Origin of the sequence: uncultured Psychroserpens sp. (assembly GCF_947500255.1) — a bacterium.
GTDB lineage: Bacteria > Bacteroidota > Bacteroidia > Flavobacteriales > Flavobacteriaceae > Psychroserpens.
Window position 1 is genome coordinate 1 of sequence record NZ_CANMRL010000005.1, and the last position, 57,671, is coordinate 57,671.

Consider the following 57,671-nt stretch of genomic DNA (forward strand, 5'->3'; position numbering starts at 1 on the left):
TTGAGTATGCTGTCGGATCACATGATATTCCAAGAACAGATACTAATGGTTGTCCGTACAAAACGGTATTAACGGTAACAGCTTATCCTGTGACACCAAACGATGTAGCTTCAGGAGAAGTGTGTGAAGGTGAAACGTTCAACTACGAAGGTATTGAATATGGTGTAGGCTCTTATGATATTGCTCAGACAGATGCTAATGGTTGTCCGTATATAACGGTATTAACAGTAACGGCTTATCCTGTGACACCAGATGATGCAGCTTCAGGAGAAGTGTGTGAAGGAGAGACGTTTAATTATGAAGGTATTGAGTATGCCGTAGGGTCACATGATATTGCCAAGATAGATGCTAATGGTTGTCCGTATAAAACGGTATTAACAGTAACAGCTTATCCTGTGACGCCAGATATAGTAGATGTTGTTACAATCTGTGAGGGTGATTCTTATTTGTGGGCGGTAGACGGACAAACATATACTGTGTCCGACTCACCAGTAGAATTAGATTTGATAGATGTGAATGGCTGTCCATATTCAGCAACTTTAACGATCACAGAGGATGATGCACCAGATGCAGGAGAGGATGGAAGTCTAAGGGTTTGTGAAGGTGTGATACCAACAGATGATGAATTGTTTGATGCTCTTGAAGGTACACCAGATTTAGGAGGTCAATGGAGCGGGCCAGTAGATGATGTTTACACTTATACATTTGCAGCATCAGGTTCATGTCCTGAAGTTTCAGCAACGATAACTGTAAATACTTATCCTGTGACACCAGATGATGCAGCTTCAGGAGAGGTTTGTGAAGGTGAAACGTTTAATTATGAAGGTATTGAGTATGCTGTCGGATCACATGATATTCCAAGAACAGATGCTAATGGTTGTCCATATAAAACGGTATTAACAGTAACAGCTTATCCAGTAACACTAGACGACGCAGCCTCAGGAGAAGTGTGTGAAGGCGAGACGTTCAATTACGAAGGTATTGAGTATGCTGTCGGATCACATGATATTCCAAGAACAGATGCTAATGGATGTCCGTACAAAACAGTATTAACAGTAACGGCTTATCCAGTAACACCAGACGACGCAGCTTCAGGAGAAGTGTGTGAAGGTGAAACGTTCAACTACGAAGGTATTGAGTATGCCGTAGGATCACATGATATTCCAAGAACAGATACTAATGGTTGTCCATATAAAACGGTATTAACAGTAACAGCTTATCCAGTCACACCAGATGACGCAGCTTCAGGAGAAGTTTGTGAAGGCGAGACGTTTAATTATGAAGGTATTGAATATGCTGTCGGATCACATGATATTGCCAAGATAGATACTAATGGTTGTCCGTATATAACGGTATTAACTGTAACGGCTTTTGAGGCCACAGATGATATTGAAGATAACGTGACTATATGTAAAGAAGATTCGTATTTATGGTCGGTAAATGGTGAAACCTATACAGCTGCAGATTCACCTGTTATACTAAATCTATTTGATGTTAATGGTTGTCCTTATACAGCTACATTGATCATAGAAGAAGAAATTGCACAAAACGCAGGCGAAGATGGAGTTCTTGAGGTTTGCGCTGGAGTTGTTCCTACATTTGTTGAGTTATTTGATGCTTTAGGAGGTACACCTAACGAAGGCGGTATATGGAGTGGTCCAATTGACGGTGTGTATAAGTATATGTTCGAAGCATCAGGTTCGTGTCCAGAAGTATCAGCAACGGTAACTGTAATTGAATTTGAAGTTACTGAAGATATAGAAGATTCAGTAATGGTTTGTTCGGGAGATTCATATACATGGTTAGTGGATGGAGAGATGTATACTGTAGGTGATTCACCAGTAGAGATTGAGCGTGTAGATGCTAATGGATGTACTTATAACGCAACCTTGATTATCACAGAACATCCAATAACAGAAAATATTGAAGACGAGGTAAGTGTTTGTGGAGATGAAACATATATATGGTCAGTAGACGGAGAAACCTATACAGCAGCAGATTCTCCTATTGTCCTTGACCTGTTTGATTCTAATGGTTGTCCATACACAGCAACCTTAATTATTAATCAAGGAAATGGATCGTATGCTGGAGAGAATGGTATTTTGACCGTATGTGCTGGCGAAGTGCCTACATTTGAAGAATTATTTGAGGCATTAGGAGGTAATCCTGATGTAGGTGGTATTTGGACTGGTCCAGTAAATGGGGAGTATACATATACATTTGAAGGTTCCCAAGCATGTCCAGGATCTTCAGCTATTGTAAAAGTTTATGAATATGCTAAAACCAAGAATATTAAAGAAGAAGTTTTTGTTTGTGAAGAAGATGGTTACACTTGGGCAATTGATAATACTATTTATTATGCTGAGGATTCACCAGTAGTACTATATTTAGATGATGAAAATGGATGTCCGTACACTGCAACATTAATCATTAACGAATACCCAGTTCCAGATGATATTTATGAAGAAGTACTCATTTGCAAAGGAGAAACATATACTTGGGATTTTAATGGTATTACATATTCAGCTTTAGACTCTCCAGTGGTTATAGAAGTCGTTGAAGAGAATGGTTGCAAGTATACAGCCACCTTAGTTATTAATGACACTTCAACAATGGAAATAAAGCATTTATCATTGGATCCAGTATGTGTTGAAGATGGCTTAGTTCCTTTAAGTGGAGGGTTTCCATCTTATGGGCATTATTCTGGAGAAGGAGTAAGTGATGATGGTGATGGCACTTACAGTTTTAATCCTGCCGAATTAGGACCAGGTATTCACCCAATATTTTTTGGTTACAGTACATCTAGTAGCTGTGATTATAATATGCTGATTAAAATTGAAGTATTTGATTGCTGTGAGGATGAAATAGCCTATGCACACTCACCTAATCCGAGTGGAGATTTAGAATGGTGTTTCTTTGATTCTAATATGCTCTACAATGCAAATTGGGGCTGGACAAATGGCGAATTGGATTTAGAATCTACTGACGAGTTTGGCAATTATTATACCTATGAATTTGATTTATATGCTGGTTCTGAAGATGATTGTGATCCAACTGATGAAAACTCTCCAGGAATTCTTGTAGGATCTGTTACATTAGAGCGTGATGGAGACAATATTATAGTTACCTATGAAATAGACGATAATGGAACAAGTCTAAACTATCAGTTAGGAGATGTAAATGTATATGCTGGATGTAATCCATATCCATGTAAGAGCGATCCAAGCAGATTGAGTGGTAATGGTAATAGTAACAGACTGTGTGCTTCTACTATCGATGTCGAAGAATATCCGTATTCTGGTGGTTCTAGTGATGGAAATACAGCAACAATAGTATTTTCTGTAGATGATATACAGATTAAAGATTGTTTAAGTAATTTCTATTTCATTGCTCATGCCGATATAGAGATATGCCAAACATTTGGAGAAGAGGAAGAGATTAAGAAGAGAGAGCAAAATGATTTCACGGTCGACTTTAAAGCATATCCAATGCCTTATACTAAGGAAGTAAATATTGCATGTGAGTTTGATTTTGAAACAGATATATCTATCCAAGTTATGGATATTCGTGGAGTACTACTAAGAAATGTTGTAGTTAAAGGGTATCATAAAAATACCGAAAGCATCACAACACTTGATCTTTCAGATATCAATGATCAAATTCTATTTGTGAAGCTTACAACCAATAAAGGTAGTGTGATAAAGAAAATCATTTCTTCAAACAAGAAATAAGGTATAATTGATTTAATAGCAAATAATTAATTATTAATTGAGAAAAGCGGCCATTCTATGGCTGCTTTTTGATCTTATACAAGACTAGAAATAAGTTCTGAGTTCACTTCATGAATACCTTCAAAAGGTATGATATCTAAGTTGCTGCCAAATAATTTTTCGGCTTTAGATCGTTCTTGTTGAATGCGTTCCTCATTAAGGAATTCATCATTAGTACCATAGATGAGTTTTGTTTTTCCTGTGAAATAATCGAAATCTGTAGGAACTAATTCTATTGGAATTCCGCCAGAATGTAATATCAATTGCGAACATTGCAATTGTCGTTTTGCTAAATATCGCATAGCTACGCTAACACCTTGTGAATAGCCTAATATGATTAAATTTTTTTCCTCCGGAATGTGTTCATTCTCAAAAATAGAATCAAAATATGTCATAACATTTTTTGTTTCCGCTATAGTGTTTTCTCGAGTCAACCAACTAGCACCAACATGTTTAAATTTTGGAGGCATATAATATTTACTTTGCGCTTGTGGTGCTATGATATAGTTTTCATTAGCATTTAGTACTTTGAAATGTTTCAAGAAATAACGACTTAAATAACCCATTCCATGGCATACAAACCATATGTTTTTTGTTGATGATGTTAATTCATTTAACGTAGAATAACTATTGGTAATGGTATAAGAAATTTCCTTTTCTGTAGAATTCATTTCGTATTTTTGTTGTTGAATATATTCGACTTTAAAAATACAGTATTTCTATGCAATTATCTAAAGAAGACGTGTTAGCTCATGCAAATTCGGTTTGTAAAAACACCTTAATGGAAACCTTAAATATTGAAATGGTAGATTATGGCGAAAATTTCCTAGTTGCCAGAATGCCTGTAAATTCAAAGGTTTATCAACCAGATGGAGTGTTGCATGGAGGCGCAACTGCAGCTTTAGCAGAAAGTGTAGGTAGTTTTGCATCACATATGTTTATGGATATTGAGAATATGTTTGTACGCGGATTAGAAATTACGGCCAATCATTTAAAGAGTGTTTCTGAAGGGCATGTGTATGCCAAAGCTACTTTTTTACACAAAGGTAGAACAACACAATTATTAGATATTAGAATCACAGATGACCATGATAACTTGGTTTCTATCTGTAGATTATCTACTATTTCCCTTCCTAAAAATAAATAGGAAATGGAACCAAGCAAGTTCTTCTCGCATATTGACTCGCATTTTAAATCTCAATTGCCTTTTGTTGTGTATCGAAAACCCAATAGTGCGAGTTTAAGTGCAATATTTCAAGAGGACTCTACTTTGCATGTTGTTGGTAATTTTAATGAGAGCGGATTTGTGTTTTCACCTTTTGATTCTCAGGATGCTACAATTATTTTTCCTTCGGAATTATCGAAGTTAATGACTTTAGATATTATTATAGATTCAAAAACTGAACATCATAATTCAAAAGATTATTTGAATGAAACTCATGATAATCGGCATATAGAATTAGTACAAAAAGGAATTGATACCATTCTAACTGATGTGTTACAAAAAATCGTGTTATCCCGAGTTAAAGTTATTCCTGTTTCAGAAGAAAGTCCTATAGAACTATTTCAAAAGTTGCTCAAAATGTATCGCGAAGCATTTGTATATTTATGGTACCATCCAAAAGTAGGTCTGTGGTTAGGAGCAACACCAGAAACGCTTTTAAGCACTGAAGGACGACGTTTTAATACCATGTCTTTAGCAGGAACACAATCTTATAAAGACACTGTTGATGTAGCTTGGAATAAAAAAAACAAAGACGAACAGCAACTGGTTACTAACTATATAGTAAAAGAATTAGAACCTCATGTTGAACAATTATATGTGTCTGATCCCAAGACCATAAAAGCTGGTAGGTTATTACATTTAAAATCTCAAATCTCTGGTGTTCTAAAACCGTCTAACTTGAAAGAGGTGATATTTTCATTACATCCAACACCTGCCGTTTGTGGTTTGCCTAAAGCCAAAGCAAAAGATTTTATTCTAAGGAATGAACATTATAATCGCGAATTCTACACTGGTTTTTTAGGAGAATTAAATATAAAAAAGTCAAAACCTAGGAACACAAATAGGCGTAATGTAGAGAACAATGCATATACAACTATCAAAACTACGAGTCAGTTATTTGTAAATTTACGCTGTATGCAAATTAAAGACCAGCAAGCACTTGTTTATGTTGGAGGTGGTATAACTAAAGATTCTAATGCTCAAGAAGAGTGGGAGGAAACCGTTAAAAAAACACAGACAATGGCATCTGTTTTAGACTAGTTATACCATACGGCATATTTCTGTCTCCTTAACTCTAACGCTAAGGTCTCTTCCATTTTTAAAGCCTCTGCACGCGTAGCCATAGGTTCAATATGATTGTATAAACTGGGTCTTAAATAGTTACCGTATTTTTCTACAATATTAGAAGAAAGCTTATAACCCTTCTTATTTCTATAACCAGTTTTGTGCTGCATAAAACGTTCTTTAGGTGTTTTGCTAGTCATACCAACATACAAACATTGTAGTACACCATTAAATTGCGGATTAGCTGCTCGAAACTTGGTGTTTTCGGTAAAGACACGTTTAGATAACTCTACAACATATACGCGATATTGAGTTTTGGGCATTCTTACTAAATTAGTTTAATAGTCATAATTAATCAATCGATTTCAATAACTCTATAACTGCAGCTTCTATTTGTTCATCTTTTCCGTTAGTAATATTATCAAAACCGTTTTTAATTTGTATATCTGGCATAAGTTCTTTATTCTCTAGAACATCACCTTCAATATCCAACACCTGCATATTAGGTATTCCAAATACAATTCCATTTTGAATGCGTTCCCACCAAACAAAACTACATGTTCCAGGCACAGGCATCCCTACTAATTTTCCGATTTTTAAATCTTTATAACCAGCTGGTGTACAATGCGCATCCGAATAGTTAGACTCTCCCATAAGCATGATACTTGGTTTTGTCCAACGTCGTTGAGATTCGATACCAACAATCTTTCCTCCATTTTGAAACTCCATATATTTCTTACCACTTAAAAACGTTGTGACATCATCTACCAAATCACCACCACCATTAAAACGTGTATCTACCACTAGTGCTTTTTTATTCACTTCATCTCCCATAACCTCTTCTAAAAACTCTCTAAAACTTCCATCACTCATACTGCGAATATGCATATAACCTATTTGATTGTTAGATAGTTTATGAACCATTTCACGATTTTTCTTGATCCAACGTTGATAGCGTAATTCATTTTCTGCACCAATAGTTATTGGTTTTATGCGCTCTTTCCATCGATCTTTTGTTGATGGGTTATAATAAGAAATAGTGATAGCATCACCAGCCTTTCGATTTAATAAGCTGTAATGATTAATGTTTTTGGTAATAGGATCACCATTAATGGCTTCAATAATAACTCCAGTCTTAACTTTCTTATCACTATTTACCAAAGGACTTCCTTCTATAACTTCTGAAATTTTAAGTCCGTCACCTTTATAACTTTTATCGATAAAAACCCCTAAAGATGCTGTTTGATCACCTTTGCTATTTGGAGATCTAAAACGAGCTCCCGTATGTGAAGCATTAAGTTCTCCTAATAATTCTCCCAAAATATCTTTAAAATCGTAATCATTATTAAGATGAGGTACAAACTTTTTATAGTTTTTAGATAAGGCATCCCAAGGCGCTCCATGTAAATTAGGGTCTAAGAATTTTTTCTTTACTTGACGAGACACATGATCCATTAAATACAAACGCTCTGCTGATAAATTGAAAGACATCTCATCATTTATAGCAACCGATTTACGCTTACCAGAACCTACATTTACTTTGGCAATTCGTCCACGACTTAAAATAAATACTTCTTTAGCATCTTTTCCAAATACCATAGAACCACCACGTCCAAACTTCCCTAAAGATTTAATTTCTCTTGTTCGCAGATCAAGCTTCCATAGATCGGCTTGATTGTCAACGCGCCCCAAGTATAGTAGAGATTTTGAGTCTTTTGTGATTAACATATCAGACAAGCGTGTAGAAAATAAGGATAACTTTGCTTTACGTTTATGAAGGTTGTCAAACTCTATGACTATTGGTTTTAATTTTGGTTTTTTATCCTTAGCCTCTTCTTTTTTGTCTTTTTTAGAATCTTTATCGTCTTCTTTTTTATCCTCCTCCTTTTTATCGTCTACTAAAAATGAAAACTCATCTTTATTTAGTTTAAATTTATCATATGCTTTTTGTGTTAAAAACACACCATATACATCTAATTGAGAGGGACCGGTTTTTGCTACACTATGCATTCCGTTTCTGTCAGAAGCCCAATATAAAATAGAACCATCTAAAGACCACTTAGGCGTGAAATCGCTAAAACCACTTTTTGACACATTGATGAGGTCTCCAGTTCCGTCTGCTTTTAAAATGCCTATTTCCCCAAACCAATACTGATTTGGATAAAATGTAATGGCTAGCCATTTCCCATCAGGGCTCCATTCATATTCTTGGTCACCATCGGCATAAGAGAAATGCTTTTCACCATTGTGAATAACAGTTACTTTTTTACTTTTTAGGTTAATGGTTCTCAATTTTGTACGTTCTTCTAAGTAGGCAATATCTTCACCAGTAGGAGAAAACTTTGGCTGAAAACTTTCAGTCTTATCTGCCAATAGCACATCTTCCTTAAGTTCTATTGCATTTAAAAAGTATTTTTCGTCATCATTTGTGATAGTCTGTGTATAAAGGTTCCAACTATTATTGCGCTCTCCAGCATAAACAATAGTTCTACCATCAGGACTAATATCAATACTACGCTCTTGCTCTGGAGTTTCTGTGAGACGTCTAGTTAAACTACCATCTGTTGATGTTACGAAAACATCTCCTCTATGAATAAAAATTAGTTCCTTTCCATTTGGAGAAGGTACCATGTCTGTTACATTTCCGTTTACAAAAAGGAGTTCATTGTCCATTAAAGATTGGTCTCCACCAATATTAACCGCAACTTTTTTTGGTGACTCACCTGGATTCTGTGTATAAATTGTCCCATTGAAACTATAGGCCAAAACATCATTGTTTGCAATCGAAAGATGTCTTACAGGATGCATTTTGAAATCTGATATTTGCGTGGTTTGTTCTGGATTAGAAAAACTAGATTTATAGACGTTAAACGTTCCTGACTTTTCTGATAGATAGTAAAATGTATCTCCTGAACCAAACACAGGATTTCGATTCTCACCTTTATAATTAGATAATTTCGTGTATTGACCAGATTTAGTTTTGATCCAAATATCTCTAGTTACCGAAGATGTATGATGCTTACGCCATTCATCTTCATAACCTTTTATCTCTTCAAAAATAAAATCACCTTTACTATTGTTTTTAGCCTCATAAGCTGGAAAACTGGAAAGTTGCTTGGGTGTAGTGGCATCTAAAGCTACACTGTATAATTCACCTAATCTGTGAAACAATAATGAGTTTTGATCATCTAATCTTATGCTATTAAACCAAACGGCATCATTTTTTTGAGAGAAGTCTGTTGGCATATCATCGGCAGAGTGGAAGGTCAATCGTTTCACGTTTGTTCCAGTAGATGACATCACAAACACATCAAAATTACCATGTCTGTTTGAAGCAAATGCAATCTGCTGTCCGTCATGAGACCAAACAGGCTTAGTGTCATAAGCACTATTGGTTGTTAAGCGCGTAGCTTTCCCTCCATTGACAGAGACCACATATATATCGGCATTATATGTAAATGCAATTTGACTTCCGTTAGGAGAAATAGAAGTGTGACGCAACCATAGGTTATCATTTTGTTGAGCAGTACTTGTATTCAGTATAAAAAATGAACTAAGAAGAAAAACGAGGGAATTAATTTTCATGTTTATTGATTTGATTATAACGAGGTGAAAGTTAGTAAATTAATTGTTTCGAATCTTGTTTTTTTTGACACCTAATTTAAATAACTTTGTAATTAGATGAAGTACCCTAAAATTCCGCTTGCACAAACTGTAGTACAGTTGTGTAAACTCAAAAATATTAGACATATTGTAATTTCCCCTGGGAGTAGAAATGCGCCATTAACGATTGGTTTTACAAATGATAGTTTTTTCAATTGTTATAGCATTGTTGATGAGCGATGCGCAGCTTTTTTTGCGTTAGGAATCGCTCAACAACTTCATGAACCTGTAGTAGTCATTTGTACTTCAGGAAGTGCCTTGCTCAATTATTATCCGGCAATTTCTGAAGCATTTTATAGTGATATTCCTTTAGTTGTGCTGTCTGCAGATCGACCTAAGCATTTAATAGGAATTGGCGATGGTCAAACCATAAATCAAAAGAATGTTTATGAAAATCATATCTTATATTCGGCAAATTTAAAGTTGGACTTAAAAGCCGAAAATGGATTTGCTACAAAAGAAGAGCTACCAATTTTTAAAAGTATAGAGAATAAACTCGAACGCTTTTTGGGATTACAACAAGATATCCAATCTTTCAATGAAACTGAACTGAATAAAGCACTTAATCTCACTCGGTTTAAAAACGGACCTGTGCATATTAATGTGCCTTTTGATGAACCATTATATGAAACGGTAGATGAATTAACAATACAACCTAAGGCCAATGATATTAGTTTTACGCGTCCTACAATAGACCAAACTGAATTAAAGAATTGTATTGATGACTGGGATGTGTCTACAAAAAAAATGATTTTAGTAGGTGTGTTGCCACCAAACCAAATTGAGCAACAGTGGTTAAACAAATTAGCAGATGATAATAGTGTTATTGTATTTACTGAAACGACTTCTAATCTTCATCACACAAAATTTTTCCCAAGTATAGACAAAATAATTGCACCTTTAGAAAATGCCAATTTTAAAGCGTTGCAACCAGATATATTAATCACTTTAGGTGGTCTTGTGGTGTCTAAGAAGATAAAAGCTTTTTTGAGACAGTATCAACCCAAACACCATTGGCATATTGATGTAAAAAAAGCAAACGATACATTTTTTTGCCTAGATAAGCATATAGTTGCGAAACCTAATGATTTCTTTTCAGCTTTTTTACCAAAGATTAAGCCTGTGATCAAAAGCAATTATTTTGATATTTGGAAGACAGTTAAACTACACCGAAGTAAAAAACATCTAGAGTATATTAAGCATATTGGCTTTAGTGATTTTACAGTATTTAGCTTGGTATTGAAATCGTTACCAAATAAAACGATCTTGCAATTAGGTAATAGTTCGACAGTTCGTTATGCACAATTATTTAATTTAAATCCGTCAGTTGAAGTTTATTGTAATAGAGGAACTAGTGGAATAGACGGTAGCACATCTACAGCAGTTGGCTGTGCGGCAGTTAGCCAAAAGCAAACGACATTTATTACTGGTGATTTGAGTTTCTTTTATGACAGTAATGCATTGTGGAATAATTATATTCCGAATAATTTTAGAATTATCCTTATCAATAATCAAGGAGGTGGTATTTTTAGAATCCTTCCAGGACATAAAGACACTGAGAATTTTGATTATTTCTTTGAGACTACACATGATCTTACCGCAAAACAATTGTGTGAAATGTACCACATAGATTATACTACGGCTAGTGATGAAATTGAATTAAGAGAAAACCTAAAGACGTTTTATGAAAAATCTAATACGCCGCGACTTTTAGAAATATTTACACCAAGAACAGAAAACGATTCTATTTTATTAGATTATTTCAAATATGTAAGGTAAATGTGACGTAAGCTCTTTTTATGTGTCTAATAATTGGCTATATTTATAGACCAATAATTTATTAACCTAAAAAATACAACTAAGATGAGTAAAAGAGACGAATTAATTGCAAAGTATGCTGCAGATTTGAAAGATAAATGTGGTATGAATGCAGATATGGATTTGCTAACTAAAGTAACGATTGGTTGCGGACCATCAATTTATAATGCTGATGCTGCAACAGTTTCAGGATCTGATGAATCTGAATTAGCTACTGTGAAAAACAACTTCTTAATTAAGAAATTAGGATTAAAAGACAGCGCAGATTTGGATAAAGGTATTGCTTCTGTTATGGATACATACGGAAAGTCTAACAGAAACAAATACAGAGCTGTTGTATACTACATGTTGACAAAACACTTTAAAAAAGAATCGGCTTACTAGTCTTAGATTTTTAAAACATATTAAAGCGTTATTATTCTATTAGAATTGTAACGCTTTTTTTAGTTCTCCATACTAATATCTGTATCTTTGACGCATGATAATAATTGGAGACTATAATACACTTGACATCATTCGAGAAACTGATCAAGGACTATATTTAGCAGATAAAGAAGGTAATGAAGTATTGCTACCTAATCGTTATGTACCCGAATCCTTTCAAATTTGGGAGGAAATCGAAGTGTTTGTATACTTGGACAATGAAGAACGCCCAGTTGCTGTAACCGATGAACCTTATATCATTCGTGATGATTTTGCTTTATTACGTTGTAATCAGGTCACATCTCATGGTGCGTTTTTAGATTGGGGAATGGTAAAAGAATTGTTTTGCCCATTTAAAGAACAAGCCTTTAAAATGAAAGCAGGAGGTTGGTATTTGGTGTATTGTTATCTCGATGAAGAAACAGATAGATTGGTGGCTTCAAGTAAAACTAACCGTTTCTTAGATAATAAAGATTTGACAGTTCAACAGTTTGATGAAGTTGATTTAATTGTATCTCACCCTTCTGAACTTGGTATGAATGTGATTGTTAATAATCAACATTTGGGCTTGATTTTTTCTGAAGATATTTTTAAAGATATCAGTGTAGGTGACCGTTTAAAAGGTTATGTGAAAAAAGTACGACATGATAATAAACTTGATATTGTTCTTGGTAAAATTGGATATCGTAAGATAGAACCTAATGCCGATATCGTGATGCAACAACTTGAAGATAGTCGTGATGGATTTTTACCTCTTAACGATAAATCTAATCCAGATGAGATCAAGCGCGAGTTGCAAATGAGTAAAAAAACCTTTAAAAAAGCCATAGGTACTCTTTACAAACAACGTTTGATTACTATAGAATCTGACGGAATTAGATTAGTTGAGTGATAATAAGTTAATTTGCTCAAGAACTCTTCCATAAACAGTATTTAATCCTTCATATAGATTGTCGAATACGATATCATAGGTAGAACAAAAATTGTTTTCAATTTCAGCATTCATGCGTCCAGCGTGATTATGACTTACAACACCATACGCTACTAAGTTTGGGAAAATAGACTTAACTTCGGGAACATCCATCAATGATATAGAATACGAATTCACTCTATTTGCAACAAAGCCAAAAGGCTTCTCGTTACCAAAAAATTCAAATACATCATTGATTGTTTTTTTTGCTGTACTCAAATCTATATGTGTGCCTTCATTGAATTCAACAACAGCTATATGATTAAAAAAATGGAGTGTTCCTACTTCAGACTTAGTTTGCTTCACAACTTGTGAGGCAACATTTGAATTTATAATGTTCATATCCCTAAATATGTTTATTTGTGACTAATTTTTTGACATTTTATATTGATGCCTATAATAAGACACAACTACCTCGAAAAAGTCACATAAAACTGATAACGAATGGGATATACGTATTAGTTTCAAGTTTTGGATGTCCAAAAACTATAATTTTTTAGTAAAAATTGATTTGGATACTTATTTAATAAGTAATTTAGTTCTTAGACTACTTGGCAACGCATCTTTATGTACCATTATAGATATGGTTTTCAATTTAAAGTACGCTTCACTCATGTAGATATAGCCATCATTTCCTAAGCCATTTTTTCCCCATGAATTTTTTACTTTATAATATGGCGTTCCATTTTGATCTTTTAGCATTCCAGTAATATGCATCAAATGATCGTCTGTAGTATTAAAGTTTTCAAACTCTTGTTGTCTATATGTTGCAGTAATATCCTTTTCTGGACTTACTTTTAGTAAAGCACTAGTATCATCATTAGCAGGTACAATGGCTAGGCCATGTTTAGCTGAAAATGTCTTTTCACTTACATCACAATCTAATTCGATACTAAATCCATTTTGTAATGCATGGTTAGCAGCAGTAACGAGTTCATCTAACGTTACATTATAAAAATCACCATTAGAAAAATTATCTGGGATGTTTAAAATAAAATTTGAATAGTAAGGCTGGTGTGTGAAAGATGTAATTGTAACATAGTCTTCAGGATTAATAGTTGTCATTTCTAAAAACGACTGTGGTGTATAGGTTTTACCATCATAAGTGAATGAAGTAACATCATCACCTAAATAGTGATCTAGTGTGTTTTCTATGTCTTTTCTCCAATTAGTAGGATAGGTTTTGGTATCAGCTAAATAGGTCTTTAGAATAGTTTTTAAAGAATCTACCATTTTAGAATGATTATGACCTTTCTTATCTTCAATTAATCCAGAGTAGGCGTCATTTGGTACAATACCATGCTCAGAAATACTATTGATTACATCATGAGCTAAACCACCTTGACTAAATTGTGTTTTTCCTTGACGCATAACATAATTCCAAGCCTTTTGCGAATAGGTATGCCTAACAGAGTACATCTCAGATAAGTCAATTTGCTTGCCTGTTAATCGCATCACTTCACTTTCCAGAAATGAAGATGCTGAAAAACTCCAACAAGTTCCTGTATTACCTTGACTAATAACATCTGTTGCTTCTAAGTCAATGGTTGTTTCAAATTTATACTCTTGAGAAAAACTAAAAAAACTAGTAAAAAGTAAAATGATAAGTAGACTATTATTTTTCATGGTAATAGGATTCGTTTCTATAAAATGATTTATTTTTGACTAAAATAATAAATAATGAGTAAAGCGAACTGGATTATTGCTAAAGAATATCAAGATATTACATACAAAAAAAGTAATGGTGTAGCACGAATAGCATTCAATCGTCCAAATGTTAGAAATGCGTTTCGTCCAAAAACTACGAGTGAATTATATGATGCATTTTATGACGCAAATGAAGACGTAAATATTGGAGTAATTTTGTTATCAGCTGAAGGACCGTCTACCAAAGATGGCATTTGGAGTTTTTGTTCAGGAGGAGATCAAAAAGCTAGAGGACATCAAGGATATGTTGGAGATGATGGCTATCATCGCTTAAATATCCTAGAGGTGCAACGCTTAATTCGTTTTATGCCAAAAGCCGTTATTGCAGTCGTACCAGGATGGGCAGTAGGAGGAGGTCATAGTCTTCATGTGGTTTGCGACTTAACTTTGGCTAGTAGGGAGCACGCTATTTTTAAACAAACTGATGCAGATGTCACTAGTTTTGATGGTGGATATGGTTCTGCTTATTTGGCAAAAATGGTTGGACAAAAAAAGGCACGCGAAATATTTTTCTTAGGAAGAAACTACTCTGCACAAGAGGCTTGCGATATGGGGATGGTAAATGCAGTGATTCCACACGATGAGTTGGAAGATACAGCCTATGAATGGGCTCAAGAGATATTGGCAAAATCACCAACTTCAATAAAGATGTTGAAATTTGCTATGAATTTAACAGATGACGGAATGGTTGGTCAGCAAGTGTTTGCTGGTGAAGCCACAAGACTAGCTTATATGACAGAAGAAGCTAAGGAAGGTCGTGATGCGTTTTTAGAGAAACGTAAACCTAATTTTGATAAAAAATGGATTCCGTAAATCAAAAGTTTGTTTATGTTTAAAAAATTAAAACCCTGGGTATCAGCTTTTAGATTACGTACGTTACCACTGTCAGTATCTGGTATTATAATAGGATCTTGTTTTGCACATTACAATGGTTACTTTGATGGTATCATTATGACCTTCGCTATATTATTGACGATAAGCTTACAAATACTTTCAAACTTAGCTAACGATTATGGTGATGGTGTACGTGGAACAGATAATGATAGTAGAATTGGGCCAGAGCGTGCTATTCAAAGTGGAGCTATTACACCAGAAGAAATGTTCGATGGGATCAAAATGAATATCCTTGTAGTTATTGTACTCACTGTTGGGCTTATTTTTGTGTCCTTTGGAAGTAAGTATTTTCTTTATGCCTTACTGTTTTTTTTACTATCTGGTTTGTCGGTCTATGCAGCAATAAATTATACCGTTGGGAGTTCACCTTACGGCTACAAAGGCTTAGGAGATGTATTTGTTTTTATATTCTTCGGAATGTTAAGTGTTATTGGTAGTTATTTTCTATATGCCAAACATATTGACCATCATGTGTTTTTACCCGCAGTATCACTGGGTCTCTTGAGTATGGGAGTTTTGAACCTTAACAATATGAGAGACATAGATTCGGATAAGGAAGCTGGTAAAGACACGCTAGCTGTAAAACTTGGAAAAACAAGAGCAAAAAATTATCATATCATACTCATTGTTTTGGCTATAGCTTTCTCATTTGTGTTTTCAATATTGTACTTCTCAAATTTTTATAATTTCTTGTTTTATATCGCTTATATTCCATTAGTATTGCACATTGTTAAAGTGAATAAAACGGACGCACCAAAAGAGTTTGATCCGCAATTAAAAGTTCTGGCGTTAACTACTTTTTTGTTTTCAGTACTATTAGGAGTAGGTTATATTTTATAGATTTTTTAACATAATTATTTGGTTTTCAAATAATTAATGCTTATATTTAGTCTGAAATTTTGTAGGTCGGCATTTATTTGCTATTATGTTGGCAATAAAATTTGGGGCTTTAAAACTCAGACAATTTCTTCAAATCTGTCTGAGTTTTTTCGTATTTTAGTTTCTGTTTTTAAATCCAATCATTTTTTAAGTCAACCAACAATGCAAATTACATTTTATGGTCATGCAAGTCTAGGACTAAAAATTGCTGACATCAATATTCTTATTGATCCATTCATTTCAGGAAATCCTAAAGCCTCACATATTAACATTGAATCCCTTGAGGCCGATTATATATTGGTCACACACGCACATCAAGATCATATTCTAGATGTTGAAGCTATTGCTAAGCGAACTGGTGCTGTGATTGTTTCGAATTTTGAAATTGCAACCCATTTTGATAAGCTAGGCTTAGAAAACCATCCTATGAATCATGGTGGTCAATGGGATTTTGAATTTGGTACTGTTAAATATGTTAATGCAATTCATACATCATCCTTTCCAGATGGTAGTTATGGAGGACAACCTGGAGGGTTCGTAATTGAAGGTGAGCACAAAAACATTTATATTGCTGGTGATACTGCTCTTACTATGGATATGAAACTCATTCCTCTATTTACTAAATTGGACTTAGCTATTTTACCTATTGGTGATAATTTTACGATGGGAATCGAAGAAGCCATATATGCGAGTGACTTTGTTCAATGCGATAAAGTCTTGGGCTATCATTTTGATACCTTTGGTTATATTGAAATTGACCATGAAGCTGCCAAACGCAAATTCTTCGATAAGAATAAAGACTTAATGCTTTTGGAAATTGGTGAAAGTATTGAACTATAATATAAGATAATTGACATTGAAAGAACAAGACGCATACATTTTAGGAACAGATCAGGAAGAATTACATCGGCTGGGATTACAACATCAAGTTTGGGCTTCCGAAGCACATAAAGGTTGGGAATTAGCAGGTTTTACTGCTGGACAAACTATTTTGGATTTGGGTTGCGGACCAGGATTCTGTTCTAAAGAACTTGCCTTTGTGGTTGGTAATTCTGGTAAGGTGATTGGTATAGATCGTTCTGAACATTTTATTAATTTTCTAAACCGAATTAATTCGCAATATGCGCTACAGATTAATGCTATTCAAGCTGATTTTAATGATATGAACTTAGAACCTAACAGTCTAGATGGTATGTACTGCCGTTGGGCAATGGCTTGGGTGCCTAATGTCAAAGAAATTTTAGAAAAAGTAAAGCAAGCGCTTAAACCTGGTGGAAAAATGGTGCTGCATGAATATTATGATTGGCAGACTCATAGTATAGAACCTCGAAAAGCAGGTATAGAAAAAGCTATTGCTGGTTGTTTACAGAGTTTTAAAGAACAAGATGGAGAAATAGATATAGGTAGGGAACTACCAGGAATTTTTGAGGATTTAGGAATGAAGGTGACTAGTAAACGACTAATGTCTAAATTAGCGACACCAGACAATTTAGTTTGGCAATGGCCTAAATCATTTTATCACAGTTATTTTCCTAGATTAGTAGATGCTGGCTATTTGTCTCAAGCAGATGTTGAACAGGCTTTAAGAGATTTTGAAGAGTTAGAACAAAACAAAAACACAACGTTATTTTGTCCGATTTTGATAGAGGTGATTGCTGAAAAAATTTAGACTATTTTACTTTGCTTCTCATCACTAACTTATGAATCAAACGCGGAGATAAGCGTTTTACGTAAACACCAAACTTTTCAAACTTACCGATATAAGCTTCATATTTCTCTTTGCGTATGGCCTTGATCATCTTTTTTACAAAGACGTCAACATCTAAACCATTTTCAGTCATGTCATCTTGATAGCCTTGCTTACTTCCGTTTCCAGTTAAGGCGTTACGAGCTACATTGGTATTCACAAAACCAGGACAAATCATTGTAACTTTAATGTTGTCTTTATCGTGTTCTAAACGTAACGCATCAAAAAAACCGTGTAGGGCATGTTTGGCGCCACAATATGCCGATCGATATGCCGAGCTAAATTTCCCCATTAAACTGGATACTACCACATAATGACCTGATTGATTGTCAATAAAATGAGGTAATATTGCTTTAGACAAAGCTACAGTTCCTAAATAGTCTATTTCCATCAGTTTTCGGTCTACATCAATAGAAGTATCAATAATTGCCGAGCGCTGACTAATTCCACCATTATTAACTAAAACATCAATCCTTCCAAAGGTAGAAATAGCCTCATTTGCTTTAAATTCCATATGATTAATATCAGCCAAATCTAAGGGAAGTACGTGAACTCTATTTGGTTCATGACAAAGCGACTTGACCTTAGCTAATTCATCAGCCCTTCTTGAGGAAAGTATTAAACTACAGTCGTATTTAGATAAAGCAATAGCCAAACTTTTTCCAATACCACTGGAAGCTCCAGTAATCCAAATTGTTTTATCGTTAAACGTCATGTTTCGTATGTTTAGTTAACCATTCATTTCTAAGATCTTCCGATATTTTACCAGTACCATCATGTTTCCAACCAGGTGGCTTAAGAAGATATAGAATTCTGTTTTTTAGCGATTTCCGACCAGAAAAAGCATCTTTAAACATATGAATCCATTCAACAAATGCAATTTTTATTGGATTATATGTATGTATATTTTTAACTAAGCCATAGACTACTTTTTCATCTTCTAATTCGGGTTGAAATGTGCCAAACAATTTATCCCAAATGATCAAAATCCCTGCATGATTTCTATCCAAGTACAATGGGTTTTTGCCATGATGAACACGATGATGAGATGGTGTATTAAAAACCGCTTCAAACCAGCGTGGCAATTTATTTATGGTTTCTGTATGTATCCAAAATTGATATAGCAAACTTATTGACATCTGTAGGAGTATCATTCCAGGATGAAACCCTAAAAGTGGCAGCCAAAGCCAAAAGACAAAAGAATAAAAACCACCAGACCATGTTTGGCGTAACGCTGTGCTTAAATTGTAGTGTTGTGATGAATGATGTACGACATGTGATGCCCAAAATAATCGACATTCATGAGATATACGATGAAACCAATAATAGGCCAGATCATCAGCAAAGAAAATAAGTATGAAGCTCCACCAAACAATAGGAATGGTAAACAACCTAAAATTTTCATAAATAAAGAAAAAGGCAACCAACACAATGGCTTTACTAAAAAAACCTAGAAAAACGTTGCCTAATCCCATAGCAATAGAGGAGAAGGCATCTTTGGTCTCATAGGTTTTAATGTCCTGCTTTATTGTAACATATAATTCCAATAGCATAGAGGCTATAAAAAAAGGAATAGCAAATAATATGATATTTGGAAAATTGGGATCTTGCATAAGTCTCTTTCGGTTTTAGCTAAAGTACGAAATTGTGAAAAATCTGTATATTTACAGTTTTCAATTTTTAAGCAAAAATTACAGATATTAATTTTGCAATGAAGTTAACAAACTATGAAATTAAAACTCACCTTACTTATTATTTTATTCATTTCGGTAAAATCAATCGCTCAAGTAGAATCTGGTAAAACAGGTGCTTGGTATATGTATTTTTTCGATCATCAATTTAAAGAAAGTCAATTTGGAATTCAAGGCGATGTTCAATATCGTAATTGGAACTTAGGTGGCGATTTAGAACAATTGCTGCTGCGTTCAGGAGTTACTTATAGACCTAAAGGAGTAAATGCAAAATTTACATTGGGTTATGCTCACATCACAACAGGAACATTTGGCGATAGTGATGATACATCAACAGAGAGTAGAATCTATCAGGAAGCACTCTTGCCTCACAAATTAGGAAATCGTGTATATCTTACGCATCGCTTTAGATATGAACAACGTTTTGTAGAAGATCAAGATTTCAGAACTCGATATCGTTATAACTTATTTATGAATGTGCCTTTTAATAAGAGTACTTTAGAAAAAGGAGCTTTATATGCTGCTTTATACAATGAATTATTTGTTAATGGTCAGCGTGATATTGGAGATAATAGAGAGGTTGAGTTTTTTGACCGTAATCGTACCTATCTTGGCGTTGGTTATGTGTTGAAACCTGGTATGAAATTTCAATTGGGTTGGATGAATCAAAAAACAAACGGTGTTGGAAAAGCACAACTACAATTGAGTTTTCATCATAATTTCTAATAAGAATCGTCATACATCTTGCGCTTAGATTTAGTATTTTTGTAGCGAATTCATCTACTGAATTCATAAACTATGATTGCAACTTACAAACCGTATATACTCAATTTTAAAAAAGCCAGTGGTACTTCTAGAGGGATTTTGAAAACTAAGGAGACTTGGTTCATTGTTCTTAATGATCAGGGTAAAATTGGCATAGGCGAATGTGGTATGTTTAAAGGTTTGAGCTGCGATGATAAGCCAGATTTTGAATCAAAATTACAATGGGCTTGTGAACATATTGATTTGGGATTGGAAGTATTATTGGATGAGCTTGTTACATTTCCTAGTATTCAATTTGGATTGGAAATGGCATTCAAGTCCTTGTCAAGTGATTCTGGTTTTGATTTGTTCCCTTCAGAATTCACAAAAGGTCATGCGTCTATACCTATTAATGGCCTCATTTGGATGGGGAGTGAAGGCTTTATGAAAAGTCAAATTACCGAAAAGCTTAATGCTGGTTTCAATTGTATTAAAATGAAAATTGGAGCTATAGATTTTGAAACCGAATTAAATCTGTTGAAATCTATTAGGAAAGAGTTTTCGGCAAGTGATATTGAGTTACGAGTTGATGCCAATGGAGCTTTTTCTCCAGATGAAGCGTTAGAAAAGTTAAAGCGATTATCAGAATTTGATTTGCATTCAATCGAACAACCAATTAAACAAGGACAATGGGAAAATATGGCCCAATTATGTGAGAACACGCCTTTGGATATTGCTTTAGATGAAGAATTGATTGGTGTATTTTCTAATAATAAAAAGAAGAAATTACTTGAAAGTATTAATCCACAGTATATCATTTTGAAACCGACTTTAGTTGGAGGTTTTAAAGGAAGTCAAAACTGGATAGATCTCGCAGATCAGCAACAAATTGGTTGGTGGATTACAAGTGCCTTAGAAAGTAATATTGGCTTGAATGCCATAGCGCAATGGACATATATGCTTAACAATGATTTGCCACAAGGTCTTGGAACAGGTAGTTTGTTTACAAATAATTTTGATTCGCCATTAGTAGTAAAAAATGGTACATTGCGTTACGAAAAGCATACATCTTGGAATTTTAATATTTAACTATGAATTATTTACAACAAGCGTACAAAGGAGAAAATGAAGGATGGAAAGTGATTTTGACAGTTTTAATTGTATCTGGTCTCTTTATATTTAATCTAATTTTTTTAATATTTTTTGGTGATGGTTTTGATGTTATAGAAGAGCAAAAAAAAATGTTAGAGTTAGTGCCAAGTAAAAACTTTTGGTTGGCCATTAATTTGTTGCCTTTTGCAGTGCTATTGCTACTTTTATTTTTATTGGTTAAATTTTTGCACAAACGAAGCATTAAGTCGTTAACTACAGCACGAAACAAAATAGACTGGAAGCGTGCTTTCTTTTCATTCTCACTAATTGTTGTCATCACACTTGGGTTATTTGCATTTAGTTACTTTTCAGACCCTTCTTTCGTTGAGTTTCAATTGGACCCTGTAAAATTTACCATATTGGTTATTGTGAGTTTACTTTTATTTCCTCTTCAAATTGGTTTGGAAGAGTACTTATTTAGAGGTTATTTAATGCAGCAGCTTGCTGTTGTAGTAAAAAACAGATGGTTTCCTTTGATATTGACTTCAGTACTATTTGGAGTGCTTCATGGTGGAAACCCTGAAGTAGATGAAATGGGACCGATTATTATGATATTTTACATTGGAACAGGTTTAATGCTAGGTATTATGACATTAATGGATGATGGCTTAGAATTGGCTTTAGGCTTTCATTTAGGAAATAATTTGTTGGCTGCTTTATTAGTAACTTCAGATTGGTCTGCTTTGCAAACAGATGCTGTTTTTAGATATACTGCTGAAGAGGCTACCAATCAAGTTTCTGAGATTTTGATTCCTATTTTAGTAATATACCCAATTATTCTATTCATATTCGCCAAAAAATATAAATGGCGTAATTGGAAAGCCAATTTATTTGGTAGAGTTATAGAACCTGCTCAAGAAGACTACAAAATTATAGGCGAATAGCATTCCATAATTTTATGACACCTACATTTGATAAAATACATTTAAGATTTAAGCTAAATGGTATCCATTACAACCATGAAGAACTTAAAGAGATAGCCTACAGTTTAGTTAAGGAAGGTGACGACTATGAGCAAGTAATTGGCAATTTTCTATTAGATTGGATAGATGATAAAGACCATGTTTTGGTGAATACTTCTGGTTCGACAGGATTGCCAAAAACGATAATGCTTAAAAAACAAGCCATGGTTAATTCGGCAATAATGACAGGCGATTTTTTTGGATTACTACCAGGAGATAAGGCGTTGCATTGTTTGCCAAGTCAGTATATAGCAGGTAAAATGATGCTTGTTAGAGCTATGATACTAGGACTTGAATTGGATTTGGTGTCTCCTTCTACGATACCAGCTTATGATAATTTAAAGCACTACGATTTCTGTGCGATGATTCCGTTACAACTTAAAAACTCATTACAGCGTTTAACGAATATTAAAACGCTAATAGTTGGAGGAGCCTCAGTGTCTAAAGCGCTAAAATCAACACTACAGAATGTAAAAGCAAAAGTCTTTGAAACCTATGGAATGACTGAAACGGTTAGCCACATTGCAGTGAGACAACTTAATAAAAATTCTGATAATGCATATTTTCAAGTGTTACGTGATATCCAAATATCTACAGATGATAGAAGCTGTTTAATAATAGATGCTAAAAAACTGTCTGATGAGAAAATAATCACAAATGATATTATAGAGATAGTATCATCAACAGAATTTAATATTATTGGTCGTTTTGATAATATGATTAATTCTGGTGGTGTGAAATTATTTCCTGAATTAATAGAGGCAAAGCTTCAAGATAAAATCAAAACACGTTTTTTTATTACTTCAGAAGCTGACAAAGACCTTGGGCGAAAAGTTGTTCTTGTATTAGAAAGTGACTCAAATGTGTTAGAACCTTTAGTGTTTCAAGATTTAAAAAAGTTTGAGGTACCCAAATCAGTATACCATATTTCAAAGTTTATCCAAACTGAAACAGGAAAGCTGCAACGACAAAAGACTTTGGAAGCAGCAATTAATTAACTATTTTTTTGTGTGTTTATATAACATAAAAGAAGCGATACATCCAACTACAGCAAATGCAGCCATGATACCAAATACAATCTGGTGTCCAGTTTCCAGACCTTTATATGCATCTAAAAAATAACCATACAAAAGACCAGCAAAAATATCTGGTGTATAACCAACAATAGATATAAACCCTACAGCTGTACCTGTAATTGCTAATGGAATCTTTGCCTCTTCCAACGTTGCAAAGTAGAGTACTCTTGCCGAATAAACGCCTAAGGCCATAGTTCCTATAGATAATACAAATAATAATGTCGAGCTATCACTAATAATACCTGAAGCAAAAATAAGGCTAGTAATTGTCATTAATAAAAATCCAATGATAATCCATAAAGAGGCTCGCGTACGATCAGCTAATAAACCAATGACAACTCCAATAACAGGTCTCATATATAGAAGATATGTACCAATAGTTGCAGCTTCAATCTTATTATAGAGCATAACTTCTTCGGCATATAGACTAAAAAGATCTGTCATTTTATAACCGTAATAAGCGCATAATATAATGATCATGAGCAACCAAACAGATTTGTACTTTATGACAAGTTTAAAATTGTCTAAAGTGATGGTCTTTTTTGCAGGTTCTGTTTTTGCAGTATCATTGGTTTTAAACCTCAAAAAGAAAAATACTAAAAGTGCAATCCCCATTACCGCAAAAGAGGTGTAAGTAATGACATGTTTAAACGCTTCTCGACGTTCAGCTACAGAGGTGAGTTCAATATCTTTTGTAATGAACAACGAAAAGATTAATACACCAGCAGATCCAAATATAGCAGCAACTAAACCACGACCACCATCTAAAAACCCAAAGGCAATTCCTTGTTTATTAGATCCTCCCCAAATTCTAGTCGCTTTGATCATAGCTGCCCAAAACAAGAAAATAGTAGTAAATCCCCAAAAACCATAGAGTATATGTAGATTGGCAAGTGATGGATATGTTGCAAGATATAAGCCACCAAGTGCAGTAAGCATTAAGGCTACAGACATAAGTATATGAGGTCGAAACTTATCTGCTAATGGACCACCAAATAAATAAGAAAAAAGTGCAACGGTTCCGTAAGCAGAAAAACAACTTCCTATTTCAAATTGACTTATACCAAAAGACTCGAGAAAAGTAGTTCTAAAAATACGCACTAAAACAAAGGGTAAAATAAAAACAGCCTCAGCCGCTAATATTAATAATATTATAACATAGGTGGGCTGTTTGTTTGTAGTTTGCTGCATCTTATACTTGCAACACTCCCATATTAAAAGGTCTTTCGATAGGAGCGTGGTTAGCAGCTTCTATTCCCATACTAATCCAGGTTCTAGTATCTAACGGATTAATAACTGCATCAGTCCAAATACGTGCAGCCGCATAATATGGCGATACTTGATTGTCATATCTGTTTTTAATTTTATCAAAAAGTTCTTTTTCTTTTTCAGGTGTAATTTTTTCACCTTGTTTTTCCAGTGAAGCTTTTTCTATTTGTAATAGTACTTTTGCTGCACTATTTCCACTCATTACTGCTAATTCGGCACTAGGCCAAGCTACAATTAATCTTGGATCATAGGCTTTTCCACACATGGCATAATTTCCAGCTCCGTAACTATTTCCTATCACAATGGTAAATTTGGGAACCACAGAATTACTTACAGCATTTACCATCTTAGCACCATCTTTAATGATTCCACCATGCTCAGATTTACTGCCAACCATAAATCCAGTTACGTCTTGCAAAAAGACCAACGGAATTTTCTTTTGGTTGCAATTCGCAATAAAACGTGTTGCCTTATCAGCACTGTCATTATAGATCACACCACCAAATTGCATTTCACCTTTTTTAGTTTTTACGAGCTTACGCTGATTGGCCACAATACCTACAGCCCAGCCATCAATTCGCGCATAAGCAGTGATAATAGTTTGACCATAGCCTTCTTTGTATTCATCAAATTCAGATGTATCAACTAAACGTTTGATAATCTCTCTCATATCATATTGATCTGCTCTTGAACGTGGCAATATACCAAAGATGTCTTCAGGTTTTTCACTAGGTTTTTTTGCGGTAACACGGTTAAAACCAGCTTTATCATAATCGCCAATTTTATCCATTAAACGCTGGATGGTTTCTAGAGCGTCTTTATCATCTTTTGCCTTATAATCTGTAACTCCTGAAATTTCGCAATGGGTTGTCGCACCTCCTAATGTCTCATTATCGATGGTTTCTCCTATAGCGGCTTTCACTAGATAACTTCCTGCTAAGAAAATACTTCCCGTTTTATCTACTATTAGAGCTTCATCACTCATAATAGGTAAATACGCACCACCAGCAACACAACTTCCCATAACAGCAGCAATTTGTGTAATTCCCATGCTGCTCATCACGGCATTGTTTCTAAATATGCGTCCGAAATGTTCTTTATCGGGAAAAATCTCATCTTGCATTGGTAAATACACACCAGCCGAATCCACCAGATATATTATTGGAAGTCTATTTTCAATTGCAATTTCTTGAGCTCTTAAATTCTTTTTACCTGTAATTGGAAACCAAGCTCCAGCCTTTACTGTAGCATCATTGGCAACAACTATACATTGTTTTCCTTTTACATAACCTATTTTAACGACCACACCACCAGATGGACAACCACCATGTTCTTTATACATGTCGTCTCCAGCAAAAGCACCAATTTCTACAGAAGATGCTTTTGCATCAAGAAGATAATCGATACGTTCTCTTGCTGTCATTTTACCTTTGGAGTGATGCTTTTCTATACGTTTTTCACCACCACCAAGTTTAACCCGAGCTAAGCGTTTTTTTAAATCTGAAAGGAGTAATTTATTATGATCTTCGTTTTTATTGAAGTTTAAATCCATAGTGTATTTTATTTCCTACGAATTTACGAAACCCATAACGGATTAAAAAGTGAATAATTTGTTAAAATTAATAACATGGAAATAGTTTCCTAGGAATATATAATTTTTTTATTGTATATTTGTACCATCAAACAATAAGACCTATGAAAAAAATAATAACATTTGCAGGAAGCAATAGTAAAAAATCAATTAACAAAGAACTAGCAATTTATGCGACAACTCTGGTTGAAGATACTGAAGTAGACGTTTTAGATTTGAATGATTTTGAATTACCTTTATACGGAATTGATTATGAGATAGAACATGGTATTCCAGAAAATGCGTATAAATTTTTAGAGCATATTAAATCTTCCAACGGTATTGTTTTATCATTGGCTGAACATAATGGTGCTTATGCAACAGTTTTTAAAAACATTTTTGATTGGATGTCACGTATTGATGGTAAATTATGGAGTGATAAACCAATGCTATTAATGGCTACATCACCTGGAGGTAGAGGAGGTGCTACAGTTTTAGAAATTGCCAAAGGACGTTTCCCTTATATGGGAGGAAATATAGTAGGAACTTTTTCTTTACCTTCTTTTGGCACAAACTTTCAAGACGGAACAATAATCAATCAAGAATTGAATGCGCAATTGACTGAAGAAATTAAACAATTTCAAAACAGTTTATAAGTTATGGATATAAAACACACAGATACAGGAAATAAAGGTCGATTTTATTATGAAGTTGATAGTGTTGAAAAAGGATTAATGACCTATAGTCACGCTGGAGCAGATAAGATCATTATTGATCATACCGAAGTTGATCCATCTTTAAAAGGTCAAGGTATTGGCTATAGATTAGTTGAAGCCTCTGTTAACTATGCAAGGGAACAACAAATTAAAATTTTGCCTTTATGTCCTTTTGCTGCAGCAGTATTCAAAAAGAGAACTGAATATAGTGACGTTTTATTTTAAAATTTAAATGATGGGAGATTTAGCAAAAGATATCAATTCTAAGTTTGAAAATAATAGGGTGAAAGCCATGCTTAATATTATTTATACAGCTAATTGGATTACAAGTTGTCAAAATGAATTTTTTAAAGACTATGGCATTTCTCCACAACAGTATAATATTTTAAGAATTTTGAAAGGAGCTGGAGAACCATTAAACGTTCAGATTATTAAAGACCGAATGCTAGAACGCTCACCTAATGCAACACGCTTGATGGATAAACTTTGCGCGAAGGATTATATAGAACGATTGCCTTCAGCACATGATAGACGTGTAGTTAAGATAGCAATAACTAAAGAAGGTATTGCTTTATTAGAATCTATTCCAATGAATTTCAATAAGGACCTTCTTAAAAATTTAAATGAAAAAGAAGCAGAACAATTAAGTGATTTGCTAGATAAAATGCGATGATCGTATTTTTTTAATCAAATATTTTCCATGGAAACTATTACAATGAAAGGATATAAAAATGAAATTAAATACAATAAAAAGGGCAGGTAAGAGCCATTTCGTAAATATGGGGCCTATTAGGCTGCGACAACCATTTCCAACACAAGCTATTGAAATGATAGATCCATTTATATTGTTACATCACTATGGGCCTTATGAAATTTCAAAAGCAAATAATCCGTTTGATCTTGGCCCACACCCTCACAGAGGGTTTGAACCCGTTACGTTTTTAGTACAAGGTGAACAATTACATCGTGATTCGTTAGGCCATCAAAGTGTTGTAAAAGCTGGCGACGTACAATGGACAACTGCTGGACGTGGTATTATACATGCTGAAGGTCCAACAAAAGAACTAGTTGAAACGGGAGGGATAATCGAAGGAATTCAATTATGGTTAAATCTTCCTGCAGAGAAAAAAATGATGCAAGCTAATTATCAGCATGCTAAGCATGAAGAGTTTAATGTGATTATTTCCGAAGATAAGAATGTAGAAACCAGAATTATTGCTGGAGAATTGCAAAACTCTTTTGGTAAAATAGCAACGCAAACAGCTGTAAATGCCTTCATGATTGATGCTAAAGCTGGAGGAGAACAAACAATCACCTATTCTAATAAACATCATGGTATGTTGTATCTCCTTCACGGAAAAGTAACTGTAAATGATGTTGAATCTATTGAATTGGATAAAAACCAATTAATGGAGTTTCATCAGGATGGAGATGGTTTTTCTATCAAGGCAGAAAGAGATAGTAAATTGTTGTTCTTATCAGGAGAACCAATTAAAGAGCAAGTTGCAACGTACGGACCTTACGTTATGAATTCACAAACAGAATTATTGGAAGCCATGCGAGATTACCAAATGGGTAAGATGGGATTTCTTCCAGCTAATTAATAAAAAATAAAGATTATGAAAACAATAGTTCACAAAGCAGATACTAGGGGATTTGCAGACCATGGATGGTTAAAATCGCATCATACTTTTAGTTTTGCGAGTTATCAAAATCAAGAACGAATGAATTTTGGAGCACTTCGTGTTTTGAATGATGATGTGGTTAAACCAAAAATGGGATTTGGAACACATCCGCATCAAAACATGGAAATCATTTCCATTCCATTAAAAGGTGCCTTATCGCATAAAGATAGTATGGGAAATAAACGCGCCATCGAAGTCGGTGAAGTTCAAGTCATGAGTGCTGGAACTGGATTAACACATTCTGAATTTAATGACAGCAAAACAGACGAGGTTAATTTTCTTCAGTTATGGATTATCCCAGAGCAAATGAGCGTTGCCCCAAATTATGAGCAACGTGTTTTTCCTTCCGAAGAAAAGAAAAATAAGCTTCAAACAGTAGTGGCGCCTAAAGATAAATTGGTAGGTCAGGCGTTACCAATTAGTCAACAAGCTTATATCTACAGAACAAATCTTGATGCACAAAAGAGTATTGATTTACAAGTGAAATCTGGTCAAAACGGATTTTATGTATTTGTGGTTGATGGCGAAATTGAAATTGCTAATAATACGCTTGTCAATAGAGATGCTATTGGTATTTCTGAAACAGAAAATCTTGACATTAAAGCGACTAAAGATTCCGAATTGATTATCGTTGAGGTTCCTATGAACTAATCCACTATAATTGGTTAGTAGCGAAAAAAAGCATTCTGTCACAGAATGCTTTTTTTTAGTTTAAAATCACGATATTTGTGTTTAGACTAACTATCTAAAATTAAGAAAAAATATGGCTATGAATAAAAATACTGTGCTGGCATGGGCCACCACAATTATGGTAATAGTAGGATTAGGTTTAATAGCATTAGGTGCCTTTCGATATGATGAAGTTGCTGGTTGGGGATTTGCAGCCGTTGGTATTGGATTTTTTGCTATTGCTTGGGTGTTTAACGCTTTAAAAGGAAGAGTATAATGAGTGACGATAAAAAGGTAATCTTCTCAATGTCTGGTGTTACAAAGACATTTCAATCTGCAAATACACCAGTACTTAAAAATATTTATTTAAGCTTCTTCTACGGAGCTAAGATTGGAATCTTAGGACTTAATGGTTCCGGTAAATCAACATTGCTTAAAATTATTGCTGGTGTAGATAAGAACTATCAAGGAGACGTTGTGTTTTCACAAGATTATTCTGTTGGATACTTAGAACAAGAACCAAAACTTGATGACGAAAAAACAGTGATGGATGTGGTTCGTGAAGGTGCTGCCGAAACTGTAGCTATTCTTGATGAGTATAATAGTATTAATGACCAATTTGGTTTGGAGGAAGTCTATAGTGATCCAGATAAAATGGAAAAACTGATGAACCGTCAAGCCGAACTTCAAGATCAAATAGACGCGGCTAATGCCTGGGAATTAGATACCAAGCTGGAAATTGCTATGGATGCATTACGAACTCCAGATGGTGACAAGAAAATTGCTGTACTATCTGGTGGTGAACGTCGACGTGTTGCATTATGTCGTTTATTATTACAAGAACCAGATGTATTGTTATTAGACGAGCCTACCAACCATTTAGATGCAGAGTCTGTACATTGGTTAGAGCATCATTTAGCACAATATAAAGGGACTGTTATTGCGGTAACTCACGATAGATATTTCTTAGATAATGTTGCTGGATGGATTTTAGAGTTGGATAGAGGCGAAGGTATTCCATGGAAAGGTAACTATTCGTCTTGGTTAGATCAAAAATCCAAACGTATGGCTCAGGAAAGTAAAACTGCATCTAAGCGCCAAAAAACCTTAGAGCGTGAGTTAGAATGGGTGCGACAAGGTGCTAAAGGTCGACAGACCAAGCAAAAAGCACGTTTAAAGAATTATGATAAACTCATGAGTCAAGATCAAAAACAACTTGATGAGAAATTAGAGATTTATATTCCAAACGGACCACGATTAGGTACAAATGTTATTGAGGCTAAAGGTGTAAGTAAAGGTTATGATGATAAGCTATTATATGAAGATCTAAACTTTAATTTACCTCAAGCTGGAATAGTTGGTGTTATTGGACCAAATGGTGCTGGTAAAACCACTATTTTTAGAATGATAATGGGTGAAGAAACACCAGATAAAGGAGCGTTTCAGGTTGGAGAAACAGCAAAAATTGCTTACGTTGATCAATCGCACTCTAATATTGATCCAGAAAAAACAATTTGGCAAAACTTTAGCGATGAGCAGGAATTGGTTATGATGGGCGGAAAACAGGTAAATTCAAGGGCGTATTTAAGTCGTTTTAATTTCTCAGGTAGCGAGCAAAATAAGAAAGTAAGTTTGTTGTCAGGAGGAGAACGTAACCGCTTGCATTTGGCAATGACGCTTAAAGAAGAAGGCAATGTATTGCTTTTAGATGAGCCTACTAACGATCTTGATGTCAATACATTAAGAGCATTGGAGGAAGGTTTAGAAAACTTTGCAGGATGTGCTGTGGTGATTTCTCACGACAGATGGTTCTTAGATCGTATCTGTACACATATATTAGCTTTTGAAGGGGATAGTCAAGTTTATTTCTTTGAAGGAAGTTTCTCAGATTATGAAGAGAATAAAAAGAAACGTTTAGGAGGTGATTTAATGCCTAAGCGTATCAAGTATAAAAAATTAGTAAGATAAGTGTATATCTTATAAAACTAAAAAGCCAGCAATTGCTGGCTTTTTTATTGTTCTTTTATTTGTTTTTTGAGTTTTTCATTTTCCTTTTTTAATGAATAAACTTTAACTAGGTTTATAATTAATAATCCTAGTATGGTAACTATAGCTATGGATAATATTGTAGTAATTTTTGAAAGATTGGTATCCATCTTCTAGCTGTTGTTATTATTATCATATAAGTGGCCCTCAGTGAAATCTTGATAGCTTTTATCTATTTCAGATTTATAAAAACTGCTATCTGTTAATCTTTTGTTTTCTGCCTTTAGCTTATACATTTTTATAATAGCTATGGCAATGAAAATTAAAAAAATAGAAGCAGTCACGATAAGAACTATGGTAAGTTGCATCGTGCTTACAAGGGAAATATTTGAAGTATAAGTAGTTAGCATTAAACTAAGTTTGTCTTGATTTGGTGTTCAAATATACAATAATATTTAAAAAACAAGTTATTTATCTATAAAAAGTTACACTTAATCGATAAAATTGATGTGTGTTAATTATACCAATCCAATTGCACAACGTCTATATCCTCATCGCCTTGATTGATTAAAGTCTTAAATTTTGAGACATCGCTCATACCATCTTTTCCACGATAATGGTAAGGATAAACGGCTTTTGGTTTGAATTCTAATACGGCTTCTGCAGCTTTATCAACCGTCATTGTCCAAGGAAGATTCATACATACAAAGGCTTTGTCAATATTTTCGAGAGCTCTCATTTCAGCAATATCCTCAGTATCTCCCGAAATATATATACGTTCATTCCCAATTGTTAACACATAACCATTACCTCTTCCTTTAGTGTGGAACTGTAAAGCTTCTTCTCTTAAATTGTACATAGGTATAGCTTCAACATCAAAACCATTTAAAGTTGCCGAGTCACCATTATTTATAGTCATTAGTACCTTAGCTTTTAAATCTTCAGGTAATTTACCCATAACGGTTTTTGGACCAATAATCGTGGCATTAGATAAATCTAAGGCTTTTAATGTTTCTAAATTGAGATGATCACCATGTATATCGGTAATTAAAACAAAATCTGGCTTAGAGAATGAAGCAAAGGCTTTCGCTCCTCCTGTAGGATCAACATAAATATCAATATCTCCATAGGATAATACCATGGTGGCATGAGAAATAGGATGTATGTCTAATACCTTTTCTTTGTCAGAATTTTCAGCAACAAGTTCACTGTTATCGGCTTCTGAAGTTTGATTATTGCTTTCTTTTGAGTCTGTTTTACATGAAAAAACAGAGAAACAAGTCACAATTAATAAAAGATTCAAATATTTCATAGGATATCATTTTTGAAAACTTAAAGATAATTACAAATCGAATGCGAATAAAGTTTGTAACAAAATATTATGTTTTACTACTCATATTTTAGGCAGATTAAGTTTTTAAAATCATATTTTTTAACGAAATTGCTTGTCCTAAATATTGTTCAACTTTAATACACAACATAATATGTCTGATGATTTTGATTTATTAGAAACGAATTCCAACGAAAAAACTGAGAAAGTAGATGTTAATTGGGGAAAAGCCATAGACCAAATGAAGTCTAAATTGGCGCAGGAAGATGATCCAGAGAGTCGTCAGAAGATTCTAAATGCGACGTTAGATAATGTTGTAGATATGGCCGAAAAAGATAGGTCTACATTATTAGATGCTATTAAAGACCTTACCGATTATCAAGATGAGGTTGGTATTATGTTCGAAGGCTTTTCTGCGTTAAATGCTGCAGAGCAAAAAATTATAGATGATGCTATCAAACGTTTAGAACGTGCTAAGGTAGAATTAGAAGACGCAAAAAACACACCTGATACTTGGTGGAATAACCTTTGGGGACGAAAAAGTAAGATCAAAAAAGCAGAAGACGAATTGGCATTAGCTCAAAAAGAACGTGATGCTTCAGATAATAAAGCGAAAGCATTATTCCAACAGCGTATAGAAAGTGCCGATGTGCAAACGTTGTTAAATGAATTGTCATTTAAAAGTCAGGCAGCCATCAAGCGTTTAAAAGATAGAGAACTCGAAATCAAAGAAGTTGAAGAGAGTTTAAAAACCGCTATTGTTGAAGCTAGTAATAATCATACTAAAGCTTTGGAAAAGAAAAAGCAAGTAGAAGCACAGCTTGAAGAACAATACGCCCTTTTAAAGCAAGCACGTCAGGCTTTAGAAGAAGTGGCAGATAAACAATCTACTGAGTACTCTGAAGCGCTTGAAAAAGTAACACAGCTTGAACAAAAAGTAGAAGAACTTGAAGGACTTAAAAATGCTTACACAACTTTAGCAGCTTCTAAAGATAGTTTTGTACATAAGCATAACTTAACTATAAAAGTATTAACCTCTTTGCGTAGTAATTTACAAACGCATCGTGCAAAACTAAAGAGTGATACAGATGAGCGTTTAAAATATTATGATGGATATGTAGTGGCCTTAAAAGCGCGTACAGATCAAGAATTTGCTGCAATTTTAGAGCATTTAGGTGTAAAGACCGATGAACATATTGGAGAAACTTTAGCAGCAATGCATACAGCAAGTGCTAAAGCACGTCAAGAGATGATGGATAATATTCCAGTTCATGAAAAAGTAATGCAAGGTGTGTATGGTAGTTATGCAGAAGCATTAAAAGAAATAAGAACAAAAGACTCTGAAATCCAGAAAAACTTTGCTGATCGTTATGGTATTGATATGAAAGAAATTTTCGATGAATACTATAAGGCAGATCCAAATGCACCAGCAGATGGAGGTGAACCAGAAGGTGATCCAAAACCAGAATCTAACGACGACGATTTGTTGTCTTAAAATAATGATGGCGTTACCCTCTTCCGCTAAAAAGCTACAGAGGGTCAGGCTATCGCAAGTCGCTCTCTACGAGGAGCTCCAACAGGTGCTCCATCCTTAACGCGAATACAATTATGAAAAAATATTTTTTAGCCTCTCTCGCAGTAGTAGTTGTTTGTGCAGGTGTTATATCATTCATCTATTTTTCCAATGATCATTCAGAGTGTGAATTGGCAACTGAGATTACTTTCAATGAAAATGGCGAAAAGGTAACAACCGAAACACACATTTGTAAAGAGAAATTCAATTTATAAATCATAGAATGTATATCTAAAATATGATTGTAACTCCATTAGATTCAGCAATATTAGACTCTAAAGAGCAGTATGTCTTCTATCATAAAATGATAGACTTTACGCTTAAAGAGCTAATCGTTGCGGTACAACAAAAGCAGATACTTACTGAGCAAGAAGTACTCTTGTTTAAACAGTATTGTGATTTGCTATTGTATTCAATCGAAGCCATGCGTGTGAAATATATGTATGACGATGAGGAAAACATGAAGGTAGATTTAACAGATTCTGGTTTTCCAAACTATTTAGAGTTTCGTTATTTATTTAATGACCTTGGTTTGCGTGAAGATTATTTAGGCAAGCTTACTAATATAGATGTATTAAAAGAAGAATTTCTAGACACGCTATTGAGAAAAAAAGAACCAATAGCTCAGCGAAAGTTATTTCAAGCATCTTCTATAGTGTATTACACGTCTGCTAAAAAAGAGTATATTTTTAACCGTTTTGTTCAAGGCAAGATTATAGAAGCGCCTCAAGGTTCACCAGGACAATATTTAGTAAGCTGGAGTTTTTATGAAGTATCACATAACAGACCGTTTATTTGCTATATGTATTTTGATTACGATGGCAGTAATCCTCTTAAAGACAGAGACGAAATTTACTATGCTTTAAAAACAGTAGCAGATCGCGAATTGGCTATGGATATGATGGCTTATGCTATTGATAAACGTTTACCAAAAGTATTGCCTAAGCTAGTGAAGCGTGTTGATCTTGGACCAATACATAACGTTTTCGCAAAAGATGAGAATGAAATTACACATGCCATTCTCGATGGAATAGCGAAAAAGACGATTCCTTTAGAATCGTATGCCATCTCATTTAAAATTGACGAAGTTAGTTCTAAGAGCGAATTTAAAGAAGGTAGTTTCTTTAGTAAACAAACCTTTCAAAACTGGGATGCTGTGTTTAGACAACGCTATGTGTTTGCACCACACCGAATCATACAGTTATTATATAACAAAACACCTGAGATTATGAACAAGTTAGCAAAGGCGCCAATTCAGATCGCAGATTTAAAAATGAAATAAATTTTACCCATCATATGGAACACAATTCAACATTTCCTATAAAACAAAATGAACTCGATATGCTTCGTGATGAAGCAACATCCTACATTAAAAGTATTCAGTGGGAACAAGGGCAACGTGCAAAAAATAAAGATAAAGACGCTAAAGATGAGTCGATATTATTGTATTTGTCACGAGCTAAGGGAAATGGTGGAGCCGAAATAACGTCTGTATCCAAAACCATATTAGAACTAAAAAAAAGACTGTTGCCTGAGTCGATTGCTATTCCATTGCATCTTAACCAAACACTATATGCCGTTCAAGAAGGAATAACATTGGGGATTTGGATCAAAGACAGTTATTATGACGCTTCCGGATTGTCAAGTTTAGCAGAGAACAAATCGGCTTTGGATAATTCTGGTCGACGTGAGTATGAAAGTAAAATGCAAACTGGTACAGCGTTTATGTTATTTGCCACTGCCTACAAGATTTTACATGATTTAAAAACAGTTGCTTCCGACGATCTCAGTGTGATGAAGAATAAATTTGCAGGGATTCCAGAGGTGTCTATTATGTCACCATTAAAAGGCATATCATGTGCGTTATTTTACTATGATAAATATTTAGGGCATCCAGAAATCATTAAATCTGATAAAGATGTCATCGATTTTACAGTGGTTTATTTTGAAGCTTTAATTGCAGAGATTCAAATGCGTAAAAGTAGCTTGGAGTATACCGAAACAGTTACGGATAGAACCTATAAACTTGAGAAGTCAGATTTTGCAGTATCAGGTTGGGATAATGTATTTCAAGGTGCGGCAAAAAGTGTCGAATTTAATAAAATTCAATTCGAACAAATTGTAGGTAATAGAGACGCAAAACATTTCGCACGTCGTTTAACAGAGCGCATGCTGAGCTACGATTTTGATGCTAAGAAAAATCCGTTCCAAGAATTGGGTGGTTTTATGCCAGTATTTATGGGCTATGGAATTCCTGGGACAGGTAAAAGTATGTTGATTGCAGCTATCGCAACACGACTAAAAGAACATTGTGATAATTTAGACATCCCGTTTTTATTTCACCCAATGCCAGATACACTTATTTCGACCTTCCAAGGTGGATCAGCTGAAAAAATGGTAGAATGGATGAAGCCATTACAAGATCCTTCAAAATTAATATTTGCACCAATTGATGATGCCGAAAATAACTTACAAGAACGTACAGCTCAAGGAGTCTCTGCTGGTGTAAAAGAGGTGATTGGTGTATTTCTAAGATATACAGAAGGTGCTTATGCGGTAAACTACGGAAATAGCTCAATTGGCTTGTTTACCAACTTACCAGAAATGTTAGATAAGGCTGTTATTTCTCGTGTTCAAGGCCGTTTTAAAATAGATGGTGCTCGTACCGAACATGACTTTTTAGATCAAGATCATTTGTGGTGGAGAAAATTAGATACAACAATGCCAGATTTTGTAAATATGCAAGGGCCTAATGATTATAAATATCTTCAAGATCAAGGTTTGGCAAAAAATATGGGAGAAATCTTAAAAGTATCCGACAAGCCTACAGAAGAACGCGTATTAGAGGCTTATGATAAAGTTGAAAAACAATTTAAATCAACTGAACATTTGTTCTATGCTAATCTGTATAAAGAGATTCAGAAATTATTTCCATTTTTCTCATCTCGTGATGTGCGTAATATACAAAGTGCAGTGTCGTTACGCTTAACCGACTTTGACTTGGAAAAAGATTGGTTTGAGAATCCAGAGATCTACTTTCAAAAAGACTATGAAACAAAGTTCAATATGCTTCAGGAATTAATGCGAGCGAATATGAAAGGTTTAGATTTCTCTGAAATTCGTCGCCAGGAAGTGGTGCGATATTTAGATAATGTGGCAACTATTGCAGACACAGACTTTAAGCGAAAAGTAGATGCGAGAATTAATCAGTTGAATATTGAAACGGAAGCTAGAGAGCAGTTTGGGAAAATATAAGTGTCATGAACAAGCTAAAAGCAGCAAATCTATATCGAAGTGAACTCATTCCAATATCTGGAAAGCTGGTAGAGCGTTATAATAAATGCTTACTAAAACTCGGCTTTACAGAAACTACGCTTACCCATTTTCATGTGGATGGTATTGGTTGGAGTCCTGAAGTAGCTGAAGAAAAAAACGACGAGAATTACTTGTGTAATGGCGAGTCTAATCCGCATGGTATTATCATTTCCCCTTTACAAAATAAAAAACCGGTCTATTTGCCATACCATACCTTCGACAGAGATATGATGGTGCAAGTGTTTAAAACACATGGTGATAAGATTAATGATATTACACGTGACTCGGCAATTTGTATAGATTTCGATCAAAATATTGATGCATTTTATGAACCATTAGATGTGTTGAGATATGAAACTGTTACTATTAGATTCCACTTAATTGACAACCTCGATTATGTAAGAGAGGAACAATTGCAGCTCATTGAAAAATTTAAGCATGGCAATAACTTTATCGATGAGGATATTCACAATCAGCTTCTTGAATCGGCTAATAAATATGGCGATTTAAGAGAGCGTGATCTCAATTTGGAGGATATTAAATTTAAAACAGATTCGTTTTACACTAAATCTTTTGGAGGTGTTTATGTATTAAGAGATTTTATTTCTCCCATTGTTGTTTTCGAAAACAAAAAATGGTACAAAGAAGCTATTAAGGATACTGTGCAAGAAGTGATTATTTTTCATATCAAACAACCGCAATTGATGGAAAAACTTAGAGATCACATCATCATTGCCTATGATTTAGAAGATATTGTCAATACCAAACGTTATGAGCGCATCAAAAAATTTGAATTTGCTCAATATTTAAAGGATACTAAGCACCCAATTAAAGATATTTTAAACGACCAATTACTATTTAAAAGTTATTTAAATAAGGTCGATATTAAAACGAGAAAGAAAGTAATGAGCGTAGAACGTTACTTGGAGAAACTCGAAAAAAGTAACGAGTATAAAATTTCAGATATTGTTGATAATGATTTATTTGAGGCGATGCATGAACCACACTCAAGTTTACACCCAAAACATCAAGACCTTATTTGGAAACTTCTCATCAATATAGCACCAAAGGATGTCCTGTTTATGTATTGGTACGATAAGCAAGAGTTTTACAAGCAGTATGGCACTTGGGAAGAGTCATTACAAGACTGGGTTATTGAAACGATTAGTAACAATATTTAAGAAATTTAGACTAACTTTATAAAGCATCAACTAAAACTACAACTATGGGAACTGATATTATCATATTTATCGTAGCCGTTCTATTCGGAATTTTTATCTATTGGAGAGAATCTAATGGTAATGGTGCGTATCGCTTTATTAATAAAATAGTCAATAGTAAAGAATTACAAATGAGTGCCGATAATCCAAAAGGATTTGTATATAAACAAGCATTCATCCCACGACTAATTTTTATTGTAAGCATTGTTTTGATTGCTGCATTAATTCTCGAGTTTTTAACACCTATTTCGGTCTTTGCAAGTTATTATGGTGTGTCGGCATTTGCATCTTTCGCCTCAGGCTCTCTATTAGGAACATATTTGGCTAATATAGTTATTAAATCAAGCAAAGTTATTGAAGAGCAAAGTGAATCTCTAGAAGATAAGTTTGAAAATGTAGTTGAAAAAGGAAAGGAATTTATTGACGACCTAAAAACTAGAGACGCTAAAGTAGTCGAAGATACAAGTGAGGATATACAAACTGAACCTGAACCTAAAGTGAATGAAAAGTCGGCTCGCGACCGATTGAAAGATAAGGGGCTAATGTAGTTAGTTATTCCAAAATTGATGTAGAGTCCTTACGAATTATAAATAATGCTGCTCACAAAGCAGAATGTCAAAACTTATCAAATGATTAAATCTTACTGGAATAAAGGAAAGAAGCAAAAAACCATAACAATTATAGTTGGTATTATCTTGCTCATTGCATTGTTTGTGCTTCGTGATGATTATCAACCGGCATTATTGTTTTTTAGAAAATTCATATTTATCATCATACTGAGTTTGGTTGTGCTATATTTTGGTTTAAGAAAATTTCGAAAAACTGCAAGCACAGGAAAACGCCTTGGAATTTTAGGATTACTTGCTGCATTTTTCGCTCTTCTTTATCTCGCTGGTTGGCATTTAGGCTTATATGATTATATGAAAACCTATAATGTATTCAATGATTTAAATAAAGTAGAAATCAACGAATTGCCATTAACTCAAAATGAGCGCATTCAACCCTTACGAAATATCTTTTCGATGGCCAACGAAAGTGTAGGTGAGACCAAAGATGTATCCTTACCTCATTTGGTGCGTGTTGACAATGAAAATAAATGGACAATGGCTATTCAACCTTCTGAAAAATATATCATGCAGCGTATTAGCGATAATACCGAAGAAGTATTTGCAGTATCTAGTACGACGCCTTTTCCGCGTTTTTCTGCCGAAAACCGTATTCCAGTAACATTTTCTATTGGAGAATCCTTAAAATTCAGCCGAAACACCTACAATGCTGTAGTACAACGTTTCAATCCATGGATGTTATTTAATTATGAGCCTAGCGATACATTTTATATTAAGAACGATTCAGGAGAATGGGTTCAAGTGGTAAGTTTGATTAAATGGAAAGGTTTTTTCTTTCCTTATCCAACATTTGGAGGCGTGATGGTTATAGAAAGTGGAGAGCACGATTTTAATGATTACTTAGAACGTATTGCTATTGGAAAGGGTACATTTATCGTTCCAGATGAGATGAAGAATTATCCGTATCTCACCAAACAAAATACGCTTGCCGAAAAAGTATCACGATTGCAAGCAGAATCGTTGAAATTTCTGGGTGGATTTAGTGATCCCTTACCATGGAATATGGAAACTGCGGTGAAAATTCCAATAATGCCAGAAGACCAAAATCAACAGCCTTTTGTTACCGATTTTGATTTTGCAGACTCTGAAAGTGATGCGTATAGCGGATTATATCATTGGTTTGGATTAGAACCTGTTGGTCTAGAGCGTACAAGTTTGAGTTATAGCGTATTTGTTCCTGCCGATGGTACAGATAAATTGTATTACTATGATCATGCGGCAAAAAAACAAGGGTATGCAGGTGTATCTGCCATGCCTTTAAAGATGATAGAATCTCGAAAAGAATTTGATTGGGATGCCAATAAGCCTGTAGAATTTAGACCTTATATTAAAGATATTGCTGGTCGTAAGCGTTTATTCTTTTTAGGAACTGTTTCTGCAATAAATAAAGAAGGTCAATTTGATGGATCGGCTACACCAGATTTAGCACTCGTCGATAGTGAGTATCGTGATGTGATTTGGATTGATGTAAAGCATCCAAGTACATGGGACAAAACTATTTACGAACAATTAGGTGAGGCGTGGCGCTCTAGTGAAGGTATTGGCTATTATTTTCAAGAAGACAAAACAGATGTTGATATTCTACAAGAGCAGATTCAAGAAAAATTTAAAGCCATTGACACCAGTGCTCATAATGAGGGAATTGATAAGAATAAAGCTGAAATTGAACGTCTCAAAAGAAAATTAGATTCATTGCAGGCTTTGGATGGGAATTAATCTTCATTCTACTTTCAACTCAGAATAATATAACACGACTAACATTTCTTACTTGATTGATAGGTGTTCTTCGCATATATATTAATAAAGATGTAACAAACCCTCCGGTTTTCAGACCTATATATAAAGTCTATTATGGGCGGTTACATGGGATTTGGAATGGCGAAGTGGATTTACACACAGCGTCCGCAGAAAGCTTTTTCTAAAAAGAAATGCAAGCCTACATGCAATACATTGCCTACTTATAGTCGTCAATTTAAACTTCAACCTTCTAAACAAACAGGTCATTTTTATATCGTCATAAGCTTACTTCTTCTTGGATTGATATTTTCTGGATTTTATTTTAAAGCACCAGATTTTGTCGAACACTCCAATAAGATAAGTGTACAAAAGCTAGCCTATAATAAAAGTAGAGATAAAGAGGCATTTCAATTTTTAGTATCGTCTGGAACTAAAAGGTTGAAAAGAAATAATTTAAAGGCCGCATATTCAGAGTTTAAGTTGGCCTATGTTATTTATCCTGAAAATGAGCATTTGCATCAGCTACTAGTTGAAACTCTCAGTGCTTTGTGTAAGGATGGAAATACCTATTGTGCTGATTTGGACAAAATATTAAGTCATTCACTTTAGTCTCAATTCCATTTTAATATTGCTGCGCTCATAAGGGCTATCCTTTTCCAACTCTAGCTCTATAAACCCATATTTCTTATAAATATATATTGCATTTTCCAATATTGTGTTAGAGTAGAGCATAAGCGCTTTATGATTATTTGCTTTTGCAAAATCAATACAATGTTGCATTAAGTGCTGCCCGATTTTTTGCCCGCGTTGATTAGGTAAAACAGCCATTTTTGTCAATTCAAAAATCAAAGGCGTTTCTGTTGGCATTAAAGCCACAGTACCTAAAATAGTATCACCACGTTTGGCAAAAAAGATATGCCCTCCTTTGTTGATAATGTATGTGTCGGGTTTGCTCAAGACTTCCTCATCAAAAGACTCTACGTAGAAGTAGGTTTTAAGCCATTCTATATTTAGGTCATAAAAGCTTTGAGCATATTGAACATCATAATTAATAATCTCAAAATTGTTGGAGACTTCCTTTTTTGCCATATTAATAATGGCTTCACTTAAGCTTTTATGTTGCAATTTATCTTCCATCTTGTTGAGATGTTCTGTTAGCGAATTGGACGAATGTAAGGTATAATATTTGACAACTATGTCAATAGCTCTCCATAGAGGTTTCATACGAACGACCAGAGTTTCTCCTTTTTTTGACAAGGTTAATATCTTTTTTCTTTTATCTAATTTATCATTTTCTAGTTTGAGCAGGTCTTTAGATATAAGCTTATTTACTGCCTGAGTTATTGCTGGTTGTGACAGTTTTAAAGCTTTTTTGATTTCCACATTTGTCACTCCCTTTTTGTTTTGAATTATTTTTATAACAGGAAATAAGTAAGGGTCAAAATCGATATTAAAATGATCGTAAGTATATTGAACCTCTTTCATAATGAAATCACTTAATCTCTTTAATCGGGATCCCAAAGCTAACTCGCTAAAACCTCTTAATGCATCCATTGTATATATATTTATATAAGTACTTATGCAAATGTATAAAATATTTAATACAATTAAAAGGATTCCCGCGCTCTGATAAAGTCAGTAATTAAATAGGAGATAAGTTTACCAACTTGAGTGGGCTGTTCTTGAGTAGGAGCAGCTTCACATATATGAAGATACGACACCAGTTCCTGCTTTCCGAAGTAATGCACAAAAGCTCTGGCTTTATTTGTAGAAAAACCACTTGGAGTCATAGCGCTACTAGGTATATTCTGTATGGCATCACAATCAATTTCTAAACCAAATGGCTTATCAGAGACATGATTTGAAGCGTTTTCCATTTCGGTATCAAAGTTAGTATCTCGCCTAATCATCATGCTTTCAAATGTGCTATATTGTATTTGCTTCAGTTTTTTTAAGGTTTTAAAACTAGTTTCAGATGTATAATTTTCGTGCAAACCAAAAACAAAGTAATTTTTCAAGAAACCTTCAGCATAAGCATAACTAAATCCGTTACCACTATGTCGACCTTCTTCAGCTCTAAAATCATGATGTGCATCAAAGTTTACAGCATTTATCGCCTTTTTAAGCGCCAATGAAGTGCCTTTAATATTTCCATAAGCATTATTATGACCACCACCAATAATAATTGGAATCTTACCTGCACTTACAATTTGCGAAACGAGATAAGCCACAGATTCATCTATTTTTGATACTTTTTTCCGAGCTTTTTGAATGTCTTTTTTCTTGTTCTGATCTAACTTTTTTAGCTTTTCTTGATAAGAATCAAATTCCAAATGACCCAAAACCACTACTTTTTTTGCATGCGTATACGCATTACTTTGCACGTTTAACAAAATATTAATTGCAGCGTCCCAAGCCTTGGAAGTCCCAGTATTGCCGTAATTGGCGAAAACTCCAACGTCTTCTTTTATACCAAAAATGACATAGGTGACATCTAATTTTGATAGTTGTTCGTATATATTGGAGAAGTCTGGAAACAACAAGACGTGTTCTCCAAATTTGGTCTCTTTAGGACGTTTGTTCAGAATATTATTTAATTCTGAATTCGTAAAAGGTTTTAAGTGTTCCATTTACAAAATTGATTAATTTTGATGTATTAAAAGTACAGTTTTTTTATTTTCGGCTTCAAATAAAATTGAAAGAATTAACTTTAAAATAACTAGTAAACAAAACGTAAACTTATGGACAATTCAAACAGTAAGAGTACAGGATTAAAAATTGCTTTAGGAATCCTTTTAGCATTATTTTTAGGTACAGGTTTTTATACATCAAAACTGTACAATGAGAAAAAAGAAAACGAGGCGACATTAACACGCGAAAAAGAGCAGGTAATGGCCGATTTAAGTACAATGGCAAAACAGTATGATGTTGCTATTGGTGAAAACGAAGTTGCTAACGAGAAATTGTTAGGTGCTAGAGAACGTATTCAAGGCTTAATGGATTCTTTAAAAATATCTCAAAATAGTGTGAACAGCTTATGGAGATATAAAAAGAAATTTTTAGCACTACAGGACGAAATGGATGTTCTTATGGCTGAAAACGATAAGCTTAAGGTAGAGAACTCATTATTAGCATCTACATTAGATAGTACAAATGTGCAATTAGCTGAGCGTACTGTATTCACAGATTCACTTTTAGTGCAAAACACACAGTTGGCCGAAGTTGTAGAAAATGCAGCAGTATTGCAAACAACAGATCTTAAAGGATTTGGTGTGATTGAGAGAAGTTCTGGGAAATTGATTCCTACAGAAAGAGCAAGACGTAGTGATAAAATTAGAGTATGTTATACAGTGGCTAAGAACAGATTGGTTGGAGCAGGAGATAAAGAATTGTATGTTCAAGTGTTGGATCCAAAAAACAATGTTTTAGGTGCTAATGAGCAAATTCAATTTGATGATACAGTATTGAATTACAGTTTGATTAGCAAGTTTAACTACGAAAATAGAAATTTAAATATTTGCGAGTTTGTGGCTCCAAATGAAGAGTTTGAGAAGGGACGATATGTCGTTAACGTTTTCAACAATAAAGAACTAGTATCTTCTTCAGAATTCACACTGAAGTAAAAGAAACAATGGTTTAGGTTAGTTAAAATCCGGAGAGCTTTAGGTCTCCGGATTTTTTATGTCTTATTCTGAAATCGCTAAGATACAGGCCTCTCTTATTTTCCACAATTGATTAAAACTAATTCGTAAATTTTCATTCTTAATCCATGTCTTTAAAAAGGATTTGTGGAAATCGACCTTGTAATCACCTATTTGTTCTGGTTCAATAGCAACCTCATATAGCAAAGTATTCTCAAAACTTGGTGTATAATCATTATTGAAGGTAATATCTAAAATCTCACCATTAAGCTTTAAATAACAATGGGCTTCGGGAATATAATCTAATTTGTACTCCTTAAGCACAGTCTTAATTTTTGGTGTGTTTCTAGCGTTCATCTCAAAAACACCTAAGTAGAGCTGAATATCGTCTATGCCATTTTCTATGGCAATAGCTTTTAGTAAAGCGTGTTTTGTTGAGCAAGTACCTTTAAGTTCTTTTAGAACTTGCCTATAATCACTTCGGTTGGTTGTTCTACCATAAGGTAGTTGTTTTACATAATTAAATACCGATTTAAAATCGGTGAGTCCTCGGTCTAAGCATACTTTTGAAAGTGGCTGACGTCCAGATAAATTAAAAGATTTCTCCATTGATAATGACTTTATCTATGAGGTCATCTCCAAAGGCATAAGGTATATAGTAGTAGTTGGGAATGTCCTTGGTTAATATTAAATTCGCTTTTTTTCCTCTGCAGATGCTTCCGTAACTATTAGAAACACCCATGGCGTAGGCACCATTTATTGTTGCTGCATTGATAGCTTCTTCTGGCGTAAGTTTCATTTTAATACACGCAGTAGATACTACAAAGTTCATATTTCCGCTAGGTGTTGACCCAGGATTATAGTCGCTCGCTAATGCTAACGGTAAACCTGCATCAATAATTGTGCGACCAGGTGTATATGGAATACTTAAAAAGTAAGAACATGATGGTAAAGCCACGGGAATGGTCGTTGTATCTTGTAATACTGAAACATCCTCCGGATTTAATTCTTCTAAATGATCCACAGATAAGGCGTTATATTTAACGCCAAGTGCAACACCTCCAAAGGCATTAAATTGATTTACATGTATTTTCGGAATTAAATGATGTGCTTCTGCTGCTTTTAACACGCGCTCAGTATCTTCTAAATCGAAATACCCTTTTTCACAAAACACATCGATGTATTCGGCTAAATGTTCATTGGCCACAGCCGGAATCATCTCATTGACCACCAAATCTATAAACCCTTTTTTATTGTCTTTATAGTCTTTTGGAATAGCGTGTGCTGCCAATAAGGTAGGCTTAACCTTGATAGGGAACTCTTTTTTTAAACGTTTAATTACCCGAAGCATTTTTAATTCGGCTTCAACCGTTAAACCATAACCAGATTTTATCTCAATAGCTCCAGTTCCTGATTTAATAACCTGAGTGAGTCGGTTAGCTGCTTGTTCGTATAAATCGTCCTCTGAAGTGTTTTGTAGTTTTTCTGCTGAATTCAAAATACCACCTCCACGATTGGCGATATCTTCATAGGATAAACCGTTGATGCGATCTACAAATTCTTGAGTGCGATCTCCAGCATAAACAATATGTGTATGCGAATCACACCAGGTTGGTAACACAATTTTTCCTGTAGCGTCAATAATTTCATCGGCCTCAATATCATCAAAATCATCCATGCTACCATACTCTACAATGGTATCGTGTTCAATTAAAACATAAGCATTTTTCAATACTGGCAACACTTTCATGTCATCACCTTTTACAATGGTAACATTGTGTTCTCTTACCTGAAGTAGTTCTTTAATATTTGTAATGAGCAGAGTCATTTAGATGATATAATGATTGACGATATAAATATATAAATCTTTAGCATAAAAAAAGCTGCCTCAAGTCATGAAAAGGCAGCTTTTTTATTTTGTCGGCTAGTTGGTTAGTTTTTTACAAACTTATAGCTAGTGGTATTGTCATTTAATTTAATGATATAAACACCAGTTTTTAATTGAGAAATATCTACACGTTCGTCATTCATTACCTTGGCATTTATCACTTCTTGACCTAAAGTATTAAAAATAGTCATGTCTAGTGTCTCGTTAAAATTACCTTTTAAAGCAATATGAGTTTGTGCTGGATTTGGGTATAAGATTAATTCGTTATTTTCAGATTCAGAAACACCTAGTGTAATCAGTTCATTTTCATACCAAAACACAGTATCATTTGAAAAGCCTACAGATGCAATATCGTTATCACCATCACCATCATAATCATCAACAGTGAAGTCATACATTTGGAAATTGTTATCAGCAACTAATTGTGGTGTTGCACTCGGAGCTGCATTGTCAGCACCTTGAAACCATATAATAGCATCATCTATAGAGCCTCCATCGGTTAGAAGCACATCATTTTCTCCATCATTATTGATGTCTGCTACAACTGCAACAGCTGGTCTATCAATAATACTATCATCAGAAATAGCATTAGCTGTAGAGGTTCCATTTTTAACTTTGTCATACCAGACCACATCACCTGAAAAGTTATCTACCATGACAATATTCAGGTTACCATCGTTATTCACGTCTCCAGTAATCACATTAAATATAAAATTTGTTGCTGTTGATCCACTATCTACAGTAACGGTATCTTTAATCCATGTCACAGCAGTAGAACCGCTTTCAATATATTGATTGTAATAGATTTCAATAGATTGGTTGCCATAATAAGTAACTACAGCATCTAAATCTGTATCACCATCTAAATCTGCGAGATTAATATATAGTGTAGAGTTTCCTGTGCCATTCTCAATATCTGCTTCAGCAGTAAAGTTTCCAGTACCATCACCAGAATACCATTGTGTTCTACTATTTGAGAATGATATGGTTGCAATATCTGTATGGCCATCTAAGTTAATATCACCAGCTACAACTTCACCAGGTCCTATAAGAGCACCATCTATAACGACTTCTGAACCAAAACCACCCATGCCATCACTAAGAAAATACACTAATTTATCCTGATTAGCCGATGTAGCAATAATATCTAATCCAAATTGACCATCAATATTAGCAACGGTAAGTCCGTCAACATACTGTATGGTTGTAGATACTTCAGTTTCAACTGTAAAGTTTCCACTACCATCATTTTTGTACCATTTAATATAATCTTGAGCTGGAGTTCCTCCATTAAAATCGTACGTTGCCATAACTAAGTCTATATCACCATCACCATCAAGATCGCCTGATGCAAATTCATAAGGGTCAGTTCCAGTATTTGGATCTATGGTTTGCACAGCAGCAAAAGGTTGGGCAAACATAAGTGAGCTAAAAAAAGTTAAGCAAATAACGCAGAGTAAAGTTTTCTTCATAATTGTTTTGTTTGTGCAGGCTAATATATATAAAAACACCGACAAATTGGTTTTTTGTCGATGTTTTTATACGTTTTATCGTTATTTTAAATTACCGGTCATATCTTCTGGTTTTACCCAAGCGTCATATTCTTCGGCAGTAACATAACCAAGATTTATAGCTTCTTCTTTTAAAGTAGTACCATTTTTATGAGCCGTGTTCGCAATTTCGGCTGCTTTGTAATATCCAATTTTTGTATTTAAAGCAGTGACCAACATTAAGGAGTTATTTAATAATTCTTTAATTACATGGTGGTTAGGTTCGATACCAGAAGCACAATGCTCTTCGAAGCTTACACAAGCATCACCAATCAATTGTGCAGATTGTAAGACATTGGCAGCCATCATAGGTTTAAAGACGTTGAGCTCATAATGCCCTTGCGTACCTCCAACGGTTACAGCTACATCATTGCCCATCACTTGAGCACAAACCATTGTTAAAGCCTCACATTGAGTTGGGTTTACTTTTCCAGGCATAATAGAACTACCTGGTTCATTTGCCGGAATTATAATTTCACCAATACCACTTCTTGGACCAGAAGCCATCATACGAATATCATTAGCGATTTTATTTAACGATACTGCAATTTGTTTTAAAGCACCATGTGTCTCGACAAGTGCATCATGGGCAGCTAAGGCTTCAAATTTATTCTCTGCCGTAACAAATGGTAACCCTGTGAATTTCGCAATATAGTCTGCTACAAGCTCACTATAGCCTTCAGGTGTGTTAAGTCCAGTTCCAACGGCTGTTCCACCAAGTGCTAATTCGGCAAGGTGAGGTAAGGTATTCTCTAAGGCCTTTAAACCATGATCGAGTTGTGATACATAACCCGAAAATTCTTGCCCGAGTGTCAAAGGCGTTGCATCCATTAAATGCGTACGACCAATTTTTACCACCTCAGTAAAAGCAATCGATTTTTCATGAAGTGTATTTCTTAATTTGATGATTCCAGAAATCGTTGTTTCTACTACTTTTTTGTAAATGGCAATATGCATTCCAGTAGGAAAGGTGTCATTAGACGATTGCGATTTGTTTACATCGTCATTTGGCTGAATGGTTTTTTCACCTTCACCAATTACTTTTCCAGCTATTTGATGTGCTCTATTAGCAATAACTTCATTCACATTCATATTACTCTGAGTTCCAGAACCGGTTTGCCAGATTACCAATGGAAACTGCTCGTCATGTTTACCTTCTAAAATTTCATCACAAACCTGAGCGATAAGGTCACGCTTGTTATCGTCTAGAACATCCAATTCAGCATTCGTATAAGCAGCCGCTTTCTTAAGGTAAGCAAAGCCATAAACAATTTCAAGTGGCATTGATCCTGCTGGACCAATTTTAAAGTTGTTTCGAGAGCGTTCAGTTTGTGCGCCCCACAATTTATCTGCAGGCACATTAACGTTGCCCATTGTGTCTTTTTCTATTCTAAATTCCATATGTGGTTGTGTGTGTTTATCGTACTGCAAAGTTACGATTTTTGATACGTTTTTTCGAATGGTTTTTGGTTTTATTCCTTAGGAAATATTAGCTAATTTCTAATTTGTGTTTATAGTATACACTTGATTGCAAATCAGGTATTTCTACCTTAAAATAGTTGAAGCATAGCTATTAGTTTTACAACATATAAATTTTAAATGTGCTTATTATGAAATCCGTTTATCTTTTTGCCCTTTGTTTGTTTTGTTTTATGTCATTTAGTTGTAAAGATGATAAGAAAACACCTGAACCAAATATTGACAAGCCCAATATAGAAGAAGATATAACATCAAGCTTATTTAAAACCGCTAACTTTCTAACGTTGTCTGATGTGCATCTCGATAAGTCACAGAAGAATGTACCTTATGGTGATATCAATAGTACAGGTATCGATACATGGAATAGAACGATTACAGAGATCAATACGGTCGCAACAACTGTACAACCAAAATTTATGGTATACTTGGGTGATGTGCCAAATTATTTTGATAATACAACAGGTAATATTAGCAAAGTACTTAAAGACCTAAGAACTTTAAAAGGGGATTATCCCATTTTATTCTTACCAGGAAATAATGATACTATGGAAGGTGATTACCATTCGTTTCAAGATGCACCTAACCCTGATGGAGACAATGTTTTTTCATTGGACAAAAGTGCAACAGATCCTTGGCCAATTATCAATAGGAATTCGACGACAACCAAAGTGAACAATTTGGATTTCAGCAAGCAGTTTGGGTTTTATGCTGTCGATTTAACCATTGGTACTGAAACACTACATGTGATAGCACTCAACTCGGTGATTTTTTGTGAACCTACAAGTACTCATCAATATATAGATGACGATAACGTAACGCAACAAAAAGCTGCACAAAAGCAATTTTCATGGTTTGAAAAGAAACTGGATAGTTATGGAGCTAAAGATCATGTGATGATTGTGATGCATATTCCACCAGGATATGATGGTTATGGTCATGGAAAAATGTGGAATGATAATTTGTATGTTAAAAATAAGGACTCGGTAAGTTATCGTGTTCAAAACAACTTTTTAAGAGTGTTGAGCAATAACAAATCAAAACTAAAAGGTGTGCTGACCAGTCATACTCATTTAGATGGCTTACGACGCTTGTATGCCGATGATACCTTTTATAAAAAAGATATGGTGGCTTTGAGTATATCGACACCTGGAATTTCGGTATATCACAGTAATAATCCTGGATTTAAATCCTTTAGCTATGACATAAGCAATTTTGATTTGATAGATTTTACGACTTATTATGCCGAGCCAACTGCAAAATCTGGAAATCATCATTATGAGGACCAAGACTTTAAATACCAGTCAAAATCATATACGTTTAAAGAGACTTATGATATTAAGGATCCAAAGATGACTATCTTTTCTGCGATTAATGGGATGCAGCATCGTCATATTATTAATGCGTATACCAAGCAGATTTTATATGTAAATTCTAATGATAAGCGTCCAACCGAAAAATTTGATTTTGACCTGGCTTTGGATGTGGTATTCCAGAAATAAGAATATATGACAGAGGGACTTGTAGAGCACATTACTGGATTTTTAGAATCTATAGATATTAAGGTCATCAAGACCAACTTAGATGACGACACTTTTTTACCAGGCATACAGTTGCAAGGGCAATGCATTTTAATAGATGAAACCAAACTCAAATATCCTGGAGACCTGCTGCATGAAGCAGGACATATAGCTGTAACTGAAGCCAAGCTGCGACCATATATTGGTACAGATAAGATGGAAGTAGACTGGCCGACACAAGGTGACGAGATCGTCGCCATTTTATGGTCTTATGCGGCATTACAGCATTTACAACTCGACCCAAGTATTATCTTTCATGAGCATGGTTATAAAAAAGCCTCGCCTTGGTTTATCGAGCAATTTACGAGCGGAACCTACATGGGATTGCCTTTGTTAAGTTGGATGGGACTTTGCGAGGAGGCAGAGTTTCCTAAGATGCGGAAATGGTTGCGATAATATAATTAGGACTACGTATAGATAATAGTATGTAAAGGTTTAGAATTGCAATACAGAACTTTTCTTCACAACCTGTTAATAAATCTCAAATTTACTATTGCAAAACAATTGGCTTTATTATATCTTTGTGCCAACAAAAAAAAACCACATGTTTGAATTTGACCAATATTTAGGATTTTTAGCATTTTTAACCATCTTAACGATAGGATTCTGGTTAATGATATTTTTATTAACGTTTGTTATTCCTTACTGGATTGGTGGTTCGCTTATTGAGCGTTTAAATGAGATTAAAGAAGAAAAGAAAGCAAAGCGAGCAGCACACTAAGCTCTTTGCTATTAAAATATAAAAGGAAACCAATTTGGTTTCCTTTTTTTATGTCTTATAGTTTTGACTTAGCCTAGCCGCTAAAATCAAAATCATCGCCACCACCATTACGTCCGCCATTTTGTTGTTGACGCTGTTTCTGTTGGTTAAAGCGGTAGGTAAAGGTGAGGTTAAAACTACGTTGTCTAAATTGAAATTCACCATCAGCAATAAACGTAGGTGTTGTCGATGTAAATTTTCGTTTTCTTGAGTTAAATACGTCACTCACATTCACTGCTAAAGATGCTTTGTCTTTAAGCAAATCTTTACTAAATGCTAGATCCATAGAAAATATACCTTCACGAACGGTTTGTGCATCTTCACTTGGTCCACGATAAAAGAGTCGCGTTTGCCAATCGATACTTCCAGGTAAGGTATATTTATTATTAATTCTTGCAAACCAGCTAAAGTTCTCTGCACCAAAATCTGTGCCTTCAAAAAAGCCTTCTGTGACCGATTTGAATAAATTTAGGTTTCCGTTTACATTCCATTTTTTTGATGGTCTATAGGTTAAGGTAAATTCAAATCCGTAACGATCGTTAGTTGCTAAGTTAATTGGTGAACGTCTAATAATAGGTACTTCTGTTCCGCCAACGATAGCTGTGTCACCTGTATCCAAACTCACAAAGGTAAAGACGTCTGTAGCCCTTGTATAGTAGATCGATGAGTTGAGTGTCATCTTTCCGAAGCGATTCAAATAGCCTAAGTCTACAGTATTTGAGTAACTCGGATCTAAATCTGGATTTCCTTGGAATAGGTTAGTGGCACTACTTCGTGAAGGGAAAGTATTGATAAAACGAGATCGCGGACGACGAATTCGTCGGTTGTACCCTAAAGTGATACTTTGCTTCTCAGAAATCTCATACCCCAAATTTACAGTAGGGAAGAGGCCTGTATAATTTTTACGATCTAAACTTCCAGAAGTGACCTGATCAATTGTGATACGTGTACTTTCCATACGAAGCCCTAATAAATAAGAAAATTTATCTTTAATCTTGCTTCCAAATTGCGAGTATACAGCATTTACATATTGACGAAATATCAAGTTATTGCTTTGATCAGTATCGAGCACAAACGTACCATTCTCATTAAATTCTAAGGTGTAATCGGTATCTAACTCTTCGAAAGTTCCGCGATAACCAAATTCAAAATTACTTTGTTCACCAATCGGTCTGGTGTAATCCATTTGTAATAAGACTTCATCCTGAGTTTCAGCAGTACGCACACGTTCGGCAGCATCACCATCTTGTGCAATAAGTGATTGTTCAACCTCGCCATTATCTTCATACTGAAAATCGAAAGTCAAACGATGCTGACTATCACCTCCAAATTGCTTATCGTAGTTAAAAGAATACTGTCTAGTAATATCGGTTTCTTCTTCTGGATCTAAACGAATGGACTCATTAATCAAATTTCTATTACTGTCAAATTCTCTAATTACATTAGAATTGTCATTGTTTTGATCACTATCGCGATATAAAAAAGAAGCAGTGATTGAAGACGTTTCATTGACATACCATTCAACACCAAGATTGGTGTTAAAACCTTTACTTTTTCTATCAAATGTTCTAAACTCATTAAAAAAGGTGTTAGGATCATCATCATTGAAGAATTCGGTTTTTGTGGTTGCATTTCCTGGTGATTCTCTATAACGATAGCCAGACGTATTAAAAAAATTAAAGTCTCCAGTTCTGTAGTTGATATTTCCTGAAGCACCTGCTTGCGTTGGATCTCCAGCATTAAGGGTAACTGCACCATTAAGACCTTGAAGTTTACTACGCCTTAAAATAATGTTTAGAATTCCAGCAGTTCCTTCAGCGTCATAGCGAGCAGAAGGAGAGGTAATCACTTCAACTCGTTCTATCGATTCGGCTGGCAACTGACGCAAGGCATCAGTAGAATTTAAACCTACCAATCCAGATGGTTTTCCATTAATAAGGATTCTAACATTCTCATTACCTCGTAAAGCTACATTTCCTTCCACATCAACAGATACTGAAGGTACATTATCTAGAACATCACTTACTGTTCCGCCTCTAACAGTAAGATCGCGACCTACGTTATAAATCTTTTTGTCAAGCTTTATTTCGACAGTCGTTTTTTCTGCAACAACTTCAACAGCATCTAAAGCTTCCAAATTGAGAGCTAGAGAGACGGTTCCTAAATTCATATCGGAAGATAGTGTTCGGTCTTCGTAAGTTTTGGTTTTGTAGGATAAGTATTCAACAGACACGTTATAAGTTCCTGAAGGGACTTCGATTTTAAAGACACCTTTATTATCGGTTATACCACCAGTTATAATCTTGTTTTCTGCTTTACTAAAAAATGAAACTGTTGCATATTCCAATGGCGCTTTGTCTTCTGCATCAATAACAGTTCCTGAGATGGTCACCTCATTTTGGGCCATAGCGATTATACTCATAAAGAGCATATATACTAGTAAAAGTAATTTTAATTTCATCTGATGGTTTTATCTTGTTTTAGTCTTTAGATGACCAAAATTAAAATTCCTTGCACTAGGATTTGGTTAATCTTGTGTTAAATAAAAATGGCTCAAAATCTTCTGAAAAGAGTTTGAGCCATTATTATAGTACTTCTAGTTGTTGTCTTTATCTTTCTTTCTTTTTTTCTTCTTCTTTTTCTTTTTCTCTTCTTTTTGATCCCATTTCCCTTTTAAGGCATCCATGATCTTACCCATGACTTCTTCAGAAACCATAGCTTTTACATCTCTAAAATGAATCTTGTCTAGACGTTCTATTTCTGTCTCTCTTTCAAATTTCTTTAAGCCAAGCTTATTGATCTTTGTGAGTTCGTCAAAATAGCTATACATTGTTTGATAGATGATCTCTTTTTGAAAATCATCAACATTAAGTGTAGCAATAAGATCATTAATATAGGCTACTTTCTTTTCTTCGACCTTTGCTTCGTACTTCTCTTTTTCCTTTTCTTCGTTTACAACTCTTGGTGCTTGTCGTTGTTGTCTCCGGTTTCTGATTTGTGCATCAGAAAAGCTTACAAATAAGCTAAACATCATTAAGGTTAAAAAAATCTTTTTCATGTTAAATAATATCTAGTATGATGGATGGTGGTCTGCCAATTACTGCTTTTTTCCCATTAATCACGATAGGACGCTCGATCAATTTTGGATGTTTGGTCATTGCTTCGATTACTTCATCATCTGTTAGTTCTTTTGTTTTAAAATCTGATTTCCAGATTGCTTCGCCTTTACGTACCAAATCTATGGGTTTTATTCCAAGAAGCGAAATAATCTCTTTTAATTTTGCTTCGGAAACTGGCTCGTCAAGATACTTTATAACCTCAAAATCTTTGCCAGAATTTTCCAAAAGTGAAAATCCTTCTCTTGATTTGCTACATCTTGGGTTGTGGTATATTTTAATCATAATAATAAATCTTTCTTTTTAATTCGTAATACATCTTTCCATCTTCATTAAAATAGATTTGATTGATAACATTGCCAACAGAATCTTTTATGGATTCAACAGTTAGTACTCTATTACTTTTTTTGACATTTTCAACTACATGAATCTCAAAAAGTTCATCATCCTTATACTCATATGACATAGTAAGATCAGCTAATTTTATATTACTACTGTCATAGACAACATAAGTGTGTTGGGTTATGTTTTTGTCAATCATAAAAATGTTCATCGTGGTTGAATAACCATCAGATGTTTTTGTTTTGATGAGATATTCTCCTTTTTTAACTGTTTGATAAAAACCAGTTACGACTGTGTCATTTTTTTCAAGATCATATCTTGAGAAGTATCTTCTATCAGAATCATTTTTATAATATAAAATATGACTTAAGCTAACCGAATCGTCTTCAACATAATAATCATTGTATTCTGATACCGTTTTTAAGAAACCATCTCGATCAAAGTTTAAAATTTTTTTTAATGGTGAACTCGCAGGATTATGATAACTTTCATTTTCAATCACTCGTCTTACTTTGCCTTTGAGTTCCTTTAATTCCCAATCGTTAGGTAAACTTTGTTGGCCTAAACAAAATGAAAGAGAAAATAGTAAACACGGTAATATCAATAGTTTCATCACATTATAACTCGTTAGGATTATCTTCTTTTTGTCCCATCATCATTAAATATGACTTTAGGAAAGGTTCTATGTCACCATCCATCACAGCATCTACATTACCAGTTTCATGACTTGAACGTACATCTTTTACCAATTTGTAGGGATGCATCACATAGTTTCTAATTTGACTTCCCCATTCAATTTTCATCTTACCAGCTTCAATATCATCACGTTGAGCCATTTGTTTCTGCAATTCTATTTCATAGAGTTGTGATTTAAGCATTTGCATAGCTCGAGCTCTATTGTCATGTTGCGAGCGGGTTTCAGAACAAGAAATTTGAATACCAGTAGGTTTGTGGGTCAATTGAACTTTGGTCTCTACCTTATTAACGTTTTGTCCACCAGCACCACTAGAGCGCGCTGTTGTGATTTCTATATCGGCAGGATTGATATCAATTTCGATAGTATCATCAACCAGAGGATACACATATACCGAAGCAAAGCTAGTATGACGTTTGGCATTACTATCAAAAGGTGAGATGCGCACCAAACGATGTACACCATTTTCGCCTTTAAGCCAACCAAAAGCGTAATCACCTTCAATCTCTAAAGTTACAGTTTTGATACCAGCCACATCACCTTCTTGAAAGTTGAGTTCTTTTACTTTGAATCCGTTTTTTTCGGCATACATTAAGTACATACGCATAAGCATGCTTGCCCAATCACAAGATTCGGTACCACCAGCGCCAGCCGTAATTTGGAGTACAGCACTTAGCGAGTCACCTTCTTCAGATAGCATGTTTTTGAATTCTAATTTTTCAATAAGGAGTAATGCCTTGTCATATCTATTTTGAACATCTTCTACAGAAGCTTCTTCTTCCTTGAAAAATTCGTAGATCACTTCAAGATCTTCAACTAAGGTTTTAGAAGTATTGTAATCCTGTACCCAACTTTTTTTCTCTCGAAGCGATTTCATTACGATTTCAGCTTGCTTAGAATCGTTCCAGAAATTTGGATCAAATGTTTGCTCTTCTTCGTTTGAAATTTCGATCAGTTTGGCATCTATGTCAAAGGTAGTGCCTTAGTTTGTCAAGGCGTGTATTTAGATCTTTAATTTGATCTGATGTAATCATGGCAAAAAGTTTTCAGCGAAATTAACATATATATTCGTTAGACAAAATAAAAACCTTAGGATGTTTGTAGGTTTGTTGCTGAAGCTAAATTTAAATAACTGTATTCTA

At 34.5% G+C, this 57,671-nt stretch carries 55 protein-coding genes (1 of these 55 running past the window's edge); 32 read left to right on the top strand and 23 right to left on the bottom strand.

Annotated elements, in window-relative coordinates; all coding sequences use genetic code 11:
- A partial coding sequence (locus tag Q0783_RS13610) for a T9SS type A sorting domain-containing protein (RefSeq protein ID WP_298896002.1) occupies positions 1-3,731 on the top strand: 3,731 nt, incomplete at its 5' end.
- 74 nt (positions 3,732-3,805) lie between these two features.
- Here the strand turns inward: Q0783_RS13610 and Q0783_RS13615 are convergent.
- Positions 3,806-4,441 carry an esterase gene (locus Q0783_RS13615; RefSeq protein ID WP_298896004.1) on the bottom strand — a complete coding sequence of 212 codons (636 nt, stop codon included), beginning with the start codon at positions 4,439-4,441 and terminating at the stop codon, positions 3,806-3,808.
- 50 nt (positions 4,442-4,491) lie between these two features.
- On the opposite strand from Q0783_RS13615, the gene Q0783_RS13620 reads away from it, so the two are divergent.
- Both Q0783_RS13620 and Q0783_RS13625 read left to right on the top strand, forming a co-directional pair.
- Positions 4,492-4,917 (top strand): PaaI family thioesterase, encoded by a 426-nt coding sequence (locus Q0783_RS13620; RefSeq protein WP_298896006.1) that lies wholly within the window; start codon positions 4,492-4,494, stop codon positions 4,915-4,917.
- A gap of 3 nt (positions 4,918-4,920) precedes the next feature.
- The gene (locus tag Q0783_RS13625; RefSeq protein WP_298896008.1) at positions 4,921-6,036 is read left to right on the top strand and encodes a chorismate-binding protein; all 1,116 of its coding nucleotides are present in this window, start codon (positions 4,921-4,923) and stop codon (positions 6,034-6,036) included.
- Here Q0783_RS13625 and Q0783_RS13630 read toward each other — a convergent pair.
- Together Q0783_RS13630 and Q0783_RS13635 are read right to left on the bottom strand one after the other, a co-directional pair.
- Positions 6,033-6,383 carry a ribose-5-phosphate isomerase gene (locus Q0783_RS13630; protein WP_298896010.1) on the bottom strand — a complete coding sequence of 117 codons (351 nt, stop codon included), beginning with the start codon at positions 6,381-6,383 and terminating at the stop codon, positions 6,033-6,035. The two genes, Q0783_RS13625 and Q0783_RS13630, sit on opposite strands and share 4 nt — an antisense overlap.
- Positions 6,384-6,411: 28 nt before the next feature.
- The gene (locus Q0783_RS13635; protein WP_298896011.1) at positions 6,412-9,645 is read right to left on the bottom strand and encodes a S41 family peptidase; all 3,234 of its coding nucleotides are present in this window, start codon (positions 9,643-9,645) and stop codon (positions 6,412-6,414) included.
- Between the two features lie 96 nt (positions 9,646-9,741).
- Between Q0783_RS13635 and menD the strand changes: the two genes are divergently transcribed.
- From menD to Q0783_RS13650, 3 genes are all read left to right on the top strand, one after another.
- Positions 9,742-11,502: a 2-succinyl-5-enolpyruvyl-6-hydroxy-3-cyclohexene-1-carboxylic-acid synthase gene (gene menD, locus Q0783_RS13640; RefSeq protein ID WP_298896013.1), complete on the top strand. Its 1,761-nt coding sequence runs from the start codon at positions 9,742-9,744 to the stop codon at positions 11,500-11,502.
- 84 nt (positions 11,503-11,586) lie between these two features.
- Complete coding sequence (locus Q0783_RS13645) at positions 11,587-11,925, top strand: DUF2853 family protein (RefSeq protein WP_298757216.1); 339 nt, start codon at positions 11,587-11,589, stop codon at positions 11,923-11,925.
- 94 nt (positions 11,926-12,019) lie between these two features.
- On the top strand, positions 12,020-12,856 hold the full coding sequence (locus Q0783_RS13650; protein WP_298896015.1) for a S1-like domain-containing RNA-binding protein: 837 nt from the start codon (positions 12,020-12,022) through the stop codon (positions 12,854-12,856).
- Here Q0783_RS13650 and Q0783_RS13655 read toward each other — a convergent pair.
- Together Q0783_RS13655 and Q0783_RS13660 are read right to left on the bottom strand one after the other, a co-directional pair.
- The gene (locus Q0783_RS13655) at positions 12,845-13,276 is read right to left on the bottom strand and encodes a hypothetical protein (protein WP_298896017.1); all 432 of its coding nucleotides are present in this window, start codon (positions 13,274-13,276) and stop codon (positions 12,845-12,847) included. The genes Q0783_RS13650 and Q0783_RS13655 overlap by 12 nt on opposite strands.
- A gap of 177 nt (positions 13,277-13,453) precedes the next feature.
- The gene (locus tag Q0783_RS13660) at positions 13,454-14,560 is read right to left on the bottom strand and encodes a C1 family peptidase (RefSeq protein WP_298896019.1); all 1,107 of its coding nucleotides are present in this window, start codon (positions 14,558-14,560) and stop codon (positions 13,454-13,456) included.
- Positions 14,561-14,614: 54 nt separating this feature from the next.
- Here Q0783_RS13660 and Q0783_RS13665 point away from each other — a divergent pair, with 54 nt between their 5' ends.
- The 4 genes from Q0783_RS13665 to Q0783_RS13680 all read left to right on the top strand — a co-directional run bounded on the left by Q0783_RS13665 (position 14,615) and on the right by Q0783_RS13680 (position 18,083).
- The gene (locus Q0783_RS13665) at positions 14,615-15,454 is read left to right on the top strand and encodes a 1,4-dihydroxy-2-naphthoyl-CoA synthase (protein ID WP_298896021.1); all 840 of its coding nucleotides are present in this window, start codon (positions 14,615-14,617) and stop codon (positions 15,452-15,454) included.
- A gap of 15 nt (positions 15,455-15,469) precedes the next feature.
- Positions 15,470-16,375, top strand: a complete 906-nt coding sequence (menA, locus tag Q0783_RS13670; RefSeq protein WP_298896023.1) for a 1,4-dihydroxy-2-naphthoate octaprenyltransferase — start codon at positions 15,470-15,472, stop codon at positions 16,373-16,375.
- A 201-nt stretch (positions 16,376-16,576) separates the two neighbouring features.
- The gene (locus Q0783_RS13675) at positions 16,577-17,254 is read left to right on the top strand and encodes a metal-dependent hydrolase (RefSeq protein ID WP_298896025.1); all 678 of its coding nucleotides are present in this window, start codon (positions 16,577-16,579) and stop codon (positions 17,252-17,254) included.
- Between the two features lie 16 nt (positions 17,255-17,270).
- Positions 17,271-18,083, top strand: coding sequence for a methyltransferase domain-containing protein (locus tag Q0783_RS13680; protein ID WP_298896027.1), 813 nt, complete (start codon positions 17,271-17,273; stop codon positions 18,081-18,083).
- A gap of 1 nt (position 18,084) precedes the next feature.
- On the opposite strand, the gene Q0783_RS13685 is transcribed toward Q0783_RS13680, so the two are convergent.
- Both Q0783_RS13685 and Q0783_RS13690 read right to left on the bottom strand, forming a co-directional pair.
- The gene (locus Q0783_RS13685; RefSeq protein WP_298896029.1) at positions 18,085-18,876 is read right to left on the bottom strand and encodes an SDR family oxidoreductase; all 792 of its coding nucleotides are present in this window, start codon (positions 18,874-18,876) and stop codon (positions 18,085-18,087) included.
- Entirely contained in the window at positions 18,866-19,774 is a 909-nt protein-coding gene (locus Q0783_RS13690) for a sterol desaturase family protein (protein WP_298896031.1), read from the bottom strand. Before Q0783_RS13690 ends, Q0783_RS13685 begins: the two co-directional genes overlap by 11 nt.
- Positions 19,775-19,888: 114 nt before the next feature.
- Here Q0783_RS13690 and Q0783_RS13695 point away from each other — a divergent pair, with 114 nt between their 5' ends.
- The 4 genes from Q0783_RS13695 (at position 19,889) to Q0783_RS13710 (ending at position 23,708) form a co-directional block, all read left to right on the top strand.
- The gene (locus Q0783_RS13695) at positions 19,889-20,578 is read left to right on the top strand and encodes a DUF2490 domain-containing protein (protein ID WP_298757246.1); all 690 of its coding nucleotides are present in this window, start codon (positions 19,889-19,891) and stop codon (positions 20,576-20,578) included.
- Positions 20,579-20,650: 72 nt separating this feature from the next.
- Positions 20,651-21,685, top strand: coding sequence for an o-succinylbenzoate synthase (locus Q0783_RS13700; protein ID WP_298896033.1), 1,035 nt, complete (start codon positions 20,651-20,653; stop codon positions 21,683-21,685).
- 2 nt (positions 21,686-21,687) lie between these two features.
- Positions 21,688-22,632, top strand: a complete 945-nt coding sequence (locus tag Q0783_RS13705; protein ID WP_298896035.1) for a CPBP family intramembrane glutamic endopeptidase — start codon at positions 21,688-21,690, stop codon at positions 22,630-22,632.
- A gap of 14 nt (positions 22,633-22,646) precedes the next feature.
- Complete coding sequence (locus Q0783_RS13710; protein WP_298896037.1) at positions 22,647-23,708, top strand: AMP-binding protein; 1,062 nt, start codon at positions 22,647-22,649, stop codon at positions 23,706-23,708.
- Here Q0783_RS13710 and Q0783_RS13715 read toward each other — a convergent pair whose 3' ends face one another.
- A complete protein-coding gene (locus tag Q0783_RS13715; protein WP_298896040.1) occupies positions 23,709-24,977 on the bottom strand; it encodes a nitrate/nitrite transporter in 1,269 nt (422 codons plus the stop codon).
- A gap of 1 nt (position 24,978) precedes the next feature.
- A complete protein-coding gene (locus tag Q0783_RS13720) occupies positions 24,979-26,607 on the bottom strand; it encodes a carboxyl transferase domain-containing protein (RefSeq protein ID WP_298896041.1) in 1,629 nt (542 codons plus the stop codon).
- A gap of 143 nt (positions 26,608-26,750) precedes the next feature.
- Here Q0783_RS13720 and Q0783_RS13725 point away from each other — a divergent pair, with 143 nt between their 5' ends.
- The 7 genes from Q0783_RS13725 to ettA all read left to right on the top strand — a co-directional run bounded on the left by Q0783_RS13725 (position 26,751) and on the right by ettA (position 31,663).
- A complete protein-coding gene (locus Q0783_RS13725; protein WP_298896043.1) occupies positions 26,751-27,281 on the top strand; it encodes an NAD(P)H-dependent oxidoreductase in 531 nt (176 codons plus the stop codon).
- A gap of 3 nt (positions 27,282-27,284) precedes the next feature.
- A complete protein-coding gene (locus Q0783_RS13730) occupies positions 27,285-27,566 on the top strand; it encodes a GNAT family N-acetyltransferase (RefSeq protein WP_298896045.1) in 282 nt (93 codons plus the stop codon).
- A gap of 10 nt (positions 27,567-27,576) precedes the next feature.
- Entirely contained in the window at positions 27,577-28,014 is a 438-nt protein-coding gene (locus tag Q0783_RS13735) for a MarR family transcriptional regulator (RefSeq protein WP_298896493.1), read from the top strand.
- 58 nt (positions 28,015-28,072) lie between these two features.
- Positions 28,073-28,945: a pirin family protein gene (locus tag Q0783_RS13740; protein ID WP_298896047.1), complete on the top strand. Its 873-nt coding sequence runs from the start codon at positions 28,073-28,075 to the stop codon at positions 28,943-28,945.
- A 15-nt stretch (positions 28,946-28,960) separates the two neighbouring features.
- A complete protein-coding gene (locus tag Q0783_RS13745) occupies positions 28,961-29,677 on the top strand; it encodes a pirin family protein (RefSeq protein WP_298896049.1) in 717 nt (238 codons plus the stop codon).
- Positions 29,678-29,789: 112 nt separating this feature from the next.
- Complete coding sequence (locus tag Q0783_RS13750; RefSeq protein WP_230935402.1) at positions 29,790-29,972, top strand: CAL67264 family membrane protein; 183 nt, start codon at positions 29,790-29,792, stop codon at positions 29,970-29,972.
- A complete protein-coding gene (ettA, locus tag Q0783_RS13755) occupies positions 29,972-31,663 on the top strand; it encodes an energy-dependent translational throttle protein EttA (RefSeq protein WP_298757284.1) in 1,692 nt (563 codons plus the stop codon). The genes Q0783_RS13750 and ettA overlap by 1 nt, the downstream gene beginning before the upstream one ends.
- A 191-nt stretch (positions 31,664-31,854) precedes the next feature.
- Here ettA and Q0783_RS13760 read toward each other — a convergent pair whose 3' ends face one another.
- Together Q0783_RS13760 and Q0783_RS13765 are read right to left on the bottom strand one after the other, a co-directional pair.
- Positions 31,855-32,091: a hypothetical protein gene (locus Q0783_RS13760; RefSeq protein WP_298896051.1), complete on the bottom strand. Its 237-nt coding sequence runs from the start codon at positions 32,089-32,091 to the stop codon at positions 31,855-31,857.
- A 104-nt stretch (positions 32,092-32,195) separates the two neighbouring features.
- Complete coding sequence (locus tag Q0783_RS13765; protein ID WP_298896053.1) at positions 32,196-32,993, bottom strand: MBL fold metallo-hydrolase; 798 nt, start codon at positions 32,991-32,993, stop codon at positions 32,196-32,198.
- A 172-nt stretch (positions 32,994-33,165) separates the two neighbouring features.
- Between Q0783_RS13765 and Q0783_RS13770 the strand changes: the two genes are divergently transcribed.
- From Q0783_RS13770 to Q0783_RS13800, 7 genes are all read left to right on the top strand, one after another.
- Positions 33,166-34,506 carry a microtubule-binding protein gene (locus Q0783_RS13770; RefSeq protein ID WP_298757291.1) on the top strand — a complete coding sequence of 447 codons (1,341 nt, stop codon included), beginning with the start codon at positions 33,166-33,168 and terminating at the stop codon, positions 34,504-34,506.
- A gap of 316 nt (positions 34,507-34,822) precedes the next feature.
- Positions 34,823-35,866: a hypothetical protein gene (locus Q0783_RS13775; protein ID WP_298896055.1), complete on the top strand. Its 1,044-nt coding sequence runs from the start codon at positions 34,823-34,825 to the stop codon at positions 35,864-35,866.
- A 14-nt stretch (positions 35,867-35,880) separates the two neighbouring features.
- On the top strand, positions 35,881-37,839 hold the full coding sequence (locus Q0783_RS13780) for an AAA family ATPase (RefSeq protein ID WP_298896057.1): 1,959 nt from the start codon (positions 35,881-35,883) through the stop codon (positions 37,837-37,839).
- A gap of 5 nt (positions 37,840-37,844) precedes the next feature.
- Positions 37,845-39,080 (top strand): DUF6638 family protein, encoded by a 1,236-nt coding sequence (locus Q0783_RS13785; protein ID WP_298896059.1) that lies wholly within the window; start codon positions 37,845-37,847, stop codon positions 39,078-39,080.
- Between the two features lie 44 nt (positions 39,081-39,124).
- On the top strand, positions 39,125-39,667 hold the full coding sequence (locus Q0783_RS13790; RefSeq protein WP_298896061.1) for a hypothetical protein: 543 nt from the start codon (positions 39,125-39,127) through the stop codon (positions 39,665-39,667).
- An 81-nt stretch (positions 39,668-39,748) separates the two neighbouring features.
- Complete coding sequence (locus Q0783_RS13795; protein ID WP_298896063.1) at positions 39,749-41,461, top strand: hypothetical protein; 1,713 nt, start codon at positions 39,749-39,751, stop codon at positions 41,459-41,461.
- Between the two features lie 135 nt (positions 41,462-41,596).
- Positions 41,597-42,091 (top strand): hypothetical protein, encoded by a 495-nt coding sequence (locus Q0783_RS13800; protein WP_298896065.1) that lies wholly within the window; start codon positions 41,597-41,599, stop codon positions 42,089-42,091.
- On the opposite strand, the gene Q0783_RS13805 is transcribed toward Q0783_RS13800, so the two are convergent.
- Both Q0783_RS13805 and Q0783_RS13810 read right to left on the bottom strand, forming a co-directional pair.
- Positions 42,083-43,036, bottom strand: coding sequence for a helix-turn-helix domain-containing GNAT family N-acetyltransferase (locus Q0783_RS13805; protein WP_298896067.1), 954 nt, complete (start codon positions 43,034-43,036; stop codon positions 42,083-42,085). The two genes, Q0783_RS13800 and Q0783_RS13805, sit on opposite strands and share 9 nt — an antisense overlap.
- 53 nt (positions 43,037-43,089) lie before the next feature.
- Positions 43,090-44,112 (bottom strand): formimidoylglutamase, encoded by a 1,023-nt coding sequence (locus Q0783_RS13810; RefSeq protein ID WP_298896070.1) that lies wholly within the window; start codon positions 44,110-44,112, stop codon positions 43,090-43,092.
- 111 nt (positions 44,113-44,223) lie between these two features.
- On the opposite strand from Q0783_RS13810, the gene Q0783_RS13815 reads away from it, so the two are divergent.
- Positions 44,224-45,105: a chromosome partitioning protein ParA gene (locus Q0783_RS13815; RefSeq protein ID WP_230935389.1), complete on the top strand. Its 882-nt coding sequence runs from the start codon at positions 44,224-44,226 to the stop codon at positions 45,103-45,105.
- A gap of 63 nt (positions 45,106-45,168) precedes the next feature.
- Here Q0783_RS13815 and Q0783_RS13820 read toward each other — a convergent pair whose 3' ends face one another.
- The 4 genes from Q0783_RS13820 to fumC form a co-directional block, all read right to left on the bottom strand.
- On the bottom strand, positions 45,169-45,732 hold the full coding sequence (locus Q0783_RS13820) for a hypothetical protein (RefSeq protein WP_298896072.1): 564 nt from the start codon (positions 45,730-45,732) through the stop codon (positions 45,169-45,171).
- Positions 45,716-46,951 (bottom strand): imidazolonepropionase, encoded by a 1,236-nt coding sequence (gene hutI / locus Q0783_RS13825; protein ID WP_298896074.1) that lies wholly within the window; start codon positions 46,949-46,951, stop codon positions 45,716-45,718. The genes Q0783_RS13820 and hutI overlap by 17 nt, the downstream gene beginning before the upstream one ends.
- A 104-nt stretch (positions 46,952-47,055) precedes the next feature.
- Positions 47,056-48,483 carry a T9SS type A sorting domain-containing protein gene (locus Q0783_RS13830; RefSeq protein WP_298896076.1) on the bottom strand — a complete coding sequence of 476 codons (1,428 nt, stop codon included), beginning with the start codon at positions 48,481-48,483 and terminating at the stop codon, positions 47,056-47,058.
- Positions 48,484-48,564: 81 nt separating this feature from the next.
- Positions 48,565-49,962 (bottom strand): class II fumarate hydratase, encoded by a 1,398-nt coding sequence (fumC, locus tag Q0783_RS13835; RefSeq protein WP_298896495.1) that lies wholly within the window; start codon positions 49,960-49,962, stop codon positions 48,565-48,567.
- A gap of 209 nt (positions 49,963-50,171) precedes the next feature.
- On the opposite strand from fumC, the gene Q0783_RS13840 reads away from it, so the two are divergent.
- The 3 genes from Q0783_RS13840 to Q0783_RS13850 all read left to right on the top strand — a co-directional run bounded on the left by Q0783_RS13840 (position 50,172) and on the right by Q0783_RS13850 (position 52,338).
- Entirely contained in the window at positions 50,172-51,539 is a 1,368-nt protein-coding gene (locus tag Q0783_RS13840) for a metallophosphoesterase (RefSeq protein ID WP_298896078.1), read from the top strand.
- Positions 51,540-51,545: 6 nt separating this feature from the next.
- Positions 51,546-52,013 carry a hypothetical protein gene (locus Q0783_RS13845; RefSeq protein WP_298896080.1) on the top strand — a complete coding sequence of 156 codons (468 nt, stop codon included), beginning with the start codon at positions 51,546-51,548 and terminating at the stop codon, positions 52,011-52,013.
- Between the two features lie 148 nt (positions 52,014-52,161).
- Positions 52,162-52,338: a hypothetical protein gene (locus Q0783_RS13850; protein WP_298896082.1), complete on the top strand. Its 177-nt coding sequence runs from the start codon at positions 52,162-52,164 to the stop codon at positions 52,336-52,338.
- A gap of 73 nt (positions 52,339-52,411) precedes the next feature.
- On the opposite strand, the gene Q0783_RS13855 is transcribed toward Q0783_RS13850, so the two are convergent.
- The 6 genes from Q0783_RS13855 to Q0783_RS13880 form a co-directional block, all read right to left on the bottom strand.
- Entirely contained in the window at positions 52,412-54,838 is a 2,427-nt protein-coding gene (locus Q0783_RS13855; protein WP_298896085.1) for a TonB-dependent receptor, read from the bottom strand.
- A 135-nt stretch (positions 54,839-54,973) separates the two neighbouring features.
- Positions 54,974-55,435 carry a hypothetical protein gene (locus tag Q0783_RS13860; RefSeq protein WP_298896087.1) on the bottom strand — a complete coding sequence of 154 codons (462 nt, stop codon included), beginning with the start codon at positions 55,433-55,435 and terminating at the stop codon, positions 54,974-54,976.
- Position 55,436: 1 nt separating this feature from the next.
- The gene (gene arsC / locus Q0783_RS13865) at positions 55,437-55,778 is read right to left on the bottom strand and encodes an arsenate reductase (glutaredoxin) (RefSeq protein WP_298896089.1); all 342 of its coding nucleotides are present in this window, start codon (positions 55,776-55,778) and stop codon (positions 55,437-55,439) included.
- A complete protein-coding gene (locus tag Q0783_RS13870) occupies positions 55,771-56,448 on the bottom strand; it encodes a hypothetical protein (protein WP_298896091.1) in 678 nt (225 codons plus the stop codon). Before Q0783_RS13870 ends, arsC begins: the two co-directional genes overlap by 8 nt.
- A 4-nt stretch (positions 56,449-56,452) precedes the next feature.
- Positions 56,453-57,563, bottom strand: a protein-coding gene (prfB, locus tag Q0783_RS13875) for a peptide chain release factor 2 (protein WP_298757348.1) whose coding sequence is annotated in 2 segments (ribosomal slippage) — positions 56,453-57,499 and positions 57,501-57,563 — 1,110 coding nt in all. Because the reading frame shifts where the segments join, the coding sequence is not laid out codon by codon here.
- A gap of 55 nt (positions 57,564-57,618) precedes the next feature.
- Positions 57,619-57,671, bottom strand: the 3' portion of a protein-coding gene (locus Q0783_RS13880) for a GNAT family N-acetyltransferase (protein ID WP_298896093.1). The gene runs 478 nt beyond the window's last position; the window shows 53 of its 531 coding nt (coding positions 479-531); the start codon falls outside the window, past its right edge; it ends in the stop codon at positions 57,619-57,621.

Excerpts from the sequence above, each read along its gene's own strand:
- Q0783_RS13695 (WP_298757246.1), top strand. The coding sequence starts at position 19,889 with ATGAAATTAAAACTCACCTTACTTATTATTTTATTCATTTCGGTAAAA.
- Q0783_RS13760 (WP_298896051.1), bottom strand. The coding sequence starts at position 32,091 with ATGCTAACTACTTATACTTCAAATATTTCCCTTGTAAGCACGATGCAA.
- Q0783_RS13690 (WP_298896031.1), bottom strand. The coding sequence starts at position 19,774 with ATGCAAGATCCCAATTTTCCAAATATCATATTATTTGCTATTCCTTTT.
- hutI (WP_298896074.1), bottom strand. The coding sequence starts at position 46,951 with ATGACTCTGCTCATTACAAATATTAAAGAACTACTTCAGGTAAGAGAA.
- Q0783_RS13750 (WP_230935402.1), top strand. The coding sequence starts at position 29,790 with ATGGCTATGAATAAAAATACTGTGCTGGCATGGGCCACCACAATTATG.
- Q0783_RS13855 (WP_298896085.1), bottom strand. The coding sequence starts at position 54,838 with ATGAAATTAAAATTACTTTTACTAGTATATATGCTCTTTATGAGTATA.
- Q0783_RS13660 (WP_298896019.1), bottom strand. The coding sequence starts at position 14,560 with ATGAAAAATAATAGTCTACTTATCATTTTACTTTTTACTAGTTTTTTT.
- Q0783_RS13720 (WP_298896041.1), bottom strand. The coding sequence starts at position 26,607 with ATGGATTTAAACTTCAATAAAAACGAAGATCATAATAAATTACTCCTT.
- Q0783_RS13735 (WP_298896493.1), top strand. The coding sequence starts at position 27,577 with ATGGGAGATTTAGCAAAAGATATCAATTCTAAGTTTGAAAATAATAGG.
- Q0783_RS13830 (WP_298896076.1), bottom strand. The coding sequence starts at position 48,483 with ATGAAGAAAACTTTACTCTGCGTTATTTGCTTAACTTTTTTTAGCTCA.
- Q0783_RS13850 (WP_298896082.1), top strand. The coding sequence starts at position 52,162 with ATGTTTGAATTTGACCAATATTTAGGATTTTTAGCATTTTTAACCATC.
- Q0783_RS13840 (WP_298896078.1), top strand. The coding sequence starts at position 50,172 with ATGAAATCCGTTTATCTTTTTGCCCTTTGTTTGTTTTGTTTTATGTCA.
- Q0783_RS13615 (WP_298896004.1), bottom strand. The coding sequence starts at position 4,441 with ATGAATTCTACAGAAAAGGAAATTTCTTATACCATTACCAATAGTTAT.
- fumC (WP_298896495.1), bottom strand. The coding sequence starts at position 49,962 with ATGGAATTTAGAATAGAAAAAGACACAATGGGCAACGTTAATGTGCCT.
- ettA (WP_298757284.1), top strand. The coding sequence starts at position 29,972 with ATGAGTGACGATAAAAAGGTAATCTTCTCAATGTCTGGTGTTACAAAG.
- menA (WP_298896023.1), top strand. The coding sequence starts at position 15,470 with ATGTTTAAAAAATTAAAACCCTGGGTATCAGCTTTTAGATTACGTACG.
- Q0783_RS13765 (WP_298896053.1), bottom strand. The coding sequence starts at position 32,993 with ATGAAATATTTGAATCTTTTATTAATTGTGACTTGTTTCTCTGTTTTT.
- Q0783_RS13620 (WP_298896006.1), top strand. The coding sequence starts at position 4,492 with ATGCAATTATCTAAAGAAGACGTGTTAGCTCATGCAAATTCGGTTTGT.
- Q0783_RS13805 (WP_298896067.1), bottom strand. The coding sequence starts at position 43,036 with ATGGATGCATTAAGAGGTTTTAGCGAGTTAGCTTTGGGATCCCGATTA.
- Q0783_RS13655 (WP_298896017.1), bottom strand. The coding sequence starts at position 13,276 with ATGAACATTATAAATTCAAATGTTGCCTCACAAGTTGTGAAGCAAACT.
- Q0783_RS13705 (WP_298896035.1), top strand. The coding sequence starts at position 21,688 with ATGAATTATTTACAACAAGCGTACAAAGGAGAAAATGAAGGATGGAAA.
- Q0783_RS13715 (WP_298896040.1), bottom strand. The coding sequence starts at position 24,977 with ATGCAGCAAACTACAAACAAACAGCCCACCTATGTTATAATATTATTA.
- Q0783_RS13700 (WP_298896033.1), top strand. The coding sequence starts at position 20,651 with ATGATTGCAACTTACAAACCGTATATACTCAATTTTAAAAAAGCCAGT.
- Q0783_RS13730 (WP_298896045.1), top strand. The coding sequence starts at position 27,285 with ATGGATATAAAACACACAGATACAGGAAATAAAGGTCGATTTTATTAT.
- Q0783_RS13775 (WP_298896055.1), top strand. The coding sequence starts at position 34,823 with ATGATTGTAACTCCATTAGATTCAGCAATATTAGACTCTAAAGAGCAG.
- Q0783_RS13665 (WP_298896021.1), top strand. The coding sequence starts at position 14,615 with ATGAGTAAAGCGAACTGGATTATTGCTAAAGAATATCAAGATATTACA.
- Q0783_RS13785 (WP_298896059.1), top strand. The coding sequence starts at position 37,845 with ATGAACAAGCTAAAAGCAGCAAATCTATATCGAAGTGAACTCATTCCA.
- Q0783_RS13745 (WP_298896049.1), top strand. The coding sequence starts at position 28,961 with ATGAAAACAATAGTTCACAAAGCAGATACTAGGGGATTTGCAGACCAT.
- Q0783_RS13630 (WP_298896010.1), bottom strand. The coding sequence starts at position 6,383 with ATGCCCAAAACTCAATATCGCGTATATGTTGTAGAGTTATCTAAACGT.
- Q0783_RS13870 (WP_298896091.1), bottom strand. The coding sequence starts at position 56,448 with ATGAAACTATTGATATTACCGTGTTTACTATTTTCTCTTTCATTTTGT.
- Q0783_RS13635 (WP_298896011.1), bottom strand. The coding sequence starts at position 9,645 with ATGAAAATTAATTCCCTCGTTTTTCTTCTTAGTTCATTTTTTATACTG.
- Q0783_RS13645 (WP_298757216.1), top strand. The coding sequence starts at position 11,587 with ATGAGTAAAAGAGACGAATTAATTGCAAAGTATGCTGCAGATTTGAAA.
- Q0783_RS13800 (WP_298896065.1), top strand. The coding sequence starts at position 41,597 with ATGGGCGGTTACATGGGATTTGGAATGGCGAAGTGGATTTACACACAG.
- Q0783_RS13650 (WP_298896015.1), top strand. The coding sequence starts at position 12,020 with ATGATAATAATTGGAGACTATAATACACTTGACATCATTCGAGAAACT.
- Q0783_RS13820 (WP_298896072.1), bottom strand. The coding sequence starts at position 45,732 with ATGGAGAAATCTTTTAATTTATCTGGACGTCAGCCACTTTCAAAAGTA.
- Q0783_RS13795 (WP_298896063.1), top strand. The coding sequence starts at position 39,749 with ATGATTAAATCTTACTGGAATAAAGGAAAGAAGCAAAAAACCATAACA.
- Q0783_RS13625 (WP_298896008.1), top strand. The coding sequence starts at position 4,921 with ATGGAACCAAGCAAGTTCTTCTCGCATATTGACTCGCATTTTAAATCT.
- Q0783_RS13815 (WP_230935389.1), top strand. The coding sequence starts at position 44,224 with ATGGACAATTCAAACAGTAAGAGTACAGGATTAAAAATTGCTTTAGGA.
- arsC (WP_298896089.1), bottom strand. The coding sequence starts at position 55,778 with ATGATTAAAATATACCACAACCCAAGATGTAGCAAATCAAGAGAAGGA.
- Q0783_RS13860 (WP_298896087.1), bottom strand. The coding sequence starts at position 55,435 with ATGAAAAAGATTTTTTTAACCTTAATGATGTTTAGCTTATTTGTAAGC.
- Q0783_RS13675 (WP_298896025.1), top strand. The coding sequence starts at position 16,577 with ATGCAAATTACATTTTATGGTCATGCAAGTCTAGGACTAAAAATTGCT.
- Q0783_RS13710 (WP_298896037.1), top strand. The coding sequence starts at position 22,647 with ATGACACCTACATTTGATAAAATACATTTAAGATTTAAGCTAAATGGT.
- Q0783_RS13725 (WP_298896043.1), top strand. The coding sequence starts at position 26,751 with ATGAAAAAAATAATAACATTTGCAGGAAGCAATAGTAAAAAATCAATT.
- Q0783_RS13685 (WP_298896029.1), bottom strand. The coding sequence starts at position 18,876 with ATGACGTTTAACGATAAAACAATTTGGATTACTGGAGCTTCCAGTGGT.
- Q0783_RS13740 (WP_298896047.1), top strand. The coding sequence starts at position 28,073 with ATGAAATTAAATACAATAAAAAGGGCAGGTAAGAGCCATTTCGTAAAT.
- Q0783_RS13780 (WP_298896057.1), top strand. The coding sequence starts at position 35,881 with ATGGAACACAATTCAACATTTCCTATAAAACAAAATGAACTCGATATG.
- Q0783_RS13845 (WP_298896080.1), top strand. The coding sequence starts at position 51,546 with ATGACAGAGGGACTTGTAGAGCACATTACTGGATTTTTAGAATCTATA.
- Q0783_RS13810 (WP_298896070.1), bottom strand. The coding sequence starts at position 44,112 with ATGGAACACTTAAAACCTTTTACGAATTCAGAATTAAATAATATTCTG.
- menD (WP_298896013.1), top strand. The coding sequence starts at position 9,742 with ATGAAGTACCCTAAAATTCCGCTTGCACAAACTGTAGTACAGTTGTGT.
- Q0783_RS13770 (WP_298757291.1), top strand. The coding sequence starts at position 33,166 with ATGTCTGATGATTTTGATTTATTAGAAACGAATTCCAACGAAAAAACT.
- Q0783_RS13790 (WP_298896061.1), top strand. The coding sequence starts at position 39,125 with ATGGGAACTGATATTATCATATTTATCGTAGCCGTTCTATTCGGAATT.